The sequence below is a fragment of the Nonomuraea sp. GTA35 genome (assembly GCF_041950525.1).
GTDB lineage: Bacteria > Actinomycetota > Actinomycetes > Streptosporangiales > Streptosporangiaceae > Nonomuraea.
Genome location: NZ_JBGNUV010000010.1, coordinates 327,930 through 382,394, shown reverse-complemented (window position 1 = coordinate 382,394; position 54,465 = coordinate 327,930). Strand labels below are relative to the sequence as shown.

55 protein-coding genes (2 of these 55 running past the window's edge) are annotated in these 54,465 nt (G+C 71.6%); 30 read left to right on the top strand and 25 right to left on the bottom strand.

Features of this window, described 5'->3' with window-relative positions; all coding sequences use genetic code 11:
• From ACBJ32_RS38610 to ACBJ32_RS38600, 3 genes are all read left to right on the top strand, one after another.
• Positions 1 to 697, top strand: partial view of a ferredoxin reductase gene (locus ACBJ32_RS38610; RefSeq protein ID WP_357880877.1) — the 3' portion only. 29 nt of this gene lie to the left of the window's left edge; 697 of the gene's 726 nt are visible here — the last part of the coding sequence; its start codon lies beyond the left edge, outside the window; the stop codon is at positions 695 to 697.
• 1 nt (position 698) lies between these two features.
• On the top strand, positions 699 to 962 hold the full coding sequence (locus ACBJ32_RS38605) for a DUF6510 family protein (RefSeq protein ID WP_357880874.1): 264 nt from the start codon (positions 699 to 701) through the stop codon (positions 960 to 962).
• Between the two features lie 114 nt (positions 963 to 1,076).
• The gene (locus ACBJ32_RS38600) at positions 1,077 to 2,483 is read left to right on the top strand and encodes an LCP family protein (protein ID WP_375130938.1); all 1,407 of its coding nucleotides are present in this window, start codon (positions 1,077 to 1,079) and stop codon (positions 2,481 to 2,483) included.
• A gap of 83 nt (positions 2,484 to 2,566) precedes the next feature.
• Here the strand turns inward: ACBJ32_RS38600 and ACBJ32_RS38595 are convergent, their stop codons facing one another.
• Both ACBJ32_RS38595 and ACBJ32_RS38590 read right to left on the bottom strand, forming a co-directional pair.
• On the bottom strand, positions 2,567 to 3,133 hold the full coding sequence (locus ACBJ32_RS38595; protein WP_375130937.1) for an NADPH-dependent F420 reductase: 567 nt from the start codon (positions 3,131 to 3,133) through the stop codon (positions 2,567 to 2,569).
• A 79-nt stretch (positions 3,134 to 3,212) separates the two neighbouring features.
• The gene (locus ACBJ32_RS38590) at positions 3,213 to 3,809 is read right to left on the bottom strand and encodes a TetR/AcrR family transcriptional regulator (RefSeq protein ID WP_375130936.1); all 597 of its coding nucleotides are present in this window, start codon (positions 3,807 to 3,809) and stop codon (positions 3,213 to 3,215) included.
• Between the two features lie 65 nt (positions 3,810 to 3,874).
• Here ACBJ32_RS38590 and ACBJ32_RS38585 point away from each other — a divergent pair, with 65 nt between their 5' ends.
• Entirely contained in the window at positions 3,875 to 5,158 is a 1,284-nt protein-coding gene (locus ACBJ32_RS38585) for a cytochrome P450 (protein ID WP_375130935.1), read from the top strand.
• On the opposite strand, the gene ACBJ32_RS38580 is transcribed toward ACBJ32_RS38585, so the two are convergent.
• Positions 5,121 to 5,291 carry a DUF3073 domain-containing protein gene (locus ACBJ32_RS38580; protein ID WP_375130934.1) on the bottom strand — a complete coding sequence of 57 codons (171 nt, stop codon included), beginning with the start codon at positions 5,289 to 5,291 and terminating at the stop codon, positions 5,121 to 5,123. The two genes, ACBJ32_RS38585 and ACBJ32_RS38580, sit on opposite strands and share 38 nt — an antisense overlap.
• A gap of 86 nt (positions 5,292 to 5,377) precedes the next feature.
• Here ACBJ32_RS38580 and ACBJ32_RS38575 point away from each other — a divergent pair, with 86 nt between their 5' ends.
• Positions 5,378 to 5,710, top strand: a complete 333-nt coding sequence (locus tag ACBJ32_RS38575; protein ID WP_043615149.1) for a helix-turn-helix transcriptional regulator — start codon at positions 5,378 to 5,380, stop codon at positions 5,708 to 5,710.
• A 1-nt stretch (position 5,711) separates the two neighbouring features.
• Here ACBJ32_RS38575 and ACBJ32_RS38570 read toward each other — a convergent pair whose 3' ends face one another.
• Positions 5,712 to 5,918 carry a hypothetical protein gene (locus tag ACBJ32_RS38570; RefSeq protein WP_375130933.1) on the bottom strand — a complete coding sequence of 69 codons (207 nt, stop codon included), beginning with the start codon at positions 5,916 to 5,918 and terminating at the stop codon, positions 5,712 to 5,714.
• Between the two features lie 57 nt (positions 5,919 to 5,975).
• On the opposite strand from ACBJ32_RS38570, the gene ACBJ32_RS38565 reads away from it, so the two are divergent.
• Positions 5,976 to 6,488, top strand: a complete 513-nt coding sequence (locus ACBJ32_RS38565; RefSeq protein ID WP_375130932.1) for a PadR family transcriptional regulator — start codon at positions 5,976 to 5,978, stop codon at positions 6,486 to 6,488.
• Between the two features lie 10 nt (positions 6,489 to 6,498).
• Entirely contained in the window at positions 6,499 to 7,377 is an 879-nt protein-coding gene (locus tag ACBJ32_RS38560; RefSeq protein WP_185111441.1) for a 1,4-dihydroxy-2-naphthoyl-CoA synthase, read from the top strand.
• A 4-nt stretch (positions 7,378 to 7,381) separates the two neighbouring features.
• Here ACBJ32_RS38560 and ACBJ32_RS38555 read toward each other — a convergent pair whose 3' ends face one another.
• On the bottom strand, positions 7,382 to 8,224 hold the full coding sequence (locus tag ACBJ32_RS38555; protein WP_375130931.1) for a hypothetical protein: 843 nt from the start codon (positions 8,222 to 8,224) through the stop codon (positions 7,382 to 7,384).
• Positions 8,225 to 8,337: 113 nt separating this feature from the next.
• Here ACBJ32_RS38555 and ACBJ32_RS38550 point away from each other — a divergent pair, with 113 nt between their 5' ends.
• Entirely contained in the window at positions 8,338 to 9,252 is a 915-nt protein-coding gene (locus ACBJ32_RS38550) for an aminoglycoside phosphotransferase family protein (protein WP_375130930.1), read from the top strand.
• Here ACBJ32_RS38550 and ACBJ32_RS38545 read toward each other — a convergent pair.
• Positions 9,242 to 10,153, bottom strand: coding sequence for an NADP-dependent oxidoreductase (locus ACBJ32_RS38545; protein ID WP_375131012.1), 912 nt, complete (start codon positions 10,151 to 10,153; stop codon positions 9,242 to 9,244). The two genes, ACBJ32_RS38550 and ACBJ32_RS38545, sit on opposite strands and share 11 nt — an antisense overlap.
• Positions 10,154 to 10,299: 146 nt before the next feature.
• Here ACBJ32_RS38545 and ACBJ32_RS38540 point away from each other — a divergent pair, with 146 nt between their 5' ends.
• The 3 genes from ACBJ32_RS38540 to ACBJ32_RS38530 are packed head-to-tail and all read left to right on the top strand — an operon-like array spanning position 10,300 to position 17,749.
• Positions 10,300 to 10,851: a hypothetical protein gene (locus ACBJ32_RS38540; protein WP_375130929.1), complete on the top strand. Its 552-nt coding sequence runs from the start codon at positions 10,300 to 10,302 to the stop codon at positions 10,849 to 10,851.
• Positions 10,851 to 12,944 carry a flotillin family protein gene (locus tag ACBJ32_RS38535; protein WP_357880846.1) on the top strand — a complete coding sequence of 698 codons (2,094 nt, stop codon included), beginning with the start codon at positions 10,851 to 10,853 and terminating at the stop codon, positions 12,942 to 12,944. Before ACBJ32_RS38540 ends, ACBJ32_RS38535 begins: the two co-directional genes overlap by 1 nt.
• A 2-nt stretch (positions 12,945 to 12,946) precedes the next feature.
• Entirely contained in the window at positions 12,947 to 17,749 is a 4,803-nt protein-coding gene (locus tag ACBJ32_RS38530) for a DNA repair ATPase (RefSeq protein ID WP_375130928.1), read from the top strand.
• On the opposite strand, the gene ACBJ32_RS38525 is transcribed toward ACBJ32_RS38530, so the two are convergent.
• From ACBJ32_RS38525 to ACBJ32_RS38515, 3 genes are all read right to left on the bottom strand, one after another.
• The gene (locus tag ACBJ32_RS38525) at positions 17,738 to 19,393 is read right to left on the bottom strand and encodes a TlrC/CarA/OleB/SrmB family ABC-F type ribosomal protection protein (RefSeq protein WP_375130927.1); all 1,656 of its coding nucleotides are present in this window, start codon (positions 19,391 to 19,393) and stop codon (positions 17,738 to 17,740) included. The two genes, ACBJ32_RS38530 and ACBJ32_RS38525, sit on opposite strands and share 12 nt — an antisense overlap.
• A gap of 155 nt (positions 19,394 to 19,548) precedes the next feature.
• The gene (locus ACBJ32_RS38520) at positions 19,549 to 20,016 is read right to left on the bottom strand and encodes a MarR family transcriptional regulator (protein ID WP_375130926.1); all 468 of its coding nucleotides are present in this window, start codon (positions 20,014 to 20,016) and stop codon (positions 19,549 to 19,551) included.
• A gap of 59 nt (positions 20,017 to 20,075) precedes the next feature.
• The gene (locus tag ACBJ32_RS38515) at positions 20,076 to 20,933 is read right to left on the bottom strand and encodes a dihydrodipicolinate synthase family protein (protein ID WP_375130925.1); all 858 of its coding nucleotides are present in this window, start codon (positions 20,931 to 20,933) and stop codon (positions 20,076 to 20,078) included.
• A 71-nt stretch (positions 20,934 to 21,004) separates the two neighbouring features.
• Between ACBJ32_RS38515 and ACBJ32_RS38510 the strand changes: the two genes are divergently transcribed.
• A complete protein-coding gene (locus tag ACBJ32_RS38510; RefSeq protein WP_375130924.1) occupies positions 21,005 to 21,886 on the top strand; it encodes a LysR family transcriptional regulator in 882 nt (293 codons plus the stop codon).
• Here ACBJ32_RS38510 and ACBJ32_RS38505 read toward each other — a convergent pair.
• Positions 21,855 to 22,451, bottom strand: a complete 597-nt coding sequence (locus ACBJ32_RS38505) for a TetR/AcrR family transcriptional regulator (RefSeq protein ID WP_375130923.1) — start codon at positions 22,449 to 22,451, stop codon at positions 21,855 to 21,857. The genes ACBJ32_RS38510 and ACBJ32_RS38505 overlap by 32 nt on opposite strands.
• 80 nt (positions 22,452 to 22,531) lie before the next feature.
• Between ACBJ32_RS38505 and ACBJ32_RS38500 the strand changes: the two genes are divergently transcribed.
• On the top strand, positions 22,532 to 23,485 hold the full coding sequence (locus tag ACBJ32_RS38500; protein ID WP_375130922.1) for a zinc-binding alcohol dehydrogenase family protein: 954 nt from the start codon (positions 22,532 to 22,534) through the stop codon (positions 23,483 to 23,485).
• Here ACBJ32_RS38500 and ACBJ32_RS38495 read toward each other — a convergent pair.
• Together ACBJ32_RS38495 and ACBJ32_RS38490 are read right to left on the bottom strand one after the other, a co-directional pair.
• Positions 23,475 to 24,404 carry a serine hydrolase domain-containing protein gene (locus ACBJ32_RS38495; protein ID WP_375131011.1) on the bottom strand — a complete coding sequence of 310 codons (930 nt, stop codon included), beginning with the start codon at positions 24,402 to 24,404 and terminating at the stop codon, positions 23,475 to 23,477. The two genes, ACBJ32_RS38500 and ACBJ32_RS38495, sit on opposite strands and share 11 nt — an antisense overlap.
• Positions 24,405 to 24,495: 91 nt before the next feature.
• Entirely contained in the window at positions 24,496 to 25,005 is a 510-nt protein-coding gene (locus ACBJ32_RS38490) for a flavoprotein (protein WP_375130921.1), read from the bottom strand.
• Positions 25,006 to 25,204: 199 nt separating this feature from the next.
• Here ACBJ32_RS38490 and ACBJ32_RS38485 point away from each other — a divergent pair, with 199 nt between their 5' ends.
• The 5 genes from ACBJ32_RS38485 to ACBJ32_RS38465 all read left to right on the top strand — a co-directional run bounded on the left by ACBJ32_RS38485 (position 25,205) and on the right by ACBJ32_RS38465 (position 28,613).
• Positions 25,205 to 25,759, top strand: a complete 555-nt coding sequence (locus tag ACBJ32_RS38485) for an RNA polymerase sigma factor (RefSeq protein ID WP_375130920.1) — start codon at positions 25,205 to 25,207, stop codon at positions 25,757 to 25,759.
• Positions 25,752 to 26,126, top strand: coding sequence for a hypothetical protein (locus tag ACBJ32_RS38480; RefSeq protein WP_375130919.1), 375 nt, complete (start codon positions 25,752 to 25,754; stop codon positions 26,124 to 26,126). The genes ACBJ32_RS38485 and ACBJ32_RS38480 overlap by 8 nt, the downstream gene beginning before the upstream one ends.
• Positions 26,127 to 26,266: 140 nt before the next feature.
• Positions 26,267 to 27,247 carry a polyprenyl synthetase family protein gene (locus ACBJ32_RS38475; protein ID WP_375130918.1) on the top strand — a complete coding sequence of 327 codons (981 nt, stop codon included), beginning with the start codon at positions 26,267 to 26,269 and terminating at the stop codon, positions 27,245 to 27,247.
• An 85-nt stretch (positions 27,248 to 27,332) separates the two neighbouring features.
• A complete protein-coding gene (locus ACBJ32_RS38470) occupies positions 27,333 to 28,004 on the top strand; it encodes a hypothetical protein (RefSeq protein WP_375130917.1) in 672 nt (223 codons plus the stop codon).
• Positions 28,005 to 28,055: 51 nt separating this feature from the next.
• A complete protein-coding gene (locus tag ACBJ32_RS38465; protein WP_375130916.1) occupies positions 28,056 to 28,613 on the top strand; it encodes a hypothetical protein in 558 nt (185 codons plus the stop codon).
• Between the two features lie 15 nt (positions 28,614 to 28,628).
• On the opposite strand, the gene ACBJ32_RS38460 is transcribed toward ACBJ32_RS38465, so the two are convergent.
• Positions 28,629 to 30,062, bottom strand: coding sequence for an MFS transporter (locus tag ACBJ32_RS38460; protein ID WP_375130915.1), 1,434 nt, complete (start codon positions 30,060 to 30,062; stop codon positions 28,629 to 28,631).
• Between the two features lie 48 nt (positions 30,063 to 30,110).
• Positions 30,111 to 30,839, bottom strand: coding sequence for a class I SAM-dependent methyltransferase (locus ACBJ32_RS38455; protein WP_375130914.1), 729 nt, complete (start codon positions 30,837 to 30,839; stop codon positions 30,111 to 30,113).
• A 127-nt stretch (positions 30,840 to 30,966) separates the two neighbouring features.
• On the opposite strand from ACBJ32_RS38455, the gene ACBJ32_RS38450 reads away from it, so the two are divergent.
• From ACBJ32_RS38450 to ACBJ32_RS38440, 3 genes are all read left to right on the top strand, one after another.
• Positions 30,967 to 32,343: an LCP family protein gene (locus ACBJ32_RS38450; protein WP_375130913.1), complete on the top strand. Its 1,377-nt coding sequence runs from the start codon at positions 30,967 to 30,969 to the stop codon at positions 32,341 to 32,343.
• A gap of 193 nt (positions 32,344 to 32,536) precedes the next feature.
• Positions 32,537 to 33,466: an ATP-binding protein gene (locus tag ACBJ32_RS38445; RefSeq protein WP_375130912.1), complete on the top strand. Its 930-nt coding sequence runs from the start codon at positions 32,537 to 32,539 to the stop codon at positions 33,464 to 33,466.
• A gap of 105 nt (positions 33,467 to 33,571) precedes the next feature.
• Positions 33,572 to 33,958 carry an SCO5389 family protein gene (locus ACBJ32_RS38440; protein ID WP_357880795.1) on the top strand — a complete coding sequence of 129 codons (387 nt, stop codon included), beginning with the start codon at positions 33,572 to 33,574 and terminating at the stop codon, positions 33,956 to 33,958.
• 73 nt (positions 33,959 to 34,031) lie between these two features.
• Here the strand turns inward: ACBJ32_RS38440 and ACBJ32_RS38435 are convergent, their stop codons facing one another.
• From ACBJ32_RS38435 to ACBJ32_RS38425, 3 genes are all read right to left on the bottom strand, one after another.
• The gene (locus tag ACBJ32_RS38435) at positions 34,032 to 35,006 is read right to left on the bottom strand and encodes an LLM class flavin-dependent oxidoreductase (RefSeq protein ID WP_375130911.1); all 975 of its coding nucleotides are present in this window, start codon (positions 35,004 to 35,006) and stop codon (positions 34,032 to 34,034) included.
• A 61-nt stretch (positions 35,007 to 35,067) separates the two neighbouring features.
• Complete coding sequence (locus ACBJ32_RS38430; RefSeq protein WP_375130910.1) at positions 35,068 to 35,739, bottom strand: ribonuclease HII; 672 nt, start codon at positions 35,737 to 35,739, stop codon at positions 35,068 to 35,070.
• 35 nt (positions 35,740 to 35,774) lie between these two features.
• A complete protein-coding gene (locus tag ACBJ32_RS38425) occupies positions 35,775 to 36,797 on the bottom strand; it encodes a LysR family transcriptional regulator (protein WP_375130909.1) in 1,023 nt (340 codons plus the stop codon).
• Positions 36,798 to 36,876: 79 nt separating this feature from the next.
• Here ACBJ32_RS38425 and ACBJ32_RS38420 point away from each other — a divergent pair, with 79 nt between their 5' ends.
• From ACBJ32_RS38420 to ACBJ32_RS38410, 3 genes are all read left to right on the top strand, one after another.
• Positions 36,877 to 38,151 (top strand): pyridoxal phosphate-dependent aminotransferase, encoded by a 1,275-nt coding sequence (locus ACBJ32_RS38420; RefSeq protein ID WP_375130908.1) that lies wholly within the window; start codon positions 36,877 to 36,879, stop codon positions 38,149 to 38,151.
• A 153-nt stretch (positions 38,152 to 38,304) separates the two neighbouring features.
• Positions 38,305 to 38,949, top strand: coding sequence for a GNAT family N-acetyltransferase (locus tag ACBJ32_RS38415; protein WP_375130907.1), 645 nt, complete (start codon positions 38,305 to 38,307; stop codon positions 38,947 to 38,949).
• Between the two features lie 258 nt (positions 38,950 to 39,207).
• Positions 39,208 to 42,213: a BTAD domain-containing putative transcriptional regulator gene (locus tag ACBJ32_RS38410; protein WP_375130906.1), complete on the top strand. Its 3,006-nt coding sequence runs from the start codon at positions 39,208 to 39,210 to the stop codon at positions 42,211 to 42,213.
• A gap of 256 nt (positions 42,214 to 42,469) precedes the next feature.
• Here ACBJ32_RS38410 and ACBJ32_RS38405 read toward each other — a convergent pair whose 3' ends face one another.
• A complete protein-coding gene (locus tag ACBJ32_RS38405; protein WP_375130905.1) occupies positions 42,470 to 43,873 on the bottom strand; it encodes a methyltransferase in 1,404 nt (467 codons plus the stop codon).
• A gap of 152 nt (positions 43,874 to 44,025) precedes the next feature.
• On the opposite strand from ACBJ32_RS38405, the gene ACBJ32_RS38400 reads away from it, so the two are divergent.
• Positions 44,026 to 44,328, top strand: coding sequence for a hypothetical protein (locus ACBJ32_RS38400; protein WP_375130904.1), 303 nt, complete (start codon positions 44,026 to 44,028; stop codon positions 44,326 to 44,328).
• Between the two features lie 7 nt (positions 44,329 to 44,335).
• Here the strand turns inward: ACBJ32_RS38400 and ACBJ32_RS38395 are convergent, their stop codons facing one another.
• The 3 genes from ACBJ32_RS38395 to ACBJ32_RS38385 are packed head-to-tail and all read right to left on the bottom strand — an operon-like array spanning position 44,336 to position 46,476.
• The gene (locus tag ACBJ32_RS38395) at positions 44,336 to 45,313 is read right to left on the bottom strand and encodes an NAD(P)-dependent oxidoreductase (protein ID WP_375130903.1); all 978 of its coding nucleotides are present in this window, start codon (positions 45,311 to 45,313) and stop codon (positions 44,336 to 44,338) included.
• A 54-nt stretch (positions 45,314 to 45,367) separates the two neighbouring features.
• Positions 45,368 to 45,964, bottom strand: a complete 597-nt coding sequence (locus ACBJ32_RS38390; RefSeq protein WP_357880765.1) for a TetR/AcrR family transcriptional regulator — start codon at positions 45,962 to 45,964, stop codon at positions 45,368 to 45,370.
• Positions 45,961 to 46,476: a GNAT family N-acetyltransferase gene (locus ACBJ32_RS38385; RefSeq protein WP_375130902.1), complete on the bottom strand. Its 516-nt coding sequence runs from the start codon at positions 46,474 to 46,476 to the stop codon at positions 45,961 to 45,963. Before ACBJ32_RS38385 ends, ACBJ32_RS38390 begins: the two co-directional genes overlap by 4 nt.
• Positions 46,477 to 46,535: 59 nt before the next feature.
• Between ACBJ32_RS38385 and ACBJ32_RS38380 the strand changes: the two genes are divergently transcribed.
• The 4 genes from ACBJ32_RS38380 to ACBJ32_RS38365 all read left to right on the top strand — a co-directional run bounded on the left by ACBJ32_RS38380 (position 46,536) and on the right by ACBJ32_RS38365 (position 49,949).
• Entirely contained in the window at positions 46,536 to 47,003 is a 468-nt protein-coding gene (locus ACBJ32_RS38380; RefSeq protein WP_375130901.1) for a winged helix-turn-helix transcriptional regulator, read from the top strand.
• Between the two features lie 38 nt (positions 47,004 to 47,041).
• Positions 47,042 to 47,842 carry an SURF1 family protein gene (locus ACBJ32_RS38375; protein WP_375130900.1) on the top strand — a complete coding sequence of 267 codons (801 nt, stop codon included), beginning with the start codon at positions 47,042 to 47,044 and terminating at the stop codon, positions 47,840 to 47,842.
• 10 nt (positions 47,843 to 47,852) lie between these two features.
• Positions 47,853 to 48,596, top strand: a complete 744-nt coding sequence (locus ACBJ32_RS38370) for a tyrosine-protein phosphatase (protein ID WP_375130899.1) — start codon at positions 47,853 to 47,855, stop codon at positions 48,594 to 48,596.
• A 156-nt stretch (positions 48,597 to 48,752) separates the two neighbouring features.
• A complete protein-coding gene (locus tag ACBJ32_RS38365; RefSeq protein WP_357880749.1) occupies positions 48,753 to 49,949 on the top strand; it encodes an amidohydrolase family protein in 1,197 nt (398 codons plus the stop codon).
• On the opposite strand, the gene ACBJ32_RS38360 is transcribed toward ACBJ32_RS38365, so the two are convergent.
• The 4 genes from ACBJ32_RS38360 to ACBJ32_RS38345 all read right to left on the bottom strand — a co-directional run bounded on the left by ACBJ32_RS38360 (position 49,946) and on the right by ACBJ32_RS38345 (position 53,458).
• The gene (locus ACBJ32_RS38360) at positions 49,946 to 50,293 is read right to left on the bottom strand and encodes a YkvA family protein (RefSeq protein WP_375130898.1); all 348 of its coding nucleotides are present in this window, start codon (positions 50,291 to 50,293) and stop codon (positions 49,946 to 49,948) included. The two genes, ACBJ32_RS38365 and ACBJ32_RS38360, sit on opposite strands and share 4 nt — an antisense overlap.
• Positions 50,294 to 50,357: 64 nt before the next feature.
• Complete coding sequence (locus ACBJ32_RS38355; protein WP_375130897.1) at positions 50,358 to 51,776, bottom strand: amidase; 1,419 nt, start codon at positions 51,774 to 51,776, stop codon at positions 50,358 to 50,360.
• 5 nt (positions 51,777 to 51,781) lie between these two features.
• The gene (locus tag ACBJ32_RS38350; protein WP_357880740.1) at positions 51,782 to 52,723 is read right to left on the bottom strand and encodes an LLM class F420-dependent oxidoreductase; all 942 of its coding nucleotides are present in this window, start codon (positions 52,721 to 52,723) and stop codon (positions 51,782 to 51,784) included.
• 66 nt (positions 52,724 to 52,789) lie between these two features.
• The gene (locus tag ACBJ32_RS38345) at positions 52,790 to 53,458 is read right to left on the bottom strand and encodes a TetR family transcriptional regulator (protein WP_357880736.1); all 669 of its coding nucleotides are present in this window, start codon (positions 53,456 to 53,458) and stop codon (positions 52,790 to 52,792) included.
• 174 nt (positions 53,459 to 53,632) lie between these two features.
• Here ACBJ32_RS38345 and ACBJ32_RS38340 point away from each other — a divergent pair, with 174 nt between their 5' ends.
• Positions 53,633 to 54,465 carry the 5' portion of a hypothetical protein gene (locus ACBJ32_RS38340; RefSeq protein ID WP_375130896.1) on the top strand. Its footprint extends 103 nt past the window's final position, so 833 of the gene's 936 nt are visible here — the first part of the coding sequence; the start codon lies at positions 53,633 to 53,635; the stop codon falls past the right edge of the window.

Genomic DNA, 54,465 nt, shown 5'->3' with positions numbered 1-54,465 from the left:
GCTGGTGGACGGCTCCGCCGAGACCGCGACCGCCCGCACGCTGCGGTTCCGGGTGCCCGGCTGGCCGGGGCACCTGGCGGGCCAGCACGTGGACGTGCGGCTGACGGCCGAGGACGGCTACACGGCGCAGCGCAGCTACTCGATGGCCTCGCCGGCCGACGGCGACCTGGTCGAGCTGACCGTGGAGAGGGTGCGCGACGGCGAGGTGTCGCCGTACCTGACGGAGGAGCTGCGGGTCGGCGACCAGGTCGAGCTCCGCGGCCCGGTGGGCGGCTGGTTCGTGTGGCGGACCGAGAGCAAGGCGCCGGTGCTGCTGGTGGGCGGCGGCTCGGGGATCGTGCCGCTGATGGCCATGATCAGGGCGCGCAGGCAGGCGGGCAGCCGCGTGCCGTTCCGACTGCTGTACTCCCTGCGCGACCCGGAGCGCCGCTACTACGCCGAGGAGCTGCGCCGGCCCGAGCCGGGGCTGGACATCACCTACCTCTACACGAGGTCGGCGCCCGAGGGCGTCTCCCGGCCCGCGGGCCGCATCATGCTGGACGACCTGGCCGAGGGCGGCTGGCCTGCCACGTTCGAGCCCGACTGCTACGTGTGCGGGCCGACGGAGTTCGTGGAGGCCGCCGCCGACCTGCTGCTCGCGCTCGGGCACGCGCCCGAGCGCATCAGAACCGAACGTTTCGGTCCCACCGGAGGCTGACATGACCGAGCACCTGGACGGCAACGCCCTGGCGGGCCCGCTGGGCGAGATCTTCGCCGTGGACGTGACCTCCGCGGTCGGCCGCTGCGCGAGCTGCGGCCTGACCGGCCCGGTGGCCTCGCTGCGCGTGTACGGGCCCGACCCGGGCCTGGTCGCCCGCTGCCCCGGCTGCGAGGAGGTCGTGCTCCGCCTGGTCCGCGGCCCCGGCACGGCCTGGCTCGACCTGCGCGGCACGGTGTCGCTGCGGGTGAACCTGCCCGAGTGAGGGCGCAACTCCCTGTCTGACTGAGTACACTCAGGCACGATCAACGGCCGAGATCTGTACGGCGAGGCTCTTGGCCATGGGCGGTGGCCCGCGGCCCCGTCCTGTGGGAGTCACGTGAGCAGCGGGCTTGTCGACGCGCCGCCCTCCGAGCCCGGCACGCCGCCGCCGCGGCGGCGACGCCGCTGGCTGCGCTGGGTGATCGCGGTCACGGTGACCGTCGTCCTCCTCGTCACCGGCGTGGCCGTCGGCGTGTACGCGCGCCTGACCGGCAACATCGAGCACGAGGACGTCACCGCCGAGGACCTCGGCGCCACCCGCCCGCCCAAGGTGGCCGGCACCGCCATGAACGTCCTGATCGTCGGCTCCGACCAGCGCAACGGCAAGAACGCCAAGTACGGCAGGGTCGCGGGCGAGCGCACCGACACGATCATGCTGGCCCACCTGTCGTCCAAGCGCGACAACGCGATGGTGATCAGCTTCCCGCGCGACTCGGTCGTCCAGCTCCCCGCCTGCCGCGCCACCAAGGGCCTGCCCGGCCAGCAGGCGCACGTCGGCATGATCAACGAGTCGTTCAACTCCGGCGGCATCGCCTGCACCTGGAAGACGATCGAGGCGCTCACCGGCATCCACATCGACCACTTCGTGAAGGTGGACTTCACCGGCTTCAAGGGCATCGTGAACGCCATCGGCGGTGTCGAGGTCTGCCTGCCCGAGGCGATCAACGACAAGAAGGCCCTGCTGCACCTGCCCGCCGGCAAGCAGACGCTCAACGGCGAGCAGGCGCTCGGCTACGTGCGTGCCCGCTACAGCCTCGGCGACGGCTCCGACATCGGGCGCATCCAGCGGCAGCAGATGTTCATCGCCTCGATGGTGAAGAAGGTGATGAGCGGCGAGACGCTCACCGACCCGGCCAAGCTCCTGGGCACCCTCGACGCCGCCACCCAGGCGATCACCACCGACCGGGGCCTGACCACCGGCGTCATGAGGGATCTCGCGGGCAGCCTGCAGGGCCTGGACATCAGCAAGATCCGCTTCATCACCACCCCGTGGCACTACTCCCTCACCCAGCCGGGCCGGGTGGAGTGGGTGCCGGACCAGTCCAAGCGGCTGTTCCAGATCGTGGCCAAGGACCAGAGCGTGGACGGCGTCAAGGGCGGCCAGGCCAAGGTGGGCCGCTCGAAGATCCAGATCGAGCTGCGCAACGGCACCTGGCGCGGCGGCCTGGCCACGGAGGTCGCGGCCTTCCTCGAACAGCGCGGCTACCACATCGCCAAGATCGGCGACTCGGCGAAGAAACCGCAGGCGAAGACCACGATCCTCTACGGCCCGAACGGCGAGACCCGGGTGCCCACGCTCCGCAACGACCTCCAGGGATCCGCCACGCGGGCCGTGCCGGGCGCCAGGACGAACCGGCTGATCCTGGTGATCGGGAACGACTGGAAGGGCCTCAAGCCGCTGCGCACGGACGACACGGAGGCGATGAAGGGCTTCGACGCCACCCACGACACCTGCGCCACCTGATCACAGCGCCTCTGACAGGCCACGCCGTCCCGGGCGGCCCGGTCACAGCGCTCCGGCAGGCCGCGCACTCCCGCGCGGCCCGATCACAGCGCCTCTGACAGGCCGCCCCCGTCGATGGCGGTGAACCCGGCGTCCTCGATGAGCGGGACCACGGCCTTCTTGGCCTCGTCGTCGTCGCCCCAGTAGGGCATGTCGGCCCGCGCCCCGCCGCGCTGGCCCGCGATGCCGAGTTCGAGCAGCTCGTTGGGGTACTTCGTGTTGAACGTGCGCACCAGGCGTACCCGGTCGCCCAGCACGTGCTGCTGGTACTGAGGGCTGGTCAGCCCGCCGGGGACGGCCACCACCACGGCCGCGCCGTCGCGCTCGCTGATCGGGTTGCTCGGATCCACGACGATCTTGCCGGCGAGCGTGCCGTCCAGCTCCGCCACCACCGCGGGGAACGCCTCCCACCCGACCGCCATGATCACGACCTCGCCGAACCGCGCCGCCTGGCCGGGCTCCCCGCCCCGCGCCTGGCCGTCGGCGGCGCGGGCCGCGGCGGCCGCGCGGGCGGGGTCGGCGTCGCTGAAGAACACGTCATGGCCCGCCACCGCGAGCAGTCGGCCGAGCGGCGAACCCAGCCTTCCGGAACCCACGATTCCTACGCGCATGTCTTGATCTCCTCGTTCCCGGGGGATGTGCCCACAGCGGCGGGCGACATGCCTGCGTTCGCAGACCTTTGCCAGTTGATCAGGCGATGAGGGCGCCCAGGGTGGCGATGGCGTCGACGACCTGGCGGGCGTCGGGGGTGGCCTCGGGGTCGAGCAGCCACTGCAGCATCAGCCCGTCGGAGATCGCCACCACGACCGACACCAGCACCTCGGGCGCCATCGGCAGCTCGACCCCCAGCTCGCCGCTCGCCCGCCGCAACATGTCGGCCCCCGCCACCCGCGTCCTGGCGTACGCCTCGGCGAGCCTCTCCCGCAGCACGGGCGCGCGCAGCGCCGCCGGATAGCCCTCGACGCACAGGATGAGCACGGGCCGCAACTCGTCGAAGACGTCCACCAGCTCCGCCATGGCCCGCTGTAGCATCTCCCGCGGGGAGTCGAGCTCGGCGCCGAACAGCGCGCGCTCCACCCGCTCCGTCCACTGGTCGAAGATGGCCGCGATGGCCTCGTTGAGGAGCGCGTCCTTGCCGCCGAAGTGATAGCCGATGGAGGCCAGGTTGGTGCCCGAGGCGGCGACCAGGTCTCGTGCGGTCGTGTGGGCGTAGCCCTTCTCCTGCAGGCAGCTCACCGCTCCCGCCAGCAGCCGTTCGCGGTATCCACCGGCGTCTGTTCTTGCCACAGGAATCATGCTACAGATGTATACGAGCGTCTATGACGTACGTACATCTACATGGAGGACCGACGATGATCCCACCCGGCCCGAAGATGCCCGCGCTGGCGCAGACGGCATGGTTCATGGCCGACGCGCCGCGCGCGTTCGAGAGCTATCACCGCAAGTACGGGCCGATCTTCACGGTCCGCTATGCCGGCTTCCCGCCCGAGGTCTACGTGACGACGGCCGAGCTGGCCGAGCAGGTCTACCGCACCGACCAGAGCGGCGACGGCCGGGCCGGGGAGGCGCGGCGCGACTTCCTGGAGCACATGGTGGGCGCGCACTCGGTGCTCACGCTCGACGGCGAGCCGTGGTGGCGCCACCGCAAGGCGCTCAACCCGCCGCTACGCGCCAAGCAGGTCGCCGGCTACCACGACGACATCGCGGCGATCGCGGCCGAGAAGATCGCGACCTGGCCGCTGGGCCGGCCGTTCGGGCTGCGCGACCGCGTGCAGGAGATCACGCTGGAGATCATCATCCGGCTGATTTTCGGGATCACGGACGCCGGGCGTGTCCGCCGGCTGCACACGCTGCTGCCCGAGCTGATCGAGACCGGCGGATCCATGCAGGTGACGCTGCTGCCCGAGCGGCTGCGCGAGCTCGCGGGGCGGGCGCCGTTCCTGCCCTACAGCCGGTTCCTGCGGCTGCGTGCCGAGGTGGACGCCATCCTGTTCGACGAGATCCGCCGGCGACGCACCGCCCCCGGCGGGGACGACGTGCTCGGCCGGCTGCTGGAGACGGAGCTGGGCGACCAGGAGCTGCGCGACGAGCTGATCACCATGCTCATCGCCGGCCACGAGACGACCGCGACCGGCCTGGCCTGGGCCTTCGAGCGGCTCCTGCGCATGCCCGAGGTGCTGCGCCGGCTGCCGGACGACGAGCCCTACCTGGACGCGGTGGTCAAGGAGGTGCTGCGGGTCCGGCCCGTCGTGTATGAGGCGCCGAGGCTGCTCGACGCCCCCCTGCGGCTGGGCGGGTACGAGATCCCGGCCGGCTGGTACGCCGGGCCGTACATCCCGCTCGTGCACCGTGACCCCGCCGCCTTCCCCGCGCCCGGGGAGTTCCGTCCCGAGCGCTTCCTGGACGGGCACCAGGGCAAGGCCTGGATGCCGTTCGGCGGCGGGCGGCGCTTCTGCGTCGGAGCGCAACTGGCGCTCCTGGAGATGCGCGTCATCATCCGCGAGGTGCTGCACCGCCTGGAGCTCACGGCGCCCGATCAGGCGCCGGAGGCCAGGCGGCTGAAGAACGTGACGCTCGCCCCCGCGAAGCTGACCCGCGTCATCGCCCGCGCTCGGACTCCTGCTCGGACGGCGTAGGCAGGTACATCTCCTCGCGTCGCTCGTCTGCGCCCAGCTCCTCGCGGAGCCGGTCGTAGTCGATGTTGTGGTTGGCGTACTTCAGCTGGCGAGCGACCTTCGTCTGCTTCGCCTTGGCTCTTCCTCGGCCCATGGCAACTCCCTAGTCCCCGCTGTCATGCTATCCGACAACATAGCGACTTGAAGAATTATGCAACTGCACTGGATTACCCTGACAATATGCACGTGGAGGTCTACCAGGCCAAGGCCGACTTCTTCCGAACGCTCGGCCACCCCGCTCGCATCCGAGTGTTGGAGCTACTCCAGGAAGGGCCACTACCCGTCAGGGACCTACTGGCCCAGATCGACATCGAGGCCTCGAGCCTCTCCCAGCAGCTCGCCGTCCTGCGCAGGGCGGGGATCGTCAGTGCGATCCGCGAAGGCAGCACCGTGGTCTACACGCTAGCCACGCCCGAACTGGCCGACCTGCTGGGCGCCGCCCGGCGCATCCTCACCGACATGTTGGCCGATCAGGGGGAGCTGCTCGCGGAGCTGCGGGCCGAGGTGACATAAATCACACCATGAGGATCCAGCGCCAGCGGGTCAGTGCCCGCCGAGTCCGCCTCGGACACCAGGCGGTGAACGCGGCGGGAAGGCTGGACGAGAGTGCCGCGGCGGCGGCGAGGTAGGGGATGACGTCCCCGCGCCACTCGTCGCCGGTGGCGACGAACGCGTGGACGATCCAGGGCAGAAAACCGAGCAGGTGGCATCTCAACGACATTCCTGAATTGACATGTCGAAACAAGAACCTCCTGTCGAGATATGTCAACATAGGAACATGAGCCTTCGACACGCCGTGCTGGGACTGCTCTCCGAGGGGCCCGCGAGCGGATACGACCTGATGAAGACGTTCGACGTCTCGCTCGCCAACGTCTGGCCGGCCACGCAGAGCCAGCTCTACTCCGAGCTCGGCAAGCTGGCCGAGGCGGGGCTCGTGGACGTGGTCGCCGAAGGGCCGCGGGGCCGCAAGGAGTACGCGATCACCGAGGAGGGCCTGGCCGAGCTGCGGCGCTGGGTCGCCGAGGTGGAGCCGACCAAGGTGATGCGCAGCGACATGCTGCTGCGGGTCTTCTTCCTCGCCCAGGTCTCGCCCGAGCAGGCCCGCGACTACCTGCGCCGGCAGGCCGGCGAGGCGGCCAGGGACCTGGAGCACATGGAGGGCATCCGCGAGTTCGTCGAGAGCGGCGCCGACAACCTCTCCGTGTACGGCCGCCTGGCACTCGACTACGGCATGCGCCTGGCCAAGGCCCAGAAGGAGTGGGCCGAATGGGCCGAAGGGCGCATCCACTAGGCTGCCGACCATGGTCTCCGAGCTGTTCGATCCCAAGGCGTGGCAGCCGGTCGAGGGATTCGACTTCACCGACATCACCTACCACCGGGCGGTCGACCAGGGCACCGTACGCGTCGCCTTCAACCGTCCGGAGGTCCGCAACGCCTTCCGCCCGCAGACGGTGGACGAGCTCTACCGCGCGCTCGACCACGCCCGGCAGACCACCGACGTCGGCTGCGTGCTGCTGACCGGCAACGGGCCCTCGCCCAAGGACGGCGGCTGGGCGTTCTGCTCGGGCGGCGACCAGCGCATCAGGGGCAAGGACGGCTACCAGTACGCCGACGGCACGCCCGCCACCGGGCGGCTGCACATCCTGGAGGTGCAGCGGCTCATCCGGTTCATGCCCAAGGTGGTGATCTGCGTGGTCCCGGGGTGGGCCGCGGGCGGCGGGCACAGCCTGCACGTGGTGGCCGACCTCACGATCGCCAGCGCCGAGCACGCCCGGTTCAAGCAGACCGACGCCGACGTGGCCAGCTTCGACGGCGGGTTCGGGTCGGCGTACCTGGCGCGGCAGGTCGGGCAGAAGTTCGCCCGCGAGATCTTCTTCCTCGGCGACACCTACACGGCGGCCGACGCGCACCGGATGGGCATGGTCAACGCCGTGGTGCCGCACGAGGAGCTGGAGAGCACGGCGCTGGAGTGGGCGCGCAAGGTCAACGGCAAGTCGCCGACGGCGCAGCGGATGCTCAAGTTCGCCTTCAACGCCGTCGACGACGGGCTGGTGGGGCAGCAGGTGTTCGCCGGCGAGGCCACGCGGCTGGCGTACATGACGGAGGAGGCCGCCGAGGGGCGCGACTCGTTCCTGGAGAAGCGCGAGCCCGACTGGTCGCCGTTCCCCTGGCACTACTAGGACGTCAGCCGCAGGCCTGGCCGATGGGCCCCGCGACGGTGCGGTGGCGCAGGTAACGGTCGATGGCGTGCGGGGTGTCCTGGTTCTCGACCTCGACCTGGCTCAGCGGCGTCCCCCACGCGCGCTCCAGCGGATGGCCGAGCGCCACGATGTCGTTCACGTCGTACGTGGTCAGCCACCGCACGCCCGGATGCCGGGTCCCCCTGGCCAGCAGGTTGCGCTGGATCGTGGGCAGCCCGAGCGGCGAGCCGGCCGTCACCCAGAACACGACCCGCCTGCGGACCGGCTCCTCCACGAGCAGGTCCCTGGCCACCACCGTCCCCAGGCTGTGCGAGACGAGCACGATGTCGCCGGAGGCGGGCAGCAGGCGGCGCACCTCGTCCAGCACCGGCTTGCGGCCGTGGCTGAGGTAGACGGCGACGTCCTGCAGGAAGACCTTGATGATCTCCTTGTCCACGCTGGTGTTCCTGGAGACCCAGGTGAGCAGGCGCCGGGCCAGCGTCCAGGACAGCAGGTCGGAGATGCCGAGCATCTCCTGCGACACTCCGGCGCTCGCGGCCAGGTCGGCGAGCAGCAGGCGCTCCAGCTCTCCGACGTCCTCCGGCAGGAAGGGGTGGAACGGCATCTCCTCGTCGCCGCCGGCGGGCAGCGGCAGGGCGGCTGCCTCCTTGGCGGCCTGGGCGGTGACCCGGTGCAGGACGTTGCCGTAGTACGGCAGCACGCACGGCACAGTGAGCCTGGGCACGCCCAGCCCCGCGGCCAGCGCGGAGCACCACTCCCCCTGCAGCGCCCGCGGGTCCTTGCCTTCCTGACCCCGCCCGTGGATGAACACGATCGTCGCCACCATGGCCGCCCTCCCTGCATCGGGGGCCGTCAGCGTAGGCACGGCCCCCGTCGCGCCGCCTCAGGGTTCGCATAAGGGGAAGCCCTAGACCTGCGGCCCTTGGCACACTGGGGGTCATGAGGATCAAGGTGCCGGAGGCGCTGACCGCGTCACACCTGAAGTACCCGCAGGACGCCGGGCCGGGCTGGAACGCCGCGCTGCCCGCCCTGGCCGAGCGCTATCTGGACGAGTGGGACCTGCGGCTGGACGGCGAGCCGAGCCACGGGATCGTCGCGCTGGTGCTGCCCGTGGTGCGCGCCGACGGCACCCCCGCCGCGCTCAAGCTGCAGCCCGTGACCAGCGAGACCGTGGACGAGGCGCTGGCCCTGCGTACCTGGGCGGGCGACGGCTCGGTGCTGCTGCTCGACGCCGACCCCGACACCGGCACCATGCTGCTCGAACGGCTGGAACCCGGCCGGTCCCTGGCCGACGTGCCCGACGTCATGGAGTCCCTGGACCTGCTGGCGGGCCTGCTGCGCCGCCTGTCGTCCCACCCGGCCCCCGCGGGCGTGCGCCACCTCGGCGACCTGGCGCAGGGCATGCTGGACCGCGTGGACGGTGCCGTCGCCAAGGTCTACGGCGAGCGCGACCGCTACTGGCTGCGCTGGTGCGCGGGAGCGGTCGCCGAGCTCGTCTCCGAGCCCGGCGACCGGCTGCTGCACTGGGACCTGCACTACGAGAACGTGCTGGCGGGCGAGCGTGAGCCGTGGCTGGCCATCGACCCCAAGCCGCTGGCGGGCGACCCGGGGTTCGAGCTGCTGCCCGCGCTGTGGAACCGGTGGGACGAGCTGGTCACGGACGGCGACGTGCCGCGCGCGGTGCTGCGGCGCTTCGACTTCATGGTGGACGCCCTCGGCCTCGACCCGCGGCGCGCTGCGGGCTGGACGCTCGGCCGGGTCCTGCAGAACTTCCTGTGGGACGTGGAGGACGGCGACCGCATGCTCTACGAGGTCCTGATCCGGGTCGCGGAGGCCGTACGCGCTAGATGGTGATGACGATCTTGCCCTGGCCGTGGCCGGTCTCGATCTCCCGGTGCGCGTCAGCGGCCTCCTCCAGCCGGTACGTCCTGCGCACCGGGAACGTGAAGGCGCCCTCGGCGTACAGGGCCGCGTAACGCCCGAGCCGCTCGGCCGAGCGGTCCCCCTGGACCAGCCGGACGCCGAGCTCGGCGGCCCTGCCGTGCTCGACCAGCGTGACGATGCGGGAACGGTCGCTCACCAGCTCCATCGAGACCTCCAGCGCGTGCCCGCCGGCCCCGTCCAGCGCCGCGTCGACGCCGCCCGGGGCGAGCGCGCGCACCCGGTCGGCCAGGCCCTCGCCGTACACGACGGGGATGGCGCCCAGGTCGCGCAGGTAGTCGTGGTTCGCCTCGCGGGCGGTGCCGATCACGGTGGCCCCGCGCCTCCTGGCGATCTGCACGGCCGCCGTGCCCACCGAGCCGGCCGCGCCGTGCACGAGCAACGTCTCGCCCTCGGCCAGGCCCACCCCGTCGATGGCCAGCTCGGCCGTCTGCACGCCCGAGGTCAGCCCGCCGGCCACCTCCCACGGCACGCCCGCGGGCTTGGCCGTCACGTTGGCCGCTGGTACCACGACGTACTCGGCGTAGCTGAACAGCGCCGTGAACCCGAGCACCTCCGCCCCCACGGCCACCCCGGTCACGTCCTCGCCCACCTGGTCCACCACGCCCGCGAACTCGTTGCCTGGGATGCGCGGGAAGGCGACCTCCCCCAGGTACGGCGGCAGCCACCCCGCCCGCACGGCCGCGTCGAACGGTTGCACCCCGGCCGCCCGCACGCGTACCCGCACCTGTCCCGGGCCCGCCTGGGGCGCGGGCAACTCCATCACCTTCAGCACCTCGGGGCCACCGGGTTCGGCGAACGCCGCCGCTCTCATCAGTTCTGTCATGCGGGCCAGCCTGCTGCCTCAACCACACTTGAGGTCAAGACACCAACCGGTTCGGGAACTTTCTGCTTTAGGTGTGCTTTATCTGTATATAGTCCGACAGGACATCACAGGGGGACTTGTAGCACCGAGGCGGGATGACCGACTTCTTACACATCGCACTGAGCTTTCCGACTGTCATTTTCACTTTCCTTCTCGTGGTGGTCGCCGTCTATTGGCTGACCGTCATCACCGGCCTCTTCGAGGCGGATGACGACGCCACGTGGCTGGGCCTCGGGGGAGTCCCAGCGGGGGTCACGCTCTCACTGCTCATCGCGCTGGCCTGGCTGCTCTGCCTGATCGGCAGCGTGCCGGCGCCGGCCGGCGCGCTCATCGCCGTGCCCTTCGCCGCGGTGGCCCTGGCCTGGCTGGCCGTGCGCGGCCTGCTGACGCCGCTACGCAGGCTGTTCCCCGAGGGGGACACGCGCTCGCGTGGCGACTTCGTCGGCCAGATGTGCGTGATCCGCACCGGCACGGCCACACCGGACTTCGGCCAGGCCGAGGTCACCGCCGCCGACGGCTCCTCCGCGGTCGTGCAGGTCCGCACGACCGGCCAGGACCGCCTCGCCCGCGGCGACAACGCACTCATCTTCGAATACGACAAAGACGGCGAATTCTTCTGGGTCATGCCGTACGAAAGCGAGCACTGATGGACGTCATCTCCACTGGCTTCGGGATTTTCCTGGCCGTCATCCTCGTCATCGTGATCGGTCTCCTCTTCGTCATCGGCCGCCTTTTCCGCAAGGTCGAGCAGGGCAAGGCGCTGATCGTCTCGAAAGTCAACAAGGTCGACGTGACGTTCACCGGCGCCGTGGTGCTGCCCGTGGTCCACAAGGCCGAGATCATGGACATCTCGGTCAAGACCATCGAGATCGAGCGGACCGGCCGCGAGGGGCTCATCTGCCGGGACAACATCAGGGCCGACATCAAGATCACGTTCTTCGTCCGCGTGAACAAGACCGCCGAGGACGTCATCAAGGTCGCCCAGGCCATCGGCACCGCCCGCGCCAGCGACGAGGGAACGCTCCAGGAACTGTTCAACGCCAAGTTCTCCGAGGCGCTCAAGACCGCCGGCAAGCAGCTCGACTTCGTCGACCTCTACACCAAGCGCGACGAGTTCCGTGACGAGATCGTCCGGCTGATCGGCACCGACCTGAACGGCTACAGCCTCGAGGACGCCGCGATCGACTACCTGGAGCAGACCGCGCTGCACCAGCTCGACAAGAGCAACATCCTCGACGCGCAGGGCATCCGCAAGATCACCGAGCTGACGGCCATCGAGCACGTGCGCACGAACGAGTTCCAGCGCAGCGAGGAGAAGGAGATCACCCGCCAGAACGTGGACGCCCGCGAGGCCATCCTGGAGCTGGAGCGCCGCCAGGCCGACGCCGAGCTCAAGCAGCGCCGCGAGATCGAGACCGTCAAGGCGCGCGAGGAGGCCGAGATCGCCCGCGTGCAGGCCGAGGAGCGGCTGCGCGCCCAGGCCGCGCACATGAAGACCGACGAGCAGCTCGGCGTGCAGAACGAGAACCGGGCCCGCGAGATCGCCGTCGCCGAGAAGAACCGCGAGCGCGTGATCGCCATCGAGTCCGAGCGCATCGAGAAGGACCGGCTGCTGGAGGTCATCGCCCGCGAGCGGGAGACCGAGCTGTCGCGCATCGCCAAGGACAAGGAGGTCGAGACCGAGAAGCGGTCGATCGCCGAGGTCATCCGCGAGCGCATCGCGGTCGACAAGACCGTGGCCGAGCAGGAGGAGTCGATCAAGCGGCTGCGGGTGGTCGAGGAGGCCGAGCGCACCCGCCAGCAGGTGATCATCGCCGCCGAGGCCGAGGCCCAGGAGAACCTGGTCAAGGACATCAAGGCCGCCGAGGCCGCCGAGGCCGCCTCCAAGTTCAGGGCGCGCGAGGAGCTCGTGCTCGCCGAGGCGCGCCAGCAGGCGGCCGAGCTGGAGGCCAGGGCCAAGATGCGGCTGGCCGAGGGCGTCCAGGCCGAGACCGCCGCCTCCGGCCTGGCGCAGGTACAGGTCAGGGAGCGCGACGCCGAGGCCATCGAGAAGGTGGGCCGCGCCGAGGCGCTGGTGCTGAAGGAGAAGCTGGCCGCCGAGGCCGACGGGGCCAGGGCCATGGCGCTGGTCGAGGGCGACCGGCTCAAGGCGCAGGCCGCGGGCGAGCAGGCGATGGCCCTGGCCGGCGCCGCCGCCGTGGGCGAGAAGCTCAAGGCCGAGGCCGAGGGCCTGACCCAGAAGGCCGCCGCGATGGCCGCGCTGGACGAGGCCAGCAGGGCGCACGAGGAGTACCGCCTGCGCCTGGAGGCCGACAAGGAGATCAGGCTCAAGCACATCGACGTCAGCCGGCAGGTCGCCGAGTCGCAGGCCAGCGTGCTGGCGGCCGGGCTGGCCAAGGCCAACATCGACATCGTCGGCGGCGACACGATGTTCTTCGACAAGGTGGTCGGCTCGATCACCGCGGGCAAGGTCGTGGACGGCTTCGTGGACCACTCGCGGGTCGCCGGGGCGATCGTCTCGCCGTACGTCAACGGCAGCGCCAGCCTGGCGGCCGACCTCGCGAGCGTGGTCGGCGGCGTCAGCACCGAGGACCTGAAGAACCTGACCGTGTCCGCGCTGCTCATGCGGCTCATCCAGGACGGCGGCCCGCAGTCGACGGCGCTCGGTGAGCTGCTGGAGACGGCCCGCAGGCTCGGCGTGGCCGACTCGCCGGTGGCGGCGCTGGCCGGCGCCAGGTGAGCATGATGACGACGACCGAGCTGGAGGCGGGGACGTACGAAGTCCTGCGTAACCGCCTCCAGGCGCAGGCCAGGACCCTGGCCGCGGCGGCCGAGGCGGTCAACCAGGAGCGGCTGAGCGTCTTCGGCGGCGCGGAGCTGCGCCTGCTGGGCACCGAGCGGATCAGGACCGAGAACAACTGCGTCCCCAGGGACATCGTCTCCCTGGGGAACGTGATGCTCTTCGGCTACAACGTCTTCATCGGGCTCAAACCGGAGACGACGGTGGCGGACGTGTTCGCCGTGCACCGCTTCTCCAGGGACGGCGACGCCTTCCGGTTCGACGCCGACAAGCTGGAGGCGCTGGACGACCCGGCGTTCAGGAAGGACTTCGCCGAGCTCTACCGCTACTACAAGGAGACCAGGCTCCAGCAGTTGCGGCGGGTCGAGGGCAAGCTGCTGGCCGTGTTCCGGACCGGGCCGGCGGACACGCGGGTGCTGCGCTGGACGGTCAGCACCGGCGGGGTCCCGAGATATCAGGACAATCGCGGGGAGCGGGACCACACGTTCCCCCCGTCCCACGACTTCGAGTGGACGCCCACCACCCGCGACGACCACGTGCTCGGCCGCCACCCGCACATCTCCATCGGCGGCGAGGTGTTCGTCGAGACCGTCGGCGGCGACCTCACCATCAAGATCGAGGACAACACGGAGACCGGCGCCGGCATCTACTCCGAGCCTGTCGCCGAGCCGCTGCAGAGCCTGGCGGACGCCGACGTCGAGTACGCCCGCGTGGGGCCGCTGATCCTCATGCGGATCCGGCCGTACAAGGAGACCGGCCGGCGGCACCTGGTCTTCAACGTCCGCACCAAGGCGGTCGTCCGGCTCGACGGCATCGGGCAGGCCTGCCAGCGGCTGCCCGAGGACCAGGGGCTGATCTTCCCCGGCGGCTACTACCTGGCCACGGGGGTCAGCAAGACGTTCGACACGGACGTGACGGACCTGGAGTTCGAGCGGGTCGTCCGCTCCCCCAACGGCGAGGACGTCCTGTACGTCTTCCACGCCAGGGGCGACGGGCGGTCGCTGCTGCTGCCGTACAACGTGATCAGGAAGGAGGTGGCCACCCCCATCGTCTGCCACGGGTACTCGCTGTTCGACGACGGCACCATGGTGGTCTTCCGCGCCACCTCCGAGGAGCCGACGCGGGTGCACCCGATGCAGGTGTGGCAGACGCCGTACGTGTCGGACACCTACGCCGCCGCCCAGCCCACCGGCACGGGACCGCTGGAGCGCATCGGCAACGCCGAGCTCGTCCGCGGCATCTCCGACTGCCTGTCCGTGGCGCGCATGGTCGAGGAGATGGCGCCGTCGGCCGGCACGTTCGAGGGCCTGATCGCCGCCTGCACCCGGGCGTTCGACTCCTACCACTGGCTCGGCGAGCACGGCCTGCTCGGGCCGCTCGCCGACGTGCGCGCCACCGCCGAGCAGGTGCTCGACGAGTACGAGAACGTCGAGCAGCTCACCCGCCAGGCCGCGCAGACCCTGGCCACGGCCACGGAGGAGACCACCCAGCTCGTCCGCCGCGCCAGGGCCGACGACCCGGCCACCGCCGACGCCTGGGTCACCCTGCTGGCCACGCTGCGGCGCGCCCAGGGGCACCTGGTGACGCTGCGCGAGATCCGCTACCTCGACCTGGACGCGCTGACCTCGCTGTCCGCGTCCGTGCTCGAAGAGCTGGAGTCGGCAGGCAAGCGGGCCGTCGCGTTCCTGTCGGGCCAGGACGCGTTCACCGCCTACCACGCGGCCGTCGAGGCGCTGGCCGCCGAGGCCGCCGCGATCGGCACCGTGGCCGAGGCCGAGCCCGTCGCCGGCCGGCTGGCCGAGCAGGCCGAGGGGCTGGAGGTGGTCACCGAGGTCGTCGGGTCGCTGGACATCGCCGACGCCACCGTCCGCACCTCGATCCTGGGCCGCATCGCCGAGGTGCTCGGCGGCGTGAACCGGGCCAGGGCCGTGCTCGACGGGCGGCGGCGCGAGCTGCTCGGCGCGGAGGGACGGGCCGCGTTCGCCGCCGAGTTCGCCCTGCTGGGGCAGGCCGTCACGGGCGCGCTGGCCATGGCCGACACGCCGGAGAAGTGCGACGAGCAGCTCGGGCGGCTGATGCTGCAGGTCGAGAACCTGGAGTCCCGCTTCGGCGAGTCCGACGACTTCGCCGCGCAGCTCGCCGCCAAGCGGGACGACGTCTACGAGGCGTTCTCGGCCCGCAAGCAGACCCAGCTCGACGACCTCGCCCGCCGCGCCGACCGCGTCTTCGCCTCCGCCGAACGCATCCTCGGCAGCATCACCCGGCGGCTGGGGACGCTGTCCTCGCCGGACGAGGTCAACACCTACTTCGCGACCGACCCGATGGTGGCCAAGGTCCGCTCGGCCGCCGCCGACCTGCGGAGGCTGGGCGACGCCGTGCGGGCCGAGGAGCTCGACGGCAGGGTGAAGGCGGCCCAGCAGGAGGCGGGGCGGGCGCTGCGGGACCGCCTCGACCTCTTCTCGGACGGCGGCGAGACCCTGCGCCTGGGCCACCACCGCTTCGCCGTCAACACCCAGCCGATCGACCTGACGCTGGTGCCGCACGACGGGTCGATGAACTTCGCAATCACCGGCACCGACTACCGGGCGCCCGTGCCCGCCTCCTTCGACGACACCCGGCCGTTCTGGGACCAGGTGCTGGTCTCCGAGACCGCGGACGTCTACCGGGGCGAGCACCTGGCCGCCTCGCTGCTCGACTCGGTGACGGCGGGCGCGCCGCTGGACGAGCTCGTCCGCCGGGCCGCCGAGGAACGCTACGACGAGGGCTACGAGCGCGGGGTCCACGACCACGACGCCACGCTCATCCTCGACACGCTGGTGCGGCTGCGGGAGGGCGCCGGGCTGCTGCGCTATCCCGCCGCGACCAGGGCGGCGGCGCAGCTCTTCTGGACATTCGGGACGGACGAGGTTTCACGTAAAACATTGGCCGCCCGGGCCGCGTCGCTGGTCAGAGCCCGCACGATCTTCGGCATCACGCCCGCCCTGGGCTCGCTCGCCGACGAGCTGGACAGGTCGATCGCCGCGTTCCTGCCGGGCCTGGGCCTGCCCGCGGTGGACCTCGCCGGCGAATACCTCGTCGAGGAGCTGGCCAGCACGCCCGCCGGCTTCGTCACCGCCAAGCCTGCCCTCGACCTCCTCGACGGGTTCCGGCACGCCCTCGGGCCGGTCAAGCTGCGCGAGTTCGAGGACGACCTCAAGGCGCTGCCCCTTCCCGAGCGCGTCCAGCTCGCCCAGGCCTGGCTCACCGCCTACCACCAGGGGCCGGAGGTGGCGGAGGCGCTGGCCGTACAGCTCTGCGACCACCTGCCCCGCCACGACTCCAGCGCCACCACCGCGGACACCGTGGACGGCCTCCTCGGCGCCCACCCGCGGATCAAGGACCGCAAGCTGGAGATCCGCCTCGACGAGCTCCTGCCCAGGACCCGGCGCTTCGCCCGGGAGCGCGTCCCGGCCTACCGCGCCTACCAGCGCCGCAGGAACGAGCTGGTCGAGGCCGAGCGCCGCCGCCTGCGCCTGGACGAGTACCGGCCGAAGGTCATGAGCGCCTTCGTGCGCAACCGCCTGCTCGACGAGGTGTACCTGCCGCTGATCGGCGACAACCTGGCCAAGCAGCTCGGCGCGGCGGGCGCGGGCAAGCGTACCGACCAGATGGGCCTGCTCCTGCTCATCTCGCCGCCCGGCTACGGCAAGACGACGCTGATGGAGTACGTCGCCAGCCGCCTCGGCCTGGTCTTCGTCAAGGTCAACGGCCCCGCGCTGGGCCACGAGGTCACCTCGCTGGACCCGGCCGACGCGCCCGACGCGACGGCCAGGCACGAGGTGGAGAAGATCTCGTTCGCGCTGGAGGCGGGCAACAACACCCTGCTCTACCTGGACGACATCCAGCACACCTCGCCGGAGCTGCTGCAGAAGTTCATCTCGCTGTGCGACGCCCAGCGCCGCATCGAGGGCGTGTGGAACGGCCGCACCAGGACGTACGACCTGCGCGGCAAGCGGTTCGCGGTGTGCATGGCGGGCAACCCGTACACGGAGTCGGGGCAGCGCTTCCGCATCCCCGACATGCTGGCCAACCGCGCCGACGTGTGGAACCTGGGCGACGTGCTGTCAGGCAAGGAGGAGCTGTTCGCGCTGAGCTACGTGGACAACGCCCTCACCTCCAATCCCGTCCTCGCGCCGCTCTCCGGCCGCGACCGCACGGACGTGGAGCTGCTCGTCCGCCTGGCGAAGGGCGACCCGGCGGTCCGCCCCGACCAGCTCAGGCACCCCTACACCAAGCCCGAACTGGACCAGCTGCTCAGCGTCCTGGCCAAGCTGGTGCGGGTGCAGGAGGTGGTGCTGGCCAACAACCAGGCCTACATCGCCTCCGCCGCCCAGTCGGACGCGGCCCGTACGGAGCCGCCGTACCGGCTGCAGGGCTCCTACCGGAACATGAACAAGCTGGCCGAGCGCATCGTGCCCGCCATGAACGACGACGAGCTGGAAGCGGTGATCGACGACCACTACCTCGGCGAGGCGCAGACCCTCACCTCCGACGCGGAGGCGAACCTGCTCAAGCTCGCCGAGCTGCGCGGCCGCCTGACCCCCGCCCAGGCGGAGCGCTGGGCGGCGGTCAAGGCGGCCTACCTCAAGGCCAGGGCCCTGGGCGGGGCCGAGGACGACCCGGTGGTGCGGGCGGTGGGCGCCATCGGCCTGCTGGCCGACCGGGTGGGCGAGGTCGGCACGGCCATCAGGGAGTCAGAGCGCTGAGCCCTCGTGCAGCTCCAGGCGGGAGCCGGTGAAGGCGGCGCGCATGCGGCGGTCGTGGGTGACGATCACCAGCGCGCCCTCGTACGAGGTCAGCGCCTCCTCCAGCTGCTCGACGAGCTGCGGCGAGAGGTGGTTCGTCGGCTCGTCGAGCAGCAGCAGGTCCACGGGCTCGCTGACCAGGCGGGCCAGCTCGACCCTGCGTCGCTGCCCGTACGACAGCTCGCCCAGGCGCAACCGCAGGTCCGAGGGCCGGAACAGGCCCAGGGCCAGCAGCGCGTCCGCGTGCTCGTCGAGCGAGCCCGGCCGGCCGGCGGCGTAGGCCCCCAGCACGGTCCGGTCCGGCGGCCCGGCGGGCTCGTCCTGCCTGAGGTGGCCGATCCGGCCCGACCTCCGTACCGTGCCCGCGTCCGGCTGGAGCTCCCCGGCCAGCACCCGCATGAGCGTGGTCTTGCCCGCGCCGTTCGGACCCGTGACGAGCAGCCGCTCGCCGGAGCGCACGGTGAGGGCGTCCAGCCGCAGCCGGCTCCCCACCCGCACCCCGTCGAGCACGGCCACGTCGCCGTCCACCGCATCCGTCGCGAAGGCAGGCGTGAAGCGGAGCGGGTCGGGCGGCCGGGACGCCGGGTTGTCCCTGAGCCACCGCATCCGCTGCTGCGACTGCCGTACGCGCCCGGCCGCGCCGTGCGTGCGCGACCGGGCCCGCCAGGTCCCGGTGCCCATGCCCGCCTTGGCCATCTTGCGCGGTATGGCGGCCATGCGGCCGGCGTTCGCGGTGACCAGCCCGGAGTGCCGGGCCAGCTCCTGCTTCCACTCCTCGTACGCCCGCAGCCGCGCCGCCCGCTCGGCGGCCTTGGCCACGAGGTAGCCCGGGTACCCGTCCCCGTAACGGCGCACCTGCCCTTCGGCGACCTCCAGGATCGTGGCGGTCACCCGCTCCAGGAACACCCGGTCGTGCGTGATCGCCACCACGGTGCCCCGGTGGGCGCGCAGCCGCTGTTCGAGCCAGGCCACGGCCCGGTCGTCCAGGTCGTTGGTCGGCTCGTCGAGCAGCAGCAGCTCGGGGTCGGCCGCCAGGGTGGCGGCCAGGGCGAGACGGGACCGTCCGCCGCCGGACAGGGTGCCGACCGGGCGCGCCCGGTCCAGCCCCGGCAGCCCGAGCCCGTGCAGCGCGGCGTCCACCCGCACGTCGGCCTCGTAACCGCCGCGCGCCTCGAACTCCGCCACCAGCCGGGCGTAGACCGCCGCGGGCCCGGTGGAACCGCCGGCCTGCCCCTCGCGTCCCGCGCCCGCTTCGGGGTCCGGCTCCGCAAGCGCGTGCTCGGCGGCCCGCATCCGGGCCTCCAGCTCGCGCAGCTCGGCCAGCGCCAGGTCGATGACGTCCGCCACCGTCGCGTGCGGCGGCAGCTCCAGGGACTGCGGCAGGTATCCCACCCCGCCGGGCGCGACGACCGTGACCTCGCCGTTGTCGGCCCGCTCGACGCCCGCCATGAGCTTGAGCAGCGTCGACTTGCCCGCCCCGTTGTCGCCGATCACCCCGATCCGCTCGCCGGGTCTGACCGTGAAGGACACGCGGTCCAGCACGACGCGGGTGTCGTAACGCTTGGTGATCTCGGTAAGTGCCAGTTGGGCAGCAGCAGTACGCATAAAGGGCCCACCCCCTCTTCTCGCTCGGGAAATGACCGTATGAGGCGGCACAGGCGGAGCAGTCAGCTCAACGCGTGTGCGCCTCTGGCGCGAGAATCACAGGGAACCCATATCGGTCGGAAACGCTAACCCTGATCCGCCTTCGTGTCCACCCCTTATTCTCCGGCGAGCGCGCGGGTGGCCTCCCGCTGCGCGGCCGTGGACCGGTGGACCCAGTCGAGGATCACTGCCAGCTCGTCGTCGTTGTAGTGCGCGTACACGCGTTCCAGCGCCGCCGCGTACGGCTCGGACAGCTCCGCGAACCCGGCCAGCCGCTCGTGGTTGATCTCGACGATGACCCGCCGCCGATCCCGCAGGTCACGTACCCGCCGCACCAGCCACTTGCCCTCCAGCCGGTCGATCAGCCCGCTGACCGTCGCCGGAGCCAGCCCCGCGTGCTGCCCGATCTCTCCGGCCGTCAGCGGCCCGAGGCGGCGCAGCAGGTCGAGCGCCTTCTCCTCGGCCGGGCCCAGCCCGAGCCGCGCCCCCACCGCGTCGCGGTGTCTCACCGTGGCGTCGCTCTGCTCCCGGGCCGCCGCGCCGAGCGCGTCCAGCAGGCTCTTCCGCCGCTCCTCTTCCGCCACAGCCTCCCCTTACGCGTGATATTTCGTTCCACCGAACGAAATATCACGATGGACGGGATCTAGGCGAGGGCCTGCGACACCGCCTCGGCACTGGCCGGCACCAGCGGCAGCCGCACGTCGGGCGTGGGGATCAGGCCACGGGCGTGCAGCACGCCCTTGAGCACGGTGGGGTTCGGCTCGGCGAACAGCGACGCGGACAGCCGGGCCAGCCGGCGCCCGAGCGCCCTCGCCCGTACGACGTCGCCCGCGTGCCAGGCCTCGGCCAGCTCCACGAACGCGCCCGTCTCCACGTGCGCGGAGGCGAGGATGCCGCCCACGGCCCCCATCGCGAGCAGCGGCGAGACGAACACGTCGTCCCCGCACACCACCTCGAAGCCCTCGGGCAGGTCGGCGAGCAGCTCCACCGTCTCCTGGGTGATGCCGCCGGCCGCGTACTTCATCCCCGCGATCATCGGGTGCGCGCCGAGCTCGCGCAGCGTGGCGGCGCCGACGGCCTGCCCGGTCCGGTACGGGATGTGGTAGATCACCAGCGGCACCGGCGTCTCCTCGGCCAGCGCCGCGAAGTGCGCGACGACCCCGCGCTCGCCGGGCCGCAGGAAGGACGGGACCGTCACCAGCGCCGCCCCCACCCCCGGCGGCAGCTCCCGCAGCGCCCGGGCCGTGGAGCGGGTGTCGCCGCCCGTCACCCCCACGGTCAGCAACGCCTGCCGCTCGGCGCACACCTGCGCGCACGCCTCGATCACCCGGGCCCGCTCGCCGGGGTCGAGCGCGGCCACCTCGCCGGTGGTGCCCAGCGCCACCAGGCCGGCGGCCCCCTGGTCCAGCACCTGCCGGCCGAGCTTCTCGATCGCGTCCACGGCCACCTCGCCCGACGCGTCGAACGGCGTGACCAGCGGTACGTGGATTCCTCTCAACATGCTTCGAGCTTGGCCGACGGCAACCCGTTAGCACCAGCGCGGATTTCTACGGTTGAGCTTAAGCTGAGCTTATGCTCGATCCACGCAAGCTCCACCTCCTGCGCGAGCTCGCCAGGCGCGGCACGATCGCCGCGGTCGCCGAGGCGGTCACGTTCACGCCGTCGGCCGTCTCCCAGCAGCTCAGCGCGCTGGAACGGGAGGCGGGCGTGCCACTGCTCGAACGCACGGGGCGCACGGTCACGCTGACGCCCGCGGGGCAGCTCCTCGTCGAGCACGCGCAGGCCGTGCTGGAGCAGCTCGAACGCGCCTCGGCGGCGCTCGCCGCCGCGCGGGGCGGGCCGTCGGGGCCGCTGCGGATCGGCGCGTTCCCCACGGCGGCCCGCGTGCTGCTGCCGCCCGCCCTCGCCGGCCTGACCGGCGCCCACCCGGGGCTGGAGCCGATGGTGGCCGAGATCGACCCGGCGCACGTCTCGGCGGCGCTGCGCGCGGGAGAGCTGGACGTGGCGCTCGTGCACGAGTACGACTTCGTCCCGCCGGTCACCGACGCGTCGATCGAGACCGAGCCGCTGTTCAGCGAGCCGATGTACCTCACGGACCGGCCCTCGATCGCCGCCGCCCGGGACGAGGCGTGGATCACCAACAAGCCCGGCACGCTCTGCCACACGATGGCGATCAGGGCCTGCCAGGCGGCCGGGTTCGAGCCGGTCGTACGGCACCATCTCGACGACTTCGACACCGTGCTCGCCTTCGCCGCGGCCGGCCAGGGGGTCGCGCTCGTCCCTCACCTGGCGGCGACCGGCCCACCGCCCGGCGTACGGCTCACCCGCCTGCCGCTGAGCCGCCGCACGCTGGCGGCGTTCAGGCGGGGGAACGGCGGCCACCCGGCGATCGTCGCGGCCGTGACAGCCTTCCGCTCAGCCGTCACCCACCTCCCGCTCCGAACAGCGCTCTGACCAGCTCGGCGAAGCTCGCCGCCAGCCGCTCGTGCTCCCCCGCCCGCAGCTGGCTCGCGATCGGCTCCATGTGCAGGGTGCCGAGCAACATGTGGGCGATCTCCTCGGCGTCCACGTCGGGCCGCCCTCGGGCGATCAGCCCGGACACGTGCCGATGCCAGGACACGTAGATCGGGTTGCTCTCCCTGCGCTCCTCGGCGGCACCCTTCCTGGTGGCCATGGCGTGCTCGTGCGCCGCCATGAGGTTCCCGTTGCGCGCCCCCAGCTCGGCCACGCGGGCCAGGAACGCGACCAGCCGTTCCACCGGCTCCGCGCCGGGCCCGAGCGGCGGCGGCCCCTCGGCGACGGCCTGCTCCAGCTCGCGGGCCCGCTCGGCCATGAGCTCGCGCATGAGCCCGGTACGGCTGCCGAACCGGTGGAAGACCGTCCCCTTGCCGACGCCGGCGGCGGCCGCGACCCGCTCGACGGAGACCTGCTCGGGCGGGTGACGCCGCAGCAGCTCCTCGGCCGCCCGCAGGATGGCCTGCCTGTTACGGGCGGCGTCGGCCCGCTCTCGACGTTCCATCCGGCAATTCTTTCCCATGGACAACTTGACCACTGGTCCATATATTAAGTGGACCATCGGTCAACTTAACCGGAGCAACCATGCGCGCGATCGTCCTGACAGCCACGGGAGAGCCGGACAAGCTGCAGCTCAGCGACCTCCCCCGCCCGCGCCCCGAAGCCGGGCAGGTCCTGATCCGTGCCCGCGCCATCGGCGTCAGCTACGCCGAGACCCAGATCCGCGCGGGCACGCTCCCGTTCCCGCTCCCCCTGCCCACTGTGATCGGCGCGGAGGTGACGGGCGAGGTCGTCGAGGTGGGCGAGGGCGTGGCCGAGAGGCTGATCGGCAGCACGCTGGTGGGGGTGACGGGCGGGCTCGGCGCGTACGCCGAGTACGTGCTGCTCCCGGCCGCCATGACCAGCCCGGTGCCGGACGGCCTGACCCCCGAGCAGGCACTGGCGGGAGCCACCCCCGGCGCGCTGGCGCTCGCCCTGCTGCACAAGGCGGCCCTGACCGGCGGGGAAACGGTCCTGGTCGAGGCCGGCACCAGCTCGGTGGGGACCTACCTGGTGCGCCACGCCAAGGAGTTCGGCGCCGGCCACGTGATCGCCACGGCCGGATCCCCCGCCAAGCGCGACCGGGCCGCCGAGCTCGGCGCGGACACCGTGCTCGACCACAGCTCCCCCGGCTGGCCCGCCGCCCTGCCGGACGTGGACGTGGCCTTCGAAGCGATCGGCGGCGCGCCGGCCGGCCAGGTGCTCGGCCACCTCACCCCCGGCACCGGCCGCATGCTCTACTACGGCCTGCTGAGCGGCGAGCAGCCCGCCGTCACCGCCGCCGACCTGATGACCCGTGGCGTGACCGTGACCGGCTGCAGCGGCCCCGCCTGGGCCGGGCAGGTCTTCGGCACGCACTACCCGGAGATGCTGGCCAGGCTGGCCTCGGGCCGGAGCGAGGCGTACCTCGCCCGCACGCTCCCCCTGGAGCGGGCCGCCGACGCCCACCGCCTCCTGGAGAGCCGCGCGGTGACCGGCCGCGTCCTGCTCACCCCCTGAGCACGGCGTCCAGCACGGCCTGGGAGCTGCCGATCCCCGTGTCGTACTCCCCGGCCGTCACCGCCACGACCAGCCCTTCCCCGGGCACCACCACGAGCCGCTGGCCGCCGTTCCCGATCCCCTCGGCCCGCCGCCCACCGTCACCGAGGTACCACTGGTAGCCGTAACCGCCCCCGCCCTCCATCGCCACGCGGGGCCGCAGCATCTCCTCGATCCACTCGCCGGGCACGACGTCCCTGCCGCCGTCGAGCACGAGCTGCCCGACGGCGGCCAGGTCCACCGGCCGCAGCCGCAGCCCGGACGCCGCCCTCGTGACCCCGTCGTCCCCCTTGGACCACTCGTGGGCGGAGATGCCCAGCGGCGCGAACAGCTTGTCCGCCGCGTACTCCGCCAGCGACCGCCCGGCGCCCCGGGTGATGATCTCGCCGATCAGCGCCGTGGCGCCGCCGCAGTAGTGCCAGCGCTTGCCCGCCTCCTCCACGACGGGCCGCTCCAGCACGTACCGGTGCCGGTCGGGGGCGAGCTCCATCGCGATCTCGCTGTTGGCCGGGTCGGTGTAGGGAAGCTGCTCGTCCCACTCCAGCCCGAGAGTCATGGTCAGGGCGTGCTCGACGGTGAGATGCTCCCGCCCCGCGATCCCGTACTCGGGGAACTGCCGCACCAGCGAGGCACCCGGCTCCGGCACCAGCCCCTCGCCCAGCGCGATCCCGTACACGAGCGCGACCACGCTCTTGGACACGGACCTGAGGTCGTGCAGCGTGTCCCGGTCGAACTCCACGTGCCCGAGCGGCACGTTCATCGCGTGGTCGGCCCCGGCGCCGTACCGCTCCAGGACGACCTCCCCGCCACGCAGCACCACGACCCCGTGCACGTGCGGCGCCCCACCCCCGCGCAGGACCTCATCGACCCGCTCCGCCATTCCCACGATGTACCTCCTCCAAAGTCGGCACATCCTGGCATAAGGCCTCACACGGTGTCAGACACAATCCCCCTGGACGGACTCAGGGACCTCATCGCCGCTTGGACGGCCTGACACCCAACTCCGCCAGCGCCCGCCCCCAGGGGTCGTCCCCCGGATCCAGCACCACGCGTACGCCGTCGGCACGCAGGTCCTCCAGGCTGCGGCGGTACGGTGTCCGGGCGGCCAGCGCGTCGTTGACGAACGGCAGCACGACCACCGGAATGCCCAGCCCCGGCGCCTCCGCCAGCACGCCCAGGGCGTAGGTGTCGGTGATGCCCTGGGCGAACTTGTTGATCGTGTTGAACGTGGCGGGCGCCACGATCATGGCGTCGGCCCTGGGCGGTTTCGGCTCGTGCGGCTTGCGGTAGCGGGTGCGCACGGGCCGGCCCGTCCGGCGCTCCAGCTCGGCCACGTCGATGAAGTCCAGCGCGGACGGGGTGGCCACGATCTGCACGATCCACCCCTCGTCCTGAGCCAGGGTGACGAGCCTGCCGACCTCGGCCGCCGTTTCCGCGGCGCTGACGACGACGTAGAGGACCTCGCCGGATGATTCGGTCACGCGATGCACTCCTCCGGGATAGTTCACTGAGATCAAGGATCCCCTCACGCGAATCCTCCGCGACGGTGGGCGCCTCTCATAAGTGCTGAATCGGAATAGCGGGAGGTTGTCATGTCAGTTGCCGCCGTCGTCGCCGTGGCCGTCGGGGCCGTGCTCGTCTGCGCCTGCGTCGTGGCGCTGCGCAGGAGGGGTCGTTCGCGTGGGTGAGTCCACCTGGCCGGGCGAGCGGCTGATCGTCGCGGCGCAGCGCGGCGACGTCGAGTCGATCTCCGCGCTGGTGTCCGGCTCGCACCCGCACGTACGGCGCTTCGCCCGCACGTTGTGCGCCACGCCCGAGGACGCGGAGGACGCCGCCCAGGAGGCGCTGATCATCCTGTACCGGAAGATCGGCACGTTGCGGGCGACGGGCGCGCTGGCCTCGTGGATGTTCCGCATCGTGCGCAACGAGTGCCTGCGCCGGGCCCGCCTGTCGCTGCGGCGGCCGCCCGAGCCCGGCGGCGAGACGCGGGCGATGTCGGCCGAGGACGAGGTCATGCGGCGGCTGGAGGCCGACAGGGTGGCGGCGGCCGTCGCCGCGCTCCCCGCCGACCAGCGGAACGTGCTGATCATGCGTGACGTCCAGGGGCTGAGCGGCCGGATGGTGGCCGGGGCGCTGGGCCTCAGCGTCCCGGCGATGAAGTCGCGGCTGCACCGCGCCCGCGCGGCGGTGCACCGCTCACTGGAGAGCGCGTCCGTGGGAGGCGGCGATGACTGACGTACTCAGGAAGGCGGAGATGGCCGTGACGGAGTCGTCCCGCGAGGCGGCGACGGCCGGCGACGTGACGGAGGCGTCGCGGCCGGCCGGGACGGCTGGTGGCAGGAGCTTCGCGAGCACGTCCCTGCCGCGGCACCTGCTGCGCGGCGCGGCCGGGTTCGGCGCGCTGATCGGCTCGGTCGCGCTGATCCCGGTGCTCGGCCTGGCGAGCCTGGCGCTCGCCCCGCTCGGCCTGCTCGCCCTGCGCGGCTGCCCCGCGTGCTGGGCGATCGGGCTGGTGCAGACCGTCTCGATGGGCCGCTTGCGACGGCAGTGCGCCGACGGCCGTTGCGAGCTCACCCGAGCGCCGGCTGCCCGCGCCCGCTGAAGGGCCCACCGGCGTCGTGCCGCCCGCACTCGCTGAAGGGCTCACGGGCGCGTACCGCCCGCGCTCGCTGAAGGGCACGCTGAGAGGCCCCTCAGCGTTTCTCAGGCGTGGCTCAGGGGCCGGGACGCAGGCTGGGCACCATGGATCAACTACTGCGCAGCCCGGCCATCGCCGCCGGGCTGGCCAAGGTGGAAGCCAGGATCCGGCGGCTGAGCGGCTCCTCCGCGCTGCCCGCCATCAACGCCGGCGCCGGACGCGTCGTCTCGGCGGGCGGCAAGCGGCTGCGGCCCGCCATGACGCTGGCCACCTCCCTCGCGCTCGGCAAGACGCCCGACCGCCGCGTGATCACGGCCGCCGCCTGCGTCGAGCTCGTCCACGCGGGCTCGCTGGTGCACGACGACCTCATGGACCGGGCCACCGAACGCCGGGGCGCCAGGACGCTCAACGCCGAGCTGGGCGACGGCAAGGCGCTGGTGATCGGGGACTTCATGCTGGCCAGGGCCGGGCTGGCGGCGATCACCCACGTGTCGAGGCCGGTGGCGGAGGTGCTGGCGGCGGCCGTGGTGGAGCTGGCGGAGGGCCAGTACCTGGAGACGGCCGCCCTGTTCGACGCGGCGCGTACCCGGGAGAGCGCGCTGCGGTCCATCACCGGCAAGACGGCCGCGCTCTTCAGGGCCGGTTGCCTGGTGGCGGCGGTGTGCGCGCACGCGCCGGCCGAGGACAGGGCGCGGATGGCGACGTACGGGGAGAAGTTCGGGCTGATCTTCCAGGTGCTCGACGACCTGCTGGACCTGACCGCCACCAGCGAGCAGCTCGGCAAGCCGGCGGGCAACGACCTGCGGCAGGGCGTCTACAGCCTTCCCCTGCTCATGTCGGGGATCGAGCTGGGCGAGCTGCCGGGCCGGGGCATCACCGACGAGCAGGTGGCGGAGGTGCTGCGCAGGGTGCGGGCGAGCCGCATGACGGCCGACACGATCGCGTACTGCAGGGGCCTGGCCGGCGACGCGGTGGCCGCCCTGCCGGTGATCCACGACCGGGAGATGGCGGCCCTGCTGTACGGTCTCCCGTCGGCGTACATCGATCATGCGGAGAGCCTGACTCACCTGACTTCGGTGAGTTGAGATTTGTTGGAACAATTGGTAGGAATCTCGGCCCATTCCTGAAAAATGCGCTCATACTGGAGTCACAGCAACCAGGAGCGCGCTCATGCGAAAGATCCCCCATCGCATGGTCAAGGAGGACGACCTGGCGCCGAGCCAGTTCCTCCAGCTTGCAGCGGTGGACTTCAACGGTGTCTACGCGGTCCACCTCGCCGCGAAGGAGGAGCGGCTGAAGATGACCAGGCTCTCGCTGAGCCTGCTGTCGGGGCCGTTCTTCGCCGCCATCGCGCTGGCCAGCGCCAAGGTGGTCGACCCGCAGAGCCTCACCAGGTGGCAGGCCGTCCCGTGGTACCTGTTCGCCCTGGTCGTCGCGTTCGGCGTGCTGAGCGTGCTGCCGTACCTGCGCCTCATCGAGGCCGTCAACGCGCACGCCCGCACCGCCCGCGCGATCAACAACTTCCGGTTGCTGTACACCACGAAACTCAGGGACGACCTCGACTGGAGCCCGAACCTGCCGGTCGATCCGCGCTTCCCCGAGACCTACGCACCGCTCGCCTGGCCGGGCGTCAACGTCATGGTGCTCGCCACGGTCAACTCGACCTACCTGACCGTCGGCGTCACCGGCCTCAGCGGCCAGGAGCCCAACCTGCTCCTGCTCATGACCGGCATCCTGCTCGTCGCGCTGGTGCACTACGGCGTCTACTACATCCGCTGCAACGTCAGCAGACGGCGCCGGCTTCCTCGCAACCCGTACCCAATTTCCAATATGGAGGGATAAATGCCCGGCCCAGCAGAATGGGCGTCGTGTGGGGAGGCGTGGATCAGGTTGATGCGCCATGTATGGTCGGCGGGCACCCTCGCCGACGACGATCGGGGTCCGGTCATCGAGGCACCGTCCGTGCTGTTCGAGATCGCGCGGGTCAGCGGGGACGATCCGATCATCGCGCGGTACGGCGACCCGGACCGGCTGGCGCTCTACCGCAGGAAGTTCAGCGAGCAGACGGTGGTGCCGCCGTTCAAGTACAGCTACGGGGCGAGGATGGGCGGCCAGCTCGGATGGGCGGCCGACCTGCTGCGGGCCAAGCCGTACAGCAAGAGCGCGTGGATCTCGCTGACCGCGCCCGGCGAGGGGTACGACTCGGTGCCGTGCCTGGTCGGGCTGGCGTTCCGGATCAGGGAGGGCGCGCTCGTCATGACCGCGGCCTTCCGCTCCCAGAACGCCTACACCAGTTACCTCAACTACCTGCCGCTCGCCGACCTGCACACGGCGATGGCCGCGAAACTGGAGGTGGAACGGGGACCGATGCGGGTGTTCGTGGATGTGCCGCACCTGTACCTGTCCGACAGCCCCCGGGTGTTCCCCGTGATGTGGCGTCCGCTGTCATGAGCCGCTGGGAGGCCATCACGTCGTGCTCGCCGTCGAGAGCGGCGCCGCGATGGCCTCCAGCCCCTTGCGCTCGGCCTTGACGCCGAGGAACAGCTCGACCAGCCCGGCGGCGATCATGATGATCGCGCCGATGCCGAACGCGAGCGCCGTGTCCCCCGGCACCCCGCTCTCCACCAGCGTGGAGAACACCAGCGGCCCCGCGATGCCGCCGGCCGCGGTGCCGACCGCGAAGAAGAACGCGATGGCCATCGCCCTAGTCTCCATCGGGAAGATCTCGCTGACTGTCAGGTAGGCCGAGCTGGCCCCGGCCGAGGCCACGAACAGCACGACCGACCAGCACGCGGTCAGCGTCACCGCGGTGAGCATGCCCTCGTTGAACAGCCAGGCCGTGCCCAGCAGGAGCAGCCCGGACCCGATGTACGTGGCCGAGATCATGGGGACCCGGCCCACGGTGTCGAAGAGGTGGCCGAGCAGCAGGGGGCCGAGGAAGTTCCCGATCGCGATGACGGCGAAGTAGTAGCCCGTGTGCGTGTCGATCTGGAAGAACGTGGACAGGATCTGCGCGTACCCGAAGGTGATCGCGTTGTAGAGGAACGCCTGCCCGATGAAGAGCGAGAGCCCCAGCACCGTGCGCTTGGGGTAGAGGGCCACCATCGTGTGCGCGATCCGGACGAACCCGATCGACTTGCGCTGGTGAATGGTGATCGACTGCTCGGGCTCCGGCAGGTCGTCCCTGCCGATCTGGTCCTCGATGTCGTCCACCAGCCGCTCCGCCTCGCGCTCCCTGCCGTGGATGAACATCCAGCGCGGGCTCTCCGGCACGTGCCGCCGTACGAGGAGGATGGCCAGGCCCAGCACCACGCCGAGCCCGAAGGCGACCCGCCAGCCGATGTTGACCGGCAGGTCGTTCAGCAGCGGCACGGTCAGCAGCGCGCCGCCTGCCGCGCCGAGCCAGTAGCTGCCGTTGATGATGATGTCGATGCGCCCCCGGTGCCGGCTCGGGATGAGCTCGTCGATGGCGGAGTTGATGGCCGCGTACTCGCCGCCGATCCCGAACCCGGTCATGAACCTGAACAGGAAGAACCACCACGCGCTGAACGAGAACGCGGTCAGCAGCGTCGCCACCAGGTACACGACCAGCGTGATGATGAACAGCTTCTTCCTGCCGAACCGGTCGGTCAGCCAGCCGAAGAACAGCGCCCCCGTGCAGGCGCCCGCCACGTAGAGCGCGGCGGCCGTGCCCGCGACCTGCGCCTGGGTGATGTCCAGGCCGCTGCCCGGCTTGGCGAGCTGGGCCGACAGGTTCCCGACGATGGTGACCTCGAGCCCGTCGAGGATCCAGACGGTGCCGAGCCCGATGACGATCATCCAGTGCCAGCGGGACCACGGCAGCCGGTCCAGCCGCGCGGGCACCTTGGTGGTGATGGTGCCGGTTTCCACGTCGCTCATAGGCTCCTCCGGATACCCGACGAGCGCCGGGCAAACGCTTTCTACCGCCTACCCGGAGGGTTTCCTGGCCTCCACGAGGCAGGTGGCGGACCAGGGCCCGCCGTACCAGAACCGCCAGCCCGCGTCCCGCCGCCGCACGTCCACCACGCCGAGCCCGCGCAGCGTCTCCTCGTAGTCGGAGGTGTTCCGGAAGTCGGCGATCAGCATCAGCCCTCCCGGCCGCAGCACCCGGTGCGCCTCCCGCACGGCCTTCTCCCGCCCCTCGGCGGTGTCGATGCCGTGCAGGGCCTGGCTCGACACCACCACGTCGAAGGCCTCGTCGCCGAACGGCAGGTCCCGCAGGTCGCCGGTGACCAGCTCCACCCGCTCCGAGACCCCTTCCGCCTCGGCGTTCGCCCTGGTCACCGGCTCGGCGTCGGCTGAGCGGCCCCTGATGCGCCACAGGTCGACGCCGGTCGCCCTGCCCTTCTCCAGCCGCTGGGCCGCGAGCAGCAGCACCGCTCCCCTGCCGCACCCCAGGTCGAGCAGCCGCTCGTCGCCGCGCAGCCGCTGGAGCTCCGCCGCCCAGACCGCGAACCTGCCGCGCCGCGTCGTGTAGAGGTGACTCGCCGCGCTGGCCAGCGTGTAGAGCGCGCCGAACAGGAACGCGAGACCGGCGGCGAGGATGTCGAGCGCGAACGAGGCCACCGCCAGGCCCGCCAGCACGATCGCGCCGAGGACCAGACCGGCCGGCGCCCAGGGCGCGTCGAACCCATAGTTACCGTGTCGCTTGCTCACATTCACGTCAAATCTCAAGGTGGTCTTGACGGGTATTTGACCGAAGCATTCCCTTACGCACCGCCTATCACGCACATCACCTGACTAGGGTCACTTGGATGGGCACACAATGGGGGTTTGACCAGGGATGACGGGAGAAGATCGACGTTTTGGCCTGGGTGCGAGCATCGCACTCACGCTGGCCTCGGCCCTGCTGTGGGGGGTCGCGCACCTGGCCGCGGAGCGCCGCAAGAGCGGCCTGGCGCTCATGGCCGCCTACGTGGTGATGCTGGCCGCCGTGCTGACCGTCTTCACCGCGTTCAGCACCCACCTCCTGTCGCTGGCCGTCCAGCCCCGCTGGCTCATCTGGCTCACGGTCGCGCTGGTGACGATCGCACTCCTGTGGACCGGCGTGATCATCTGGTCGTTCCTGCTGGTGCGCCCCGCCCGCTCCGACACCGTCGGCCGCTTCCTGAGCACCACGCTGGCCATCGCGCTGTGCGCGCTCGTCCTGGCGCCCACGGCGTACGCGACGCGGCTGGCGTACCTGTCGCGTGACGTCGTCAACACCCTGTTCTCGCCCAGCAACACCGCCGCCCCCGTGCTGTCCCAGGACCCGTGGAACGGGGCGGAGCGGGTGAACTTCCTGCTCCTCGGCGGCGACTCCGCGCCGAGCCGGCCGGGCGTGCGCACCGACAGCATGACCGTGGCCAGCGTGGACGTGCACACGGGCGCCGCCGTCCTGTTCGGCCTGCCGCGCAACCTCCAGCAGGTGCAACTCCCCGAGGGCCCGGCCAGGCAGGCCTTCCCGTACGGCTTCACCGGCGGCGGCCCCGACACCCCCGGCCTGCTCAACGAGGTCTTCCAGTACGCCGAGGACCACCCGGAGATGGTGCCCGGCGCGGCGAAGGGCCAGCGCGGCCCCACCCTGCTCAAGCAGACCATCTCCGACATCCTCGGCATCCCCGTGAACTACTACGCCATGGTCGACATGAAGGGCTTCGCGGAGATCATCGACGCCATGGGCGGCGTGCAGGTCACCATCAAGGACCCCATCGTGTACGGCCGCCACCGCGAGGGCCTCCTCCCCGCCGGCACCCGCAAGCTGTCCGGCCAGGAAGCCCTCTGGTACGGCCGCTCGCGCACCGACAGCGACGACTACGTGCGCATGGGCCGCCAGAAGTGCCTGCTCAACGCCGTGGCCAAGCAGGCGGACCCGATCACCGTGCTCAACAGCTTCGAACGCCTCGCCGCCGCCACCAAGCGCGCCATCTCCACCGACCTCCCCCAGGACCTGCTGCCCGCGGTCGTGGACCTGTCCCAGAAGGTCAAGAGCGCCAGGATCCGCAGCCTCAACTTCGTCCCGCCGCTCGTCAACACCGCCGACCCGGACTGGTACCTGATCCGCCGCAAGGTCTCCGACGCCCTGGATGACCACGCCTCCACCAGGACCGCCCCGGCCCACACCCCGTCCACCAGCCCCGGGGCCGAGTCCCCGGTCAACCTGGACGCCATCTGCGCCTGACGCGGAGCAGCCCGCCCTTCACCCGCGCACGCCTGCCGCCCTCCGGCGGAACCCCGCCACAGGACGGGCACCGCCGGCCTCCCCCAGCCGCTCACGAGACGCGCTCCGAAACAGCCCCCGGCCGAACGCGGGCTGTGGCATGATGGTGACCGTCCCAAACGGAAACGATTTTCATCCTCATCTGGAGCAGACAGTGAGAGTGGCGTTCGTCGGAAAGGGCGGCAGCGGCAAGACGACGATGTCGGCCCTGTTCGCCAGGCACGTGGCAGCCCAGGGCGCCCCGGTGGTGGCCATGGACGCCGACATCAACCAGCACCTGGCCCTGGTGCTCGGCCTGGACAGGCAGCCGGAGCCCCTCGGCGCCCACCTCACCGAGATCAAGGACCGCCTGCGCGGCACCAACCCCCGCATCCCGTCGGCCGAGGTCATGGTCAAGACGACCCCGCCCGGCCGCGGCTCCACGCTCCTGCGCTTCGCGGACCTGGCCACCGACCCGTACGGCCTGACCACCCCCGACGGCCTGCGCCTGCTCGCCACGGGCCCCTTCAGCGAGGACGACCTGGGCGTCGCCTGCTACCACTCGAAGGTCGGCGCGGTGGAGCTGCTGCTCAACCACCTGATCGACGGCCACGGCGAGTACGTCGTGGTGGACATGACCGCCGGCGCCGACTCCTTCGCCTCCGGCCTGTTCACCCGCTTCGACCTGACGTTCCTGGTGGCCGAGCCCACCAGGCAGGGCATCAGCGTCTACCAGCAGTACCGCGAGTACGCCGCCCGGTACGACGTGGCCCTGGCGGTGATCGGCAACAAGGTGCACGGCCAGTCCGACGTCGACTTCCTGCGCGAGCACGTGGGCGACGACCTGCTCACCTGGATGGAGCACTCGGCGGCCGTCCGCGCCATGGAGCAGGGCCGCCACTTCACGCTCGACGACCTGGAGCCGGCCAACTCCGACGCGCTGGCGCTGCTCCGCAAGACCCTCGACGAGCAGGAGAAGGACTGGGCCCGCTTCGGCCGCCAGACCGTGGAGTTCCACCTGCGCAACGCCCGCGCCTGGGCCAACGAGCGCACCGGCGCCGACCTGGCGGGCCAGGTGGACCCCGACTTCGTCTACGGGCCCTGACCCTGACCCGGCCGTCAAGAACACACGACTGTCCCCGCAAGGATTCTGGAGCGCCTACCTCCGGGGACCTAGCGTCAATGTGAACCCCCTTCGAGAGGAGACAGCATGTCGCTGACCGTTCCGAACGATCTGCTCGACCAGGCCAGAGCCGGTGAGGTGGACGACGCGGCGTTCCTCGCCTGCGTCCGCGACTCGCTGCCCTACGCGTGGTCGCTGATCAGCGAGCTGGTCAAGCAGCGTGAGCACAGCGGGGCCGAGTTCGCCGACAACCAGGTGCCGCCGCCGTCCGAGGAGGCCCGCGGCCAGCTCCTGCGCTGCCTGGCGAGCGACTCCATGCGTGGCGCGCTGGAGCGCCACTACGGTGTGCGCCTGGCCTTCCAGAACTGCCACCGGGTGGCCGTCTTCGACCCGACGGCGACGAAGGCGCTGGCCGACTTCGTCACCCCGCGCGCTCAGATCCTCAACCAGAAGCCGGAGCTCGTCGACTGCTGAGCCCCCGTCCGGTGAGCCGGGCACGAGCCCGGCTCACCCCGGGAACGCTCAGCGCAGCAGCACCTCCGGAAGCTCAGCGCAGCAGCGGCAGCACCTCGGCGCCGAACCGCCTGATGTTCGCCAGCGTCCGCTCGTGCTCCCCCAGCCCCTCCACGAGCAGGACGAAGTGCTCGATCCCGGTGTTCTCCGCGGTACGCAGCAACGTCTCGGCACAGTGCGCGGCGGACCCCACCGGATGGATCTTCGTCAACAGATCCACATATTCACCGACATCCCGCACCTTGCGCGGCCGATCGTCCACCGGCACGTACCCGGCCAGCCCGGGCCCGAGCCAGGCAGGCATCGCCGCCTTCAGCTCGCGCACCGCCTCCTGCGTCGAGTCGGCCACGTACGCCAGCCCCGCCGCCACGTGCCCGGCCCCGCCCCCGCCCCCGTACCGCTTGACCAGGGCGGCCTTGTCCTCGTCCCCGATGTGCAGCCCCAGCAGCATGGGCAGCCCGCGCGCGGCGGCCAGCTCCACGGTCCCCTCGGAGGTGCACGCGACCACCGGCCGCATCCGCGCCGGCGGCACCATCGCCACCTCCCTGAACCGGAAGAAATCGCCGTCAGCGGCCACGGACCCGCCGCCCGACAGGGCGTCCACCAGCAGGTCGAGCGATTCGGCGAAGCCGCGCTCGTACCGCTCCAGCCCGGTCCCGAACACCTCCAGGTCCACCCACGGCCCGCCCCTGCCCACGCCGAGCGTGAACCGCCCGCCGGACAGGTGGTGCAACATGGCGGCCTGCTCGGCCAGCGCCACGGGGTGCTGCGTGGACAGCACGCTCACGGCCGTGCCGAGCCCGATGCGCGTGGTCCTGCCGATCGCGACCGCGGCCAGCGTCGCGGGCGACGGGCACACCCCGTACGGCATGAAGTGGTGCTCGGCGATCCACGCGTCGTCGAACCCGGCCTCCTCGGCCGCGACGATCCACTCGACGGCGTTCGCGAGCACCCGCCCAGGCTCCTGCCCGGGGAACAAGCCGGCGACGACAAAGATCCCGATCCGCATTCCCCGAATGATGGCCGATCACCGGCAGGATCGCGGCCGCCATGCGCAAACCTTGACCGGGCTAGGCGAAGAGACTTTCCTGCCCCTCACCCGCCAGAGGATCACGGTGATGCTTGAGATGCCGCCACTGGGGCAGCTCGTCAAGGTATGACCATGAAAGCCGATGATGCGGGGTCGGCCCCAGCCGGGCGAGGGCCTCCTGGTGCACGGGCGACGGGTAGCCGGCGTTCTCCGCGAAGCCGTACTCCTCGCAGCCGATCGTCGCCATGTACGCATCGCGCCGCACCTTGGCCAGCACGGAGGCGGCGGCCACGGAGATGCTCGCCGCGTCACCCTTGACCTCCAGCCGCACCGGCCACGGCGCGCCGATGTAGTCGTGCTTGCCGTCGAGGATCACCGCGTCGGGGCGGGCGGGGAGCGACTCCAGCGCCCTGCGCGCGGCCCTGCGCAGCGCCCCGGTCATGCCGAGGGTGTCGATCTCCTGGTGAGTGGCCTCGCCGTAGCCGATGCCGGCCGCCCACGCGGCCAGCTCCAGGGCCAGCGGCCCGCGCTTGGCCTCGGAGACCTGCTTGGAGTCGGTCAGCCCGGCCGGCGGCTCGGTCAGGTCGGTGACGACCGCGCAGACCGTGACGGGCCCTGCCCACGCGCCGCGGCCCACCTCGTCGACACCCGCGACCGTGCGGATGCTGGGCTGGGAGAGCAGGAGCTGCTCGATGTCGTACGTCGGCGCCATAGGCGCAGACGCTATCGCGTTCGTTCCCGGAGGGTTCACTCCCCGAACGAGCGGCCCACCACGTCGCTCGCGGAGCGCACCGGATAGCGCAGCAGTTCCTCGCCGGCCGGCCCGCTGTCCCGGGTCCGCCCGGCGGGACGGACGGGGTCCAGATCGGCCGCCAGGTAACGCGCGGCCACGTGGATGGCCCGCAGCGTCACCGACACCGACGGCCGGTGCACGCTGGACCCGCGTGCCACGGCGTGCACGTCCCGCCCGACGGGGTTGCCGGGGAACTGCCGCACGGCCAGGCCGCGGACCCCCGCGGCCAGGGCGAGCGCGGGCACGGCGGCGATGCCGATGCCCTTGGCGACCAGCGAGAGGATGGTTCCCAGACCTTCGAACTCCCACGGCGTCGGCCGGGTGCCGCCCACGTCCACCAGCAGGCGGTCCACCGCCAGCCGCGAGGGCTCGCCGTCGGGCGTGGCCATCCACGGCTCGTCGCGCAGCTCGCGCAGGTCGAGCGGCACCTCGGGGTCGGCCAGGCGGTGCTTGCGCGGCACCACCAGCACGAGGGGGTCGCGCAGCAGCGGGAAGACCCGCAGGGTCTCGCTGTCGCGCACGCCGCCGTACCAGTCGTCCACGAGCGCGATGTCGACCTCGCCGGACTGCACCTCGCGCATGCCGCGCCCGGACCTGCTCTGGCCCAGCCGGAGCGTCAGTTCGGTGTGGCGGCGCAGTGAGCGGGCGAGCGCCGGCGCGAACGCCACCGCCGCCGTCGGGAAGGCGGTCACCACGACACGTCCCGCGGGCTTGCCCGCGTGCGCGGACAGGTCGGACTCCGCCTCCTCCACCATCGAAAGGATGCGCTCGGCATGCAGGACCAGCCGCCGGCCCGCGTCGGTCAGCTCGGCGCTGCGCGCCGTCCTGTCGATGAGGGCCGTGCCGGTCTCGCGTTCGAGCGCGGCCAGTTGCTGGGAGACCGCGGACGGGCTGTAACCGAGCGATTCGGCCGCCGCCGCGATACTTCCCTTCCTGGCGAACTCGCAGATCAGGACCAAACGCCGCAATTCGAGCATCAGACTTCCTTATGCCTACCCACAAAAAGCCTCGCTTGTGCTGATGCCTTCATCCAACCACCCTGGGAACGTGACAAACATGACCGTTACCTTGTCCGCCACTCTGGCGGCGAATGAGGACATCGAACGAAGACGACGCGCCGGGGAACGTGTGCTGCACCTGGCCTTCGGTGAGGCCGGTCTGCCCGTCCACCCGGCGCTGCGCGACAGGCTGGCCGCCGCCTCCGAGTGCAACGGCTACGGGCCGGTCGCGGGGGCGTCCGGGCTCCGGGCCGCGGCGGCGGGCTACTGGACACGACGGGGGCTCGTCACCGACCCCGAGCTGGTCGTCAGCGGACCGGGCAGCAAGTCACTGCTGTACGGCCTGCTGCTGGCGATCGGCGGAGACATCGTCCTGCCCATGCCCAGCTGGGTCAGCTACGCCGCGCAGGCCGATCTGGTCGGCTCCCGCCCCCTCCTGGTGCCCGCACCACCAGGAGAAGGCGGCGTTCCCGATCCTGACCTGGTGACGGCCGAGGTCGTCCGGGCCAGAGCGCAGGGCAGGACGGTCAGCTCGATCCTGGTGACGCTGCCCGACAACCCGACGGGACGGCTGGCCCCGCCCGCCACCGTCGCCCGCCTCGTGCGGGTGGCCAGGGAGCTCGACCTGACGATCATCTCCGACGAGATCTACCGGGACCTCGTGCACGACCCGGCCCTGCCGTACACCTCGCCGGCCGATCTGGCGCCCGAGCGCACGATCATCACCACCGGGCTGAGCAAGAGCCTGGCGCTGGGCGGCTGGCGGATCGGCGTGGCCAGGCTCCCGGAGAACGGTCACCTGCTGCGTACCCGCCTGCTCGCCGTGGCCAGCGAGATCTGGTCGGCGCCCGCGGCGCCCGTGCAGGAGGCCGCCGCCTACGCCTTCGGCGACCCGTCCGAGCTGACCGAGCGCATCGCCCGCAGCCGCCGGCTGCACGGCCTGGTCGCGCGGGCGGTGTACGAGAGGTTCGTCGAGGCCGGGGCGGACGTCCCGGAGCCCCAGGGCGGCTTCTACCTCTATCCCGACCTCGCTCACCTGAGGCTCGGCGGCTCCGCCGAGATCACCAAGCTCCTGCTGGAGGAGCACGGCATCGGCGTCCTGCCGGGGCACGCCTTCGGCGACGACCCCTCGGCCGCCCGGGTGCGCGTCGCGGTGAGCCTGCTCTACGGCGACTCCGCGCAGGAGCGCCTGGCCGCCCTGAACAGCCCGGATCCGCTCCGGCTGCCGTGGATCGCCGACAATCTCGACTTCCTCTCGGAGGGTCTGCGAGAGCTGTCGTCGAGCCGCCGCGGCGCGCTGCCGAAGCCACGTCCCGCCCTGTGCGGCGGCTAGGGTCACGGTTAGGCGAATCTTTCCCCAAGAGCGGGTTTACCATCCCCCAAAAGGGGCCTTTGACCTGCGGAAACTCCGCCGGGAGAAAACCGGCGGAAAGTTGGTTCGCACGGCCTGGTTACGTGCACGTCAGGCAACCCCCATCATGTGCTCATGCCCGCTCTTGTCACCTTGTCCGGGCGCCTCGTGCGCCTGGAGCCTCTCAGCCTCGCGGCGGTCGATGACCTGGTCGCCGCGGCGAGTGAAGACCGCTCCACCTACACCTTCACTCGCGTCCCGAACGGCCGGGACGAGGTGGTCTCCTACGTGAAGGCCGCCATGGCTGAGCAGGCGGAGGGCCGCACGTTGCCCTTCGCCATCCGGTGGCTGAACACCGACCGCGTGGTCGGTGCCACCCGTCTCATGAACCTGGAGTACTGGCAGGGCCCCATGCCCTGGCCTCCGGGTACACGCGGTGCGGTGGGTGACGTTCCGTCCGTGGCCGACATCGGTTACACCTGGCTGGGCGCCGGCGCCCAGGGCACGGGTGTCAACCGGGAGAGCAAGTTCCTCCTGCTGTCGCACGCCTTCGAGACGTGGAACGTCCACCGCATCACCTTGAAGGCAGACGTACGCAACACCAGATCCCGGGCCGCCATCGAGGCGCTCGGCGCACACTTCGACGGGGTGCGGCGAGCGGATAGCCGAGGCGCCGACAACACGGTCCGAGATACCGCGTTCTACTCGATCCTGAACTCCGAATGGCCGCTCGTACGCGAGCGGCTGCTCATGAGGCTCGGACTGGTCGAGGCAGCCTGAAAACCGTTCACCGACGGCCCCGCCCGACATTGGAGGGCGGGGCCGGTATTTTTTCCCGCCTGCACGGCCTCTACATGACACACGCCCCCGCGGTGCGTATCACGTGTGGCTCCGGCCACCAGCATCCGGGGACGGGCTCAAAACCCTATTAACGGCGGATCAACGCGCAGATGAACGATCTGCCTGGATCTAGGGGACGAGCAGTGATGGATCTATCATTTGGTAACAAATCGTTCCATTGGCTTGGAGACAGACGGCATGGCTGGTCAGAGCGTTGAGAGCGGGCTGCGGTTCGCCGTGCTCGGTCCTGTCCGCGCGTGGCGTGATGGCCAGGAACTCGACCTGGGCACCCCGCTGCAGCGCTCCATCCTCGGCATGCTGCTCCTGCGGGAAGGCCACGCGGTCACCCCCAACGAGATGATCGACGCGGTGTGGGGCGAGGAGGCCCCGCCGCGGGCCCTGGGCGCGCTGCGCACGTACGTCTCCAGGCTGCGCACCGTGCTCGAACCCGACAGGCCCGCCCGCTCCCGCCCCGAGCTGCTCACCTCGATCGGCCGCGGCTACGCGCTGCGCCTGCCGGAGGACTCCCTCGACCTGACCCGCTTCGAGCGCGGCATCCAGCAGGCCGAGGCCGCCCGCAAGGCCGGCAAGCCGGCCGAGTGCGCGCGCACCCTGCGGGCCGCGCTGGCGTTGTTCGAGGGCGAGCCGCTGGCCGGCACCGTCGGCCCCTACTCCGAGCACCAGCGCGACCGCCTGGTCGAGCGGCGCATCAGCGTCGTCGAGACGCTCATGGACGTCGACCTGGAGCTCGGCAACCACGCCAAGATCGTGTCCGAGCTGATCGCGCTCACCGCCGACCACCCGCTGCGCGAGCGGCTGCGCGCCCAGCTCATGCTGGCCCTGTACCGCTGCGGCCGGCAGGGCGACGCGCTCAACGTCTTCACCGAGACCCGCGAGGCGCTCATCGACGAGCTGGGCATCGAGCCCGGCCCCGAGCTGTCCGCGCTGCACCAGCGCATCCTCGCCGCCGACCCGACGCTCGCCGCCGCGGAAGTGCCCTACGAGGAGGAGCCCGCGGGCGAGGAGGAGCAGCAGCCGGCGCTGGAGCTGCCGCGCCCGGCCCAGCTCCCGGCCGCCGTCAGCGACTTCACCGGCCGCAAGGAGATCGCGGTACGCCTGCGCACGCTCCTGTCGGCCCAGCCGGCGGCCGAGGGCGTGCCCATCGCCGCGATCTCCGGCATCGGCGGCGTCGGCAAGACCACCCTGGCCGTGCACGTGGCGCATCTGGTGGACGACGTCTTCCCCGACGGCCAGCTCTACACCGACCTGCGCGGCTACACCGACCAGGCCCTCGCGCCCGAGTCGGCGCTGGGCGGCTTCCTGCGCGCTCTCGGCGTGCCGCCCGACGTCATCCCGGACGCCCCGGCGGAGCGCTCCGCGCTCTACCGCTCCATCCTGGCCGAGCGCCGCATCCTCGTGCTGCTGGACAACGCCCGCGACGCCGAGCAGGTCAGCCCGCTGCTGCCGGGCACGCCCGGGTGCGCCGCCATCGTCACCAGCCGGGTCAAGCTGGCCGACCTGCCGTCGGCCAAGCTCGTGGACCTCGACGTGATGGAGCCGGACGAGGCGCTGTCGCTGTTCTCCTCCGTCGCCGGCGCCGAGCGGGTCGCCGCCGAGCACGGCGCGGCCATGGACGTGGTGGCCGCGTGCGGGTTCCTGCCGCTGGCGGTGCGGATCGTGGCCTCCCGGCTCGCCGCCCGGCCCTCCTGGACGGTCGCCTCGCTGGTGCCCAGGCTGGCCGACGAGCAGCGCCGCCTCGACGAGCTGCGCGTAGGCAACCTGGCCGTGGAGGCCACGTTCGCGCTCGGGTACGGGCAGCTCACCCCCACCCAGGCCCGCGCCTTCCGCCTGCTGTCGCTGCCCAACGGGCCGGACATCTCCGTCGGGGCCGCCTCGGCCGTGCTGTCGATGAGCGCGTTCGAGGCCGAGGAGGTGCTGGAGTCGCTGGTGGACGCCAGCCTGCTGGAGGCGCCCGCGCCCGGCCGCTACCGCTTCCACGACCTGCTCAAGCTGTTCGCCCGCCGGGCGCTGGACAGGGGCGAGCGGCCCCAGGCCCGTACGATGGCGCTGCGCCGGCTGCTCGGCTTCTACCTGGCCTCGGCCCAGTCGGCGCACACCCTGGCCTACGAGGGCAGCATGATCCCCGCCAACCTCGTGGTCGTCGGCAGCGGGCTCACCTTCACGAGCGTGGACGAGGCCGTGGCCTGGCTGATCTCCGAGGGCGACTCGCTGTTCGCGGCCATCGACCAGGCCGCCGCGACGGCCCGTACCGCCGAGCAGTTGCTGCCCGCCGCGGACCTGCTGGTGGCGATGGAGCCGCTGCTGGAGGCGGGCACCCACACGCGCGAGTTCGACCACAGCACCAGGGCCGTGCTGGCCACCTCGCAGCGCAACGCCGACCAGGGCAGCGAGCTGCGTGCCCGTTACGTGCTGGGCCGGGTGCTGTTCGCCGACAACCGGCTCAAGGACGCCGAGCAGCACTTCAGGGTCGTGCACGAGCTGTCGCGCGCCCGCCAGGAGAAGATCGTCACCGGCGAGGTGCTGAACGCCCTGGCCGTCGTCGTCGGCCGCCAGCGCCGCCACACCGAGGCGCTGTCGCTGTTCGAGGCCGCCATGCGGTGGTACCGCGAGAACGGCGTGCCGGCCGGCGAGGCGCTGGTCCTCAGCTACTCGGCCCGCGACCACCTGGGCCTGGGGCGCGCCGAGGACGCGATCGCGGCGGCGGAGAAGGGCCTGGCCATCTTCACCGAGATCGGCAGCGGCGCCGGCACCGCCCGCGCCCGCTACCATCTCGGCATCGTCCTGAGCAGGGTGGGCCGCCTCACCGAGGCCGTGCACCACCACGCCGAGTGCCTGGCGTTCTTCCGCGCCAGCAAGCAGCGCGTCTGGGAGCAGCGGGTGTGCTCCCGGCTGGCCGAGACGTTCATCGCCGCCGAGCGGTATCCCGACGCGGTCCGCCACGCCGAGCAGGCGCTCGTGGTCGCCCGCGAGATCGGCCACCCGTACGGCGAGGCGCTCTCGCTCACCGTGCTGGGCAAGGCGCTGCGCGGTCTCGGCAGCACGACGAGAAGCCTGGACTGTCTACGGCAGGCCTTCGACATCTTCTCCAGGCTCGGCGCTCCCGAGGCCGGGGATCTCAAGGTCCTGCTCGACAGCCTCTCCACTCCCGAACCCGCCGGCGATGGGCCCGTCGTCGAGTCCTGAGTACAGCTCGTCGTCCAGACGTGTCATCCACACATGGTTGATCAAGGCTGTCCCTAGGAAATCGGATGTGTTCAGCCCGGCCGGCCATCCTGCCGTCACGCGTCGCTAGGGGGCCCGGTTGTCCGGATGCTCCGCGCAACGGCTAGCCGCCTCACTCCGGACGACCGGCCGGACCTGACACGGCCCTCGAACCCCCCAGGTCCGTGTCCAGGCCCCCAGCATCCAACACCGGGGTTGACGTCCGATCAACACCGAATCAAAGGAGGAAGTAACCCTCCGCGATCAAGGGCCTGACCGCGTCGGAGTCGGGGATCTCGCCGTCTCCGACCAGCTCGGCGATCACGTTGAGCAGCGGCCCGAGCGCCAGCTCGCCGTCGCACACGCCGGCCAGCGCGGCCTCCACCGTGCCGACCTCCCTGCTGCGCCGCAGCCCCTGCGTCTGGCGCAGGACGATGCGGATCGGGTCCTCCGCGCCCGGCAGGCCGATGCGCTCGTCGAGCAGCCCGTCGGCGGTGCGCAACAGCGCGGCGTCCAGCCCCTGCGCCCGGTGCGCGGCGGCGATGGCGTCGATCACGGAGTCGACGTAGTCGCCGACCGGCAGCGCGACCTGGTGGGCCAGGTGCTCGACGCGCACGACCGGGTCGAGCGTGCCGGAGTTGCGCATCGTGATCCAGCCGAACCCGATGCCCTCGATCCGCCGCTCGTCGAACCAGCCCAGCCACCGGTCGTAGTGCTCGGTGTACGCGCTCGTGCCCTGCTCGGCCGCGTCCTTGAGCCACAGCTCGACGTACTCGGCCGGGTCCTGCACGTCGCGCTGCACCACCCAGGCGTCGCAGCCGGTCTCGCCCAGCCAGCCGCCGACCCGGTCGTGCCAGTCCTCGCCCTCGACGTGCAGCCAGTTGGCCAGGAAGTGGGCCTGGCCGCCGGGGTTGAGGTGGCGGGGCGTGCGGCGGACGAGGTCGCGGCAGAAGTCGTCGCCCTCGCGGCCCGACTCCCGGTAGGTCAGCTTGCCCGCGCGGGCCGGGGCGATGACGAACGGCGGGTTGCTCACGACCAGGTCGAACAGCTCCCCCTCGACCGGCTCGAACATCGAGCCCACGCGCGCGTTCACCTCGCCCACCCCGGACAGCTCCCAGCTCAGCCGGGCCAGCTCCAGGGCGCGCGGGTTGAGGTCGGTGGCCACGATCCGCTCGGCCCGCCCCGCCAGGTGCAGCACCTGCACCCCGCACCCGGTGCCCAGGTCGAGCGCGCGCCCCACCGGGCGGCGGGTGACGAGCTGGGCCAGGTTGGCCGAGGCGCCGCCGGCCCCCACCACGTGGTCGGGCCGCAGCGCGGGGTCGCCGGGCCGCACCTTCCTGTCGGAGACCAGGTAGCCACCGGTCTCCCACGGCTGGAGGTGCACGGTGGCGGAGACCTGGTCGCCGTCGGCCTCGACCAGCCCCGATTCGAGCACCTCCGGCGGCACGGACTTGGCCGGGACGGGGACGCCGAGCCACCACAGCCTGATCAGCGTGCCCAGCGGGTCGCCGCCGGCGGTCGCGCGCAGGGCCGGCACCAGCTCCTCGCGGGCCAGCGCCGAGGCCGCCATGCTGCCCAGGCGTTCGCGTACGCCGTCGATCGTGTATCCGGTGTCGAGGAGGTGATGGCGCAGTCGTTCCACAGGAGCATCCTTTCACCGCCGGCTCACGAGCATGATCTGATACCGACAGTGCTCATACTGTTACTTAAACACCCAAGCATTCTGCAAGCGACGGACAAGTGACGCGCGGTATCTCTATGCGTACCGAAACATCGTCCCGAGGAGCGGACCTCATGCTGATCCCCTGCTTGGCCTGCGAGTCCCGATTCAGGCCGGACGAGTACTTCAGCGCCTGCTCCGACTACAACCGCGGCCTGGACCTGGTCTCGTGGACGTGCCCGCACTGCGGCAACCGTGATGATCTCCGGGTGCTGCCGGGTGAGCTGGGGTTCGGTTATCCGCATCGGGGCAGGTTCGACGTGCACGACAGGGTGCGCGTGCCCGGGTTGCGCAGGCAGCGTGGTGACCTGCGGCTGGACATCTCGCTCGACCGCGCGAGCTGGCACGTTCCCACGCGTCTGCGCCAGCTGGCCTGATCCGCCGCTACGCCCTCCACGCGGGCACGTACGCGTGCGCGGGCCGCTCCCCGCGCAGCAGCCGCGCGATGTCCTCCACCAGCGTCTCCGCCAGCTCCTCCCGGCTCTCCCCGGTGGCCTCGGCGAGCCGGGGCGTGAGCACCACGTTCGGCAGCCGGGTCAGGGGATGGGCCCGGTCGAGCCACTCGCCCTCGAAGTGGTCGAGCCCGGCGCCGCCCACCTGGCCCTCGCGCAGCGCGTCGACCAGCGCCCGCAGGTCGTGCAGCGCTCCGCGCGAGGTGTTGAGGTAGATCGACCCCGGCCGCATCGCGCCGAACTCGGTGTAGCCGAACAATCCCCGCGTCTCCTCGGTGAGCGGCACGTGCAGGGAGACCACGTCGGCCTCGGCGAGCAGCCCGGACAGCGTGTGGGTGGCCTCGGCCACGAACGGGTCGCAGACGATCACCTTCATGCCCAGGCCCTCGCACCGCCAGCGCAGGGCCCTGCCGACCCGGCCCAGGCCGACGATGCCGAACGTGCGCCCGGTCAGCCTTCGGCCGCGGTGGCGCTGCGCCGGAGGCACCCTGCTCTGATGGACGGGAGCGTGGTAGACACGCCCCCTGCGCACCTCGCGGTCGGCGCTGACGATGTTCCTGCTCACCGCGAACAGCAGCGCGAGCGTCAGCTCGGCCACCGCCTCGGAGTCGCGCTCGGGGGCGTGCAGGACGGTCACCCCGCGCTCGGCCGCCAGCCTCAGATCCACGCTCGCCGGCGGGCCCATGCTGGCCACGACGTCCAGGTGCAGGCCGAGCACCGACGTGCGCACCTGGTCGCCGTCGGTGATGAGCACGGTCGCGCCGGTCTCGATGACCAGGTCGGCCAGCTGCTCGTCGGTGAAGCCGAGGCTCGGTCGTGCGGGAACCTCGGTCAGCTCGGCGATCTCACCCAGGCGGGCGAGCGCGCGCTCCGGCAAGGTGGGCAGCACCAGCGCCCGAGGTCGTCTCACATTTGGACAATAACACCACAGACGGTGCTCAGATCATCGCTCCCCGCGCAGGGTTCATTCCGCCCGCTGGCGCAGGCTCTGCCAGGCCGCCTCGCCCAGCCCCTTGATCTCCTCCTCCGTCGGCGTGTGCGCCCCCGCGAACCACAACCGGCACATCTCCTGCGCAGGGCCGAGCCACAACACGTAACACATGGTCGCGTGGACGGGCTGGAGCCGGCCGTTCTTCATGTGCGGCCGCCACCAGTCGGAGACCTGGCGGAAGAACGCGCGCCGCGCCTCCGCCACCTCCGCGCCGCCCGGCTCGTGCTTGCGCGGCGGACGCTCGCTGATGAGCAGCCTGGCCCGCTCGGGGTGCTCGCCCGCCCACCGCATGTGGAAGGCCACGATGGCCTCGATGCCGGCGCGGGCGTCCTCGTGGCGGACCAGCTCGGCGAGGAAGTTGGCCTGGTAGGAGTCGAGGATCTCGCCGTACAGCACGCCGAAGACGTGCTCCTTGCTGGCGAAGTGGTGGTAGAAGCTGCCGACGCTGACGCCGCTTTCCTCACGGAGGCTGGCCAGGGTGGTGGCGGAGACGCCGTCCTGGCTGAAACGGCGGAGGGCGCCCTCGATGATGCGTGTGCGGCCGTCGCGTCCGTTCTTGACACTCTTCACGCTGTCAATGGTGTGGCACCAGAACCTTGTTCCGCAAATAGGCCAGCCTGATCGATCATAGCGGTTACCTCGACCGAGCCGGAAGCCACCGTCATCGTGGCGTCCGGCCAGAGCCGCCGGACGAGCCTGAGCACGCGCCGGTTCTCGCCCAGGACGTCCATGCCCACGGTCCTGGCACCGCGCACGGAGGCCCGCAGCAGCAGCGTGTCCACCAGCCTCGGCCCCAGGCCGCGGCCCTGCCACTCGTCCGCCACGACCACGGCGATCTCCACGTCGGCGCAGTCGCCCTTGAAGCTCATGGCGTGGCCGACGATCTCACCGCACTCCGTGGTCGCCACGAGCGCGTCGCGGCGTTCGTCCACCGACAGCAGTACCCGGACGAGGCCGGCGGCGGGTTTGGAGACGCCGGTGAAGAACCGGAGCGTCTGCGTGTGCAGCGACAGGCCGGCCAGGAAGCGTCTGATCCGCTCCTCGTCGTCTGGACGGGCCGGGCGGATCTGAGTTCCCTGCATAGACCCAGCCTGCTCCTCGACGGCTGAGTCTGTCAACTGAACTCAGGTATAATGCAAAAATGAACGTTCCCTTCCGGGTGAACAACTGCTCGATCGAGCGCACCCTGGACATCGTCGGGGAGAAGTGGACCTTCCTGGTGCTGCGCGAGGCGTTCAGCGGCGTGCGGAGGTTCGCCGACATGCAGGCGATCACCGGCGCCCCCCGCCAGGTGCTCAGCGCGCGCCTGGCCCGGCTGGTCGACGAGGGCCTGCTGCGCAAGGAGCCGTACCGCGAGCCGGGGCAGCGGCAGCGCGACGAGTACCGGCTCACCGAGAAGGGCCGCGACCTCTATCCCCTGCTGGTCGCGCTCATGCACTGGGGCGACAAGCACCTGACGGGCGACGAGGGCCCGCCGGTGATCCTCACCCACCGCGACTGCGGCGCCCCCATCGAGCTGCGCTTCCGCTGCGCGGACGGCCACGAGGTGGGCGGGCCGCGCGAGGTCACGCCCGTTCCCGGGGAAGGTGCCGACGTCCGGAGCGCCTGAGTGCGGGACCACCGGTGGCGGTGCCTAACCTGGAAGGCGTGTACCGGTTCCTGCTGACGCCCAGATGGCTCGCGCTCCACGTGGTGGTGCTCCTGGTCATCCCCGCCTTCGTGTTCCTCGGGCGCTGGCAGTTCGGGCGGTTTGAGGAGCGGTCGGCCAACAGCGAGCGGGTGACCGCCAACATCGAGGCCGCACCCGTGCCGCTGGAGCGGCTCGCGAGCGCGGGCCGACCGGTCGAGGAGGGCGACCGGTTCCGGCGCGTCACGGTCGCCGGGACGTACGACGCGGCCCACGAGCTCGTCGTCCGCCGCCGCCCCCAGGAGGGACGCAACGGCTACTACGTGCTGACCCCCCTGGTCACCGGCGGCGGCACGGGCGTGCTCGTCAACCGGGGCTGGGTGCCCGCCGGCGCCACCGCCGACGCCGCGCCCGAGGTGCCCGCCGCGCCCACCGGGCAGGTAACTGTAACGGGGCGGCTACGCCCCAGCGAGACCGAGGAGAACAGCGGCATCACCGACCGCCCCGGCCTGCCTGCCGGCCAGGTGCTCCTCATCGACGCCGGCAAGATCGGGCAGGGCCTGCCCTACCGCCTCGTGGGCGGCTACGTCGAGCTGACCGAGCAGCAGCCCAAGCCCGCTTCGGCGCCCGCGCCGGTGCCCGAGCCCGACGTCGGCGCGGGAGGCGGGCTCAACCTGGCGTACGGCGTGCAGTGGTGGCTGTTCATCGGCATCGCGGTCGGCGGCTGGATACTGCTGATCCGGCGCGAGCTCGCGGAGCGGAAAACGCAGGAGGCCAAGGAGACCGCTGGGGTCCCGGAGGCGAAGACACCCGCCAATTAGTCTGTTAAGGGTGATCCGCCACATCGAGTTCACCAATCTCTGCAACTTCCGCGACGTAGGCGGCTATGCCGCCGGCAACGGGCGCACCGTCAGATGGCAGCGGCTCTACCGGGCCGACTCACTGGGCTGGCTGACCGGAGCCGACCTGACGGCCTTCCGGGCGCTGCGCGTGCGCAGCGTCATCGACCTGCGCCACCCGTACGAGGTCGAGAGGGCCGGACGGGTCCCCGAGTCCGAGGGCCAGCACTACCAGAACCTGCCCATCGAAGGGCGCCGCTGGGACACCGGCGCCTACAGCGAGGAGCTGGGCGTCGCCCGCTACCTCGCCGACCGCTACCTGGAGGTCACCGAGGACGGCGTCGAGAACCTCAGGACCGCCCTGGAGACCATCGCGCGGGCCGACAACGCGCCCGTGGTCGTGCACTGCGCGGCAGGCAAGGACCGTACGGGAGTGCTCACCGCGCTCGTCCTGTCGCTGGCGGGGGTGAGCGAGGACGACATCGTGGCGGACTACGCGCTCACCGGCCTGGCCACCGAGCGCTTCGTCGCCGACTGGACGAGGCGGCACCCCGACGCGCCCCTGTGGCCGGGGTTCGGGCTCGCGCCCGCCGAGGCCATGCGGCTCTTCCTCACCGACCTCACGGCCCGGCACGGCTCCGTCGAGGGCTACGTCAGGGAGGTGCTCGGGCTCTCCCCCGCGGCAATCTCCGAACTCCGCGGGCATTTGCTGACTGAACAGGCACCGCCGGGGTAGTGGGCGTGCGGACCCGTCCCTGCGCGAGGCGGGTTCGCCACTCCCGGGATCGCCAGCCATCCCCCTCCCGGCGGTCCCGGGTCAAAACCCCCTCGGATACCCAACGGATACGTCGCAGCTTGTTCGACGTTATCCCGCCGTCGTACGGTTACCTGCGTGACTACGCCGCTGCTCCCCGACCCTGACCCCAGGCGGCGCGACTATGTGATCATCTCTGCCGACGATCACCTGATCGAGCCTCCCGACCTGTTCGAAGGCCGCCTGCCGGAGAAATACGCCGAGGCCGCGCCGAAGGTAGTCGAGACGGAGGCGGGTCACCAGGTCTGGCGCTACAACGGCGCGACCTACCCGTGCGCCGGCATCGACGTGGGCGCGGGGCTGCCTCGCGAGCAGCGCACGCTCGACCCCGTCAGGTTCGAGCACATGCGCCCCGGCTGCCACGACATCGAGGCCCGCGTCCAGGACATGGACGTCGCCGGCATCTGGGCCGCGCTCTGCTTCCCCGGCATGCTCGCCGGGCAGGCCGGCATGCCGTTCGCCAGGACCCGCGACCAGGAGCTCGGCCTGGCCCTGGTCAAGGCGTGGAACGACTGGCACATCGACGTCTGGGCGGGCACCTACCCCGAGCGCATCATCGGCCTGCAGCTGCCGTGGCTGCCCGACCCCGACGTGGCGGCCAAGGAGATCCGCGCCAACGCCGCCAGGGGCTTCAAGGCCGTCGTCTTCCCCGAGTTCCCGACCCGGCTGCGGCTGCCCTCGATCCACACCGGCCACTGGGATCCGTTCTTCGCCGCCTGCGAGGAGACCGGCACCGTGGTCTGCCTGCACACCGGCGACTCCTCCTGGTCGCCCGTGCCGTCGCCCGACACGCCCATCGAGGCCATCACCACGCTGATGCCGACCAGCGCCATGTTCGCCTGCGCCGACTGGCTCTGGTCCGGTGTGCCGCTGCGCTTCCCCTCGCTGCGCATCCTCATCGTCGAGGGCGGCGTGGGCTGGCTGCCGATGCTGGCCGAGCGCGCCGACTACGCCCTCGACCACCCGGTCGCCGGCGAGGCGTCGTGGGAGGGGGGCATCAAGCCGAGCGAGGTGCTGCGCCGCAACTTCTTCTTCGGCACCCTCGACGACCACGCCCTGTCCGGGGTGCGGCTCGCGGTCGGCCTCGACCACGTGCTCCAGGAGAGCGGCTACCCGCACTCCGACTCGACCTGGCCCGACACGCAGAAGTCGGTGGCCCGCAACCTCGGCACGCTGCCCCCCGCCGACATCGCCAGGGTCGCCTACGGCAACGCCGCCCGGCTCTTCGGGCACCCGCTGCCCTCCCGGGCCTGGCTGCGGATGGAGGAGATCTAACCCTCTTCCAGCCTGGCCTGGATCACGTGGCGCTCGTGCTCGACGTACCGCCCGCTCTCGCCGAGCAGCGAGGCCATCAGCCACAGGAAGACGCCGAAGTCGTCGGCGACGCCGATCAGCATGAGGAAGTCGGGCACGACGTCGAGCGGCGAGATGAGGTAGACCACGCCGAGGCCGAGCATGGCCAGCTTGCCCTTGCCCATGCCGGCGTACTCGCCGCGCATCACCGCGCCGGCCATCCGCGGGATCGCCCTGAGCCTGGTCGTCAGTTTGGGCGACCCGGGCTTGGTCACCTCGCGGTAGGTCCGCCATGCCGCCGCTGCCCGTGCTGCCTTCGCCATCATGTCGATCCCCCTACCCCCGGCTTTTCACGACATAACGCGTCGCCGGGGGTAGGAGTTCCCTACGTCACGGCATGGCAAGGTGCTCGAACGGCCTGACCTGCTCGATCTGTGCCGCCACCCGTACCAGGAGATCCTCCCGGCCGGCCGCGGCCACGAGCTGCACGCCCACCGGAAGGCCCGCCGCGGTCCTGTGCAGCGGCAGCGACACGGCGGGCTGACCCGTCGCGTTGACCGGCGAGGTGAAGCTCACCGCGTGCGCGGTGCGGCCGAAGGCGATGCTGAGGTCGTCGGGCGGGATCCAGCCCAGCGGGAACGGCGCCACCCCCAGCGACGGCATCAGCAGCAGGTCGTGGCCCTCGTCCCACCAGGCGGCCATGCGGCGGCGGAAACCGTCCACCCACTGCAGGGACCTGATGTGGTCGGGGGCGCTGCGCCCGCGCCCCGCCCGCACCATGGCGGCGTTGCGCGGCTCCAGCTCCTCCAGCTCCACGGGCTTGCCGCGCAGCTCGCTCAGCGCCGCGACGTGCGCGGCCAGGTTGTCGGCCACGATCGCGCCGAAGTGAAGGGGGAAGTCGGCCTCGGCCAGCGCGCGCGGGCCGCCGGGGGCGACGTCGTGGCCGAGCGACTCCAGCAGCGCGGCGGCCCCGGTGACGGCCTCGGTCAGCTCGGGCGTCTCCGGCACGTCGCCCCTGGGATGCGTGGTCAGGAACCCGATCCGCAGCCTGCCGGGATCCCGGCCCGCCTCGCCGGCGAGCCTGCCGGGCAGGGGCGGCGCGCCGTACGGGTCGCCGGAGCGCATGCCCTCGACGGCGTCGAGCGCCGCGGCCGTGTCACGCACGCTCCTGGTGACGAACCCCGGGCACGAGAACCCGCTCCACCCCTCGCCCATCGCCGGCCCCAGGCTCACGCGCCCGCGCGTCGGCTTGAGCCCCACCAGGCCGCACAGGGACGCCGGGATGCGGATCGACCCGCCGCCGTCGCTCGCGGTGGCCAGCGCGACCATCCCGGCCGCCACCGCCGCCGCCGAGCCGCCGCTGGATCCGCCCGCCGAGTACGCCGGGTCGTACGGGTTGCGCGTCGGCCCGAACGCCACCGGCTCCGTGCTGATCGTGCTGCCGAACTCGGGCGTGTTCGTCCGCCCGAGCAGCACGAACCCGGCCTCGCGCAGCCGTACGACGCCGTACCCGTCAGCGGCGTCCACCAGCCCGTCGCGGACGGCGGAGCCCGCGCTGTACGGCTCCCCGGCCTCCCGCCAGCCCAGGTCCTTGAGCAGGATCGGCACCCCGCGGAAGGGCGCGTCCGCCGGGATCGCGTCGATCTCGGTCAGCGCGCGCTCGAAGCGGCGGTGGATGACGGCGTTCAGCTCCCCGTCGGCGGCCTCGATGCGGGCGATCGCGGCCTCGGCCAGCTCCCTGGCCGACACCTGGCCGTTCCTGACCGCCCCGGCCTGGCCGACGGCGTCCATCCTCAGCACCTCGTGCATGGCCGTCACCTCTCCGGAGCGAGCTCGCGTACCGCCTGGTCGATGGGGACGTCTCCGCCCGGGATGGGGGCGAGGACCGGGGTGTCGAGCCCGTTGGCCATGTACTCCTTGATCCGGGCCCGGCAGGTGGCGGCGTCGCCGTGCACGATCAGCGCGTCCACCACCTCGTCGGGGATGGCCTTGAGCGCGGCCTGCCGGTCGCCGGCCGCCCAGGCCTCGTGCATGGGGCGCAGCACCTCGCCGCGGCCCAGCCAGTCGTGGAAGGCCGCGTACACCGGGACGGTCAGGTAGCTGGCCAGCATCCACCGGGCGGTCTCGCGGACGCGCTCGGTGTCGGTGTCCACGCAGACGAACAGGCGGGCGATCAGCTCGGTGTCCGGGCCGATCTCGGCGCGCACCTTGCGCACGTCGTCGGGCGAGAGCCAGTTCGTGATGGCCCCGTCGGCCTCCGCCGCGGCCAGGCGCAACATCCTGGGACGCAGCGCCGCCAGCACGATCTTCGGCGGCGTCTTCGGCGCGCGCTCCAGCTTGAAGCCCTTGATCTCGAAGGTCTCGTACGCCTGCGAGACCTTCTCCCCCGCCAGCGCCTGCTTCAGGAAGCGCAGCGTGTCGCGGGTGCGCGCGTACGGCTTGTCGAACGTGCCCGCGTTCCACCGCTCGACGATCGCCGGCGAGGAGGCCCCGATGCCCAGCACGAACCGTCCGGGCGCCAGGTCCGCCAGCGTGGCCGCCGACATGGCCAGCAGCCCCGGGCCGCGCGTCGAGACGGGCACGATGGCGCTGCCCAGCCTGGCCTGCGGCGCCCACTGCGTGGCCAGGGCCAGCGGCACGAACCCGTCCACCCCGTTCACCTCGGCCGACCACAGGTCGGTGTAACCGAGCCCGGGCAGCTCGGCGATGAGGTCCTGCGACTTGGCCAGCGAGCGGTCGTAGAAGGGAATGGTCATGCCCCAGTTCATGCACGGCCTCCAGATCGTCGGGATACGACCCTACCAACCGACCGGTATGTTCCCCTAGGCCCGCAGCTCGTGAACCGCCGCGATGAAGTCCTTCGTGATCCCCCGCAGCCCCGGCAGGTGCGACAACCCGACGAGCCGGTCCACCAGCGGCACCGTAACCTCGATCAGCCGGTACGTACGCGCGCACCCCGGCGAGGTGTCGTGCACCCAGAACAGCACCATGCCCATGGACAGCAACCACAGCAGCTCGGGCAGCTCCTCACGCAACTCGGCGTTCATCCGGTCGCGCGACCCCTCCACGACCTCCCGGTAGATGGCGATGGACGCCTCGCGGGCGGGTGACGACTGCTTGCTGAACGGGCTCAGCGGGTTGGTCGGCTCGGCCGCGTGCTTGAAGAACTTCACGGCGAACTCGTGGTACGGCTCGGACACGCGCACCCATTCGCGCAGCACCCCGCTCAGCCGGCCCGCGAACGACTCCTCCGTGGCCAGGAACTCCCGGCAGGCCGCCTCGTGCTCTTCCTGGGCGCGGTCGTAGTACGCCTGGATCAGCGCCTCTTTGCTGTCGAAGTAGTAGTAGGCGTTGCCCACCGACACCCCCGCCTCGGCGGCGATGGCCCGCATCGTGGTCGCGTCGAAGCCGCGCTCCCTGAACAGTCGCAAGGCCGTCTCGACGATGACCTCTCGGGTGCTCTCCGATCCTCGGTTTCGGGCTTCGGACACGTTCGTCACTTTACGTCGTCGAGCGACGTTAGGTCATGGAGCCGCACGGTGATCACCGCCACAAGGCAAAGTCGTCCCCGCGGCACGAGTTATCTCCTGTGAAAGGTGGGATTGTCGTTTCAGGCGGAAGGGCTATTTCCGCGAAAAGGCATCGACATGTGGATACGTGGAACAGTGCGGCTGACCATCGTCGCGCTCCTCGGCATTGAGATCACCATAATCGCGCTGGCCTCGGCCGCCTCCGCCGCCACCCACCCCGAAGGGTCACCGGCGCGGAGCGGCCTGTACGAGGGCCTGCCCGTGCACGGGCCCGTACCGTCCGCGGCCGAGATCCTCTCGGACGCGTACGACATGGGGCCGCACCCGTGGGCGTACGACGAGCCCATGCTCTCGGACATGCGCGACTGGCCGGAGATGGACGCCCAGTGGCCGCTGGACGCCGCCGATCAGGCCCAGGTGTCCGTCGCGGATCAGGACGAGGTGGTCCGCGGGCGCGGGGCCGGCGACGCCGCCGCCTCGAAGGCCGAGCGGGCCGAGCGGGCCGAGCGGGCCGGGCAGGCCAGGCGGTCCGGAAGGTCCGGGGCGCGGGAAGCGGCCACGAAGGCGCTGAAGAGCCCCGTACGCACCGGGGTGGCCCGGATGCCGCAGGCACGCCCGCACGCCGCTCTCAAGCGCGCTCAGGTCGATCTGACGCGGGCCCTGCCGAGGAAGGCCGCCATGCGGATGTCCCACGCGACCGCGAACGGGTGGCTGAGGAGCGCGGGGCTGCGCACGCAGTCCACCGGCAACTGCACCAGCAAGCACATGCACCACTGCACGTCGCTGGATCGGGTGCGGACCGGGACGATCGCCAAGGCCATCAAGCTGAAACAGAGAAGCGGCTGCCCGATCATGGTGACCGGCGGCACCGAGCGGGGCCACGCGCCCGGCCACTTCAGCCACGGGAACGGCTACAAGCTCGACATCTCCCACAACGCCTGCATCGACCGGCACATCATGAAAAATCA

Excerpts from the sequence above, each read along its gene's own strand:
- ACBJ32_RS38420 (WP_375130908.1), top strand. The coding sequence starts at position 36,877 with ATGACCGTTACCTTGTCCGCCACTCTGGCGGCGAATGAGGACATCGAA.
- ACBJ32_RS38440 (WP_357880795.1), top strand. The coding sequence starts at position 33,572 with ATGTCGCTGACCGTTCCGAACGATCTGCTCGACCAGGCCAGAGCCGGT.
- ACBJ32_RS38410 (WP_375130906.1), top strand. The coding sequence starts at position 39,208 with ATGGCTGGTCAGAGCGTTGAGAGCGGGCTGCGGTTCGCCGTGCTCGGT.
- ACBJ32_RS38535 (WP_357880846.1), top strand. The coding sequence starts at position 10,851 with ATGGACGTCATCTCCACTGGCTTCGGGATTTTCCTGGCCGTCATCCTC.
- ACBJ32_RS38555 (WP_375130931.1), bottom strand. The coding sequence starts at position 8,224 with ATGGTGGCGACGATCGTGTTCATCCACGGGCGGGGTCAGGAAGGCAAG.
- ACBJ32_RS38585 (WP_375130935.1), top strand. The coding sequence starts at position 3,875 with ATGATCCCACCCGGCCCGAAGATGCCCGCGCTGGCGCAGACGGCATGG.
- ACBJ32_RS38460 (WP_375130915.1), bottom strand. The coding sequence starts at position 30,062 with ATGAGCGACGTGGAAACCGGCACCATCACCACCAAGGTGCCCGCGCGG.
- ACBJ32_RS38540 (WP_375130929.1), top strand. The coding sequence starts at position 10,300 with ATGACCGACTTCTTACACATCGCACTGAGCTTTCCGACTGTCATTTTC.
- ACBJ32_RS38575 (WP_043615149.1), top strand. The coding sequence starts at position 5,378 with ATGCACGTGGAGGTCTACCAGGCCAAGGCCGACTTCTTCCGAACGCTC.
- ACBJ32_RS38425 (WP_375130909.1), bottom strand. The coding sequence starts at position 36,797 with ATGCTCGAATTGCGGCGTTTGGTCCTGATCTGCGAGTTCGCCAGGAAG.
- ACBJ32_RS38415 (WP_375130907.1), top strand. The coding sequence starts at position 38,305 with ATGCCCGCTCTTGTCACCTTGTCCGGGCGCCTCGTGCGCCTGGAGCCT.
- ACBJ32_RS38470 (WP_375130917.1), top strand. The coding sequence starts at position 27,333 with ATGCGAAAGATCCCCCATCGCATGGTCAAGGAGGACGACCTGGCGCCG.
- ACBJ32_RS38595 (WP_375130937.1), bottom strand. The coding sequence starts at position 3,133 with ATGCGCGTAGGAATCGTGGGTTCCGGAAGGCTGGGTTCGCCGCTCGGC.
- ACBJ32_RS38355 (WP_375130897.1), bottom strand. The coding sequence starts at position 51,776 with ATGCACGAGGTGCTGAGGATGGACGCCGTCGGCCAGGCCGGGGCGGTC.
- ACBJ32_RS38570 (WP_375130933.1), bottom strand. The coding sequence starts at position 5,918 with ATGTCGTTGAGATGCCACCTGCTCGGTTTTCTGCCCTGGATCGTCCAC.
- ACBJ32_RS38435 (WP_375130911.1), bottom strand. The coding sequence starts at position 35,006 with ATGCGGATCGGGATCTTTGTCGTCGCCGGCTTGTTCCCCGGGCAGGAG.
- ACBJ32_RS38495 (WP_375131011.1), bottom strand. The coding sequence starts at position 24,404 with ATGGCGGAGCGGGTCGATGAGGTCCTGCGCGGGGGTGGGGCGCCGCAC.
- ACBJ32_RS38605 (WP_357880874.1), top strand. The coding sequence starts at position 699 with ATGACCGAGCACCTGGACGGCAACGCCCTGGCGGGCCCGCTGGGCGAG.
- ACBJ32_RS38550 (WP_375130930.1), top strand. The coding sequence starts at position 8,338 with ATGAGGATCAAGGTGCCGGAGGCGCTGACCGCGTCACACCTGAAGTAC.
- ACBJ32_RS38385 (WP_375130902.1), bottom strand. The coding sequence starts at position 46,476 with ATGCAGGGAACTCAGATCCGCCCGGCCCGTCCAGACGACGAGGAGCGG.
- ACBJ32_RS38545 (WP_375131012.1), bottom strand. The coding sequence starts at position 10,153 with ATGAGAGCGGCGGCGTTCGCCGAACCCGGTGGCCCCGAGGTGCTGAAG.
- ACBJ32_RS38480 (WP_375130919.1), top strand. The coding sequence starts at position 25,752 with ATGACTGACGTACTCAGGAAGGCGGAGATGGCCGTGACGGAGTCGTCC.
- ACBJ32_RS38580 (WP_375130934.1), bottom strand. The coding sequence starts at position 5,291 with ATGGGCCGAGGAAGAGCCAAGGCGAAGCAGACGAAGGTCGCTCGCCAG.
- ACBJ32_RS38400 (WP_375130904.1), top strand. The coding sequence starts at position 44,026 with ATGCTGATCCCCTGCTTGGCCTGCGAGTCCCGATTCAGGCCGGACGAG.
- ACBJ32_RS38510 (WP_375130924.1), top strand. The coding sequence starts at position 21,005 with ATGCTCGATCCACGCAAGCTCCACCTCCTGCGCGAGCTCGCCAGGCGC.
- ACBJ32_RS38450 (WP_375130913.1), top strand. The coding sequence starts at position 30,967 with ATGACGGGAGAAGATCGACGTTTTGGCCTGGGTGCGAGCATCGCACTC.
- ACBJ32_RS38565 (WP_375130932.1), top strand. The coding sequence starts at position 5,976 with ATGAGCCTTCGACACGCCGTGCTGGGACTGCTCTCCGAGGGGCCCGCG.
- ACBJ32_RS38430 (WP_375130910.1), bottom strand. The coding sequence starts at position 35,739 with ATGGCGCCGACGTACGACATCGAGCAGCTCCTGCTCTCCCAGCCCAGC.
- ACBJ32_RS38505 (WP_375130923.1), bottom strand. The coding sequence starts at position 22,451 with ATGGAACGTCGAGAGCGGGCCGACGCCGCCCGTAACAGGCAGGCCATC.
- ACBJ32_RS38515 (WP_375130925.1), bottom strand. The coding sequence starts at position 20,933 with ATGTTGAGAGGAATCCACGTACCGCTGGTCACGCCGTTCGACGCGTCG.
- ACBJ32_RS38465 (WP_375130916.1), top strand. The coding sequence starts at position 28,056 with ATGCGCCATGTATGGTCGGCGGGCACCCTCGCCGACGACGATCGGGGT.
- ACBJ32_RS38530 (WP_375130928.1), top strand. The coding sequence starts at position 12,947 with ATGATGACGACGACCGAGCTGGAGGCGGGGACGTACGAAGTCCTGCGT.
- ACBJ32_RS38500 (WP_375130922.1), top strand. The coding sequence starts at position 22,532 with ATGCGCGCGATCGTCCTGACAGCCACGGGAGAGCCGGACAAGCTGCAG.
- ACBJ32_RS38475 (WP_375130918.1), top strand. The coding sequence starts at position 26,267 with ATGGATCAACTACTGCGCAGCCCGGCCATCGCCGCCGGGCTGGCCAAG.
- ACBJ32_RS38350 (WP_357880740.1), bottom strand. The coding sequence starts at position 52,723 with ATGACCATTCCCTTCTACGACCGCTCGCTGGCCAAGTCGCAGGACCTC.
- ACBJ32_RS38380 (WP_375130901.1), top strand. The coding sequence starts at position 46,536 with ATGAACGTTCCCTTCCGGGTGAACAACTGCTCGATCGAGCGCACCCTG.
- ACBJ32_RS38560 (WP_185111441.1), top strand. The coding sequence starts at position 6,499 with ATGGTCTCCGAGCTGTTCGATCCCAAGGCGTGGCAGCCGGTCGAGGGA.
- ACBJ32_RS38360 (WP_375130898.1), bottom strand. The coding sequence starts at position 50,293 with ATGATGGCGAAGGCAGCACGGGCAGCGGCGGCATGGCGGACCTACCGC.
- ACBJ32_RS38525 (WP_375130927.1), bottom strand. The coding sequence starts at position 19,393 with ATGCGTACTGCTGCTGCCCAACTGGCACTTACCGAGATCACCAAGCGT.